Consider the following 57,671-nt stretch of genomic DNA (forward strand, 5'->3'; position numbering starts at 1 on the left):
TCATCAACGACGACGAATGGAACCGCAACACGTTCATCCCGACCGTCGGCAAGCGCGGCGCAGCGATTATCGAAGCGCGCGGCCTGTCGTCGGCGGCGTCGGCGGCTAACGCTGCAATCGACCACGTGCGCGACTGGGTGCTCGGTACGAACGGCAAGTGGGTCACCATGGGTATTCCGTCGGATGGCTCGTATGGCATTCCGGAAGACATCATCTACGGCGTGCCGGTGACGTGCGAGAACGGCGAATACAAGCGCGTCGAGGGTCTGGAAATCGACGCGTTCTCGCGCGAGAAGATGGACGGCACGCTAAACGAGTTGCTGGAAGAGCGCGAAGGCGTTCAACACCTGCTCGACTAAGTGCCTGCGCGAGCAGTCTGGAATGCCCGGAAAAGCGCCGGGCCGGCAGGCAGTTTCTGGCGGCCCGGCGTGAAGCGGTGACGCAACGCACAGCGCCACACCTGCGTCACCGCGAAGCGTTCCAGTAGTCAGTGCAAATGCCGGCGCAACGCAGGTCCAACGGCTCAAACCAGCCTGCTTCGTGCCCGTATTCGCACCTGATCCGAACGCGCTTTGCTCCCCACTTGCTGAATTTCAGCAGACGCAGAGCGCGCCCGAATCAGCTTTCCCCAACGACCATCACGCTCCTGACGCCGAAGATGCGCGCCCTCACACCCGCCGAAGTGCTGTTTGACGGCGAAGCGCCGCCCGCTGTGCTGCCTGCCTGCGATCACTACGCGGGCAGCGAAAAGCTGATGCTCAAATCGCTTGCGTTGCAGCAGCAGTTGGGACCGGTCTTCGACATTACGCTCGACTGCGAAGACGGCGCCCAGGTGGGCCGCGAAGCCGAACATGCCGAACTGGTGGCGTCGCTGCTCGGCAGCGAGCACGACCGCTTCGGTCGCGTCGGCGTGCGGATTCACGACTTCGATCACGCCCATTGGCGCGACGACGTCCGTCTCATTCTGCGCGCGGCAAAGCGTGCGCCCGCTTACATCACGCTGCCCAAGATCCGTAATGTGCCGGACGCCGCCGAAATGGTCGCGTTCATCGAGGCTACACGGCGGGAACTCGGCATCGCGCAACCGGTGCCGGTGCAATTGCTGGTCGAAACGCACGGTGCGCTCACCCGCGTTTTCGATCTGGCCGCCCTCCCCGGCGTGGAAGCGCTCAGCTTCGGCCTGATGGATTTCGTCTCCGCGCATGACGGCGCGATTCCCGACACCGCGATGCGCTCGCCCGGCCAGTTCGACCACCCGCTCGTGCGTCGCGCGAAGCTGGAGATCTCGGCCGCGTGTCACGCGTACGGCAAGGTGCCGTCGCACAACGTGAGCACGGAAGTGCGCGATATGAGCGTAGTCGCGAACGACGCCGCGCGCGCCCGCAACGAGTTCGGCTACACGCGCATGTGGAGCATCCACCCGTCGCAGATCGAAGCGATCGTCGCTGCCTTTGCCCCGCGCGACGAGGAAATCGCTATTGCCACTGAAATTCTGCTGGCCGCGCAGTCCGCGCATTGGGGTCCTACACGCCATCACGACACACTGCACGATCGCGCCAGCTACCGGTATTACTGGTCGGTGCTGCGTCGCGCGCAGTCCACCGGCCGCGACGTGCCGCAAGACGCGGCGCCGCTTTTCACGAAAGTGGGTACTGACATGCCAGCCGGCTCATGATGCGGAGCGGGAAGCCTGCCCAGCGCTATCTGGATGACGCCAGGCAGGCCGTTGATAGTACGAGCGGCGCCGTGGCCGATCGGCCACGGGATCGCGCAGTGCAACATGTAGCCAGCCTTGAAGACATAGCAGTTCAACCGGAAACAAGCACGCACACAGGAGATTTCGGGAGATGAGCGAGACGACGCAAACCGCAGGCACACAAGGCGGAGACGAACCCAAAGGCGCTTTCAAGCCGAAGAAATCCGTCGCGCTGTCCGGCGTCACGGCGGGCAACACGGCCCTGTGCACGGTCGGCAAGACGGGCAACGACCTGCATTACCGCGGCTACGACATCCTCGACATCGCCGGAAACTGCGAATTCGAGGAGATCGCCTATCTGCTGGTGCACGGCAAGCTGCCCACCCAGGCCGAACTCACCGCGTACAAGATCAAACTGAAGGCGCTGCGCGGCCTGCCCGCGAACGTCAAGGCCGCGCTGGAATGGATCCCGGCCGCCGCCCACCCGATGGACGTGATGCGCACCGGCGTGTCGGCGCTCGGCACCGTGCTGCCGGAGAAGGACGACCACAACCTGCCGGGCGCGCGCGACATCGCCGACAGGCTGATGGCCTCGCTCGGCTCGATGCTGCTCTACTGGTATCACTACTCGCACAACGGCAGGCGCATCGAGGTGGAAACCGACGACGACTCGATCGGCGGCCACTTCCTGCATCTGCTGCACGGCGTGGAGCCGTCGAAGGCGTGGGTCGATGCGATGCACGTGTCGCTGAACCTGTATGCCGAACACGAGTTCAACGCGTCGACCTTCACGGCCCGCGTGATCGCGGGCACGGGCTCGGACATGTACTCGGCCATCACGGGCGCGATCGGCGCGCTGCGCGGCCCGAAGCACGGCGGCGCCAACGAGGTCGCCTTCGAGATCCAGTCGCGTTACCAGAACGCCGACGAAGCCGAAGCGGACATCCGCAGGCGCGTCGAGAACAGGGAAGTGGTGATCGGCTTCGGCCATCCGGTGTACACGATTTCCGACCCGCGCAACAAGCTCATCAAGGAGATCGCGAAGAAGCTGTCGAAAGACGCGGGCGACAACAAGCTGTACAGCATTGCCGAGCGGCTGGAATCGGTGATGTGGGAAGCGAAGAAGATGTTCCCGAACCTGGACTGGTTCAGCGCGGTGTCGTACCACATGATGGGCGTGCCCACGGCGATGTTCACACCGCTCTTCGTGATTGCGCGCACGGCCGGCTGGAGCGCGCACATCATCGAGCAGCGGGTCGACAACAAGATCATCCGCCCGAGTGCGAATTACACCGGGCCTGAGAATTTGAAGTATTTACCGCTAAATAGGAGAAAATAGCGGTCGCTGTGCGCTTTGAAAGCGCGTGCAGTTCAACCCGCGCGGTCGCCAGGACCGGTAGCTCGCGCGTTCAACTGAAATTAGATAGAAAGGTTTTCTCCATGAATAAGCTGATGATCGCCGCCGTGATTGGCGCCCTGTCCACGACGATGCTGTCCGTCGCGACTGACGCCGCCGCGCAACCGGCGACCACCACGAAGCCCGCCGCAAAAACCACGGCGAAGCGTCCGCAGCCCAAACGCCTGATCAAGCGCAAGGTCAACCCCGCCAAGGAAGCGCAGGTCGATCCGGTACCGGAAGGTGCGGAAAAGTGGTCGTGCAACGAAGGCCTGGCTTTCGAATTGAAGGGCGACATGAAGCGTGACCAGATCGTCACGGTTCATTGGGCGAACAAGAACTACAACCTGCCGCGCGAAGCCACCACCACGGGCGCTGACCGCTTCCACGACGCGGCGAGCGGCATGGATCTGGTCGTGATCCCGACCAAGGCCATGTTGTTCTCGGACAAGGACAGCTCGCGTCTGGCCGACGAATGCAAGACGGCGGCCATGGTGCAAGGCGCACCGGCTCCCACGCAGTCGAACGCGATCAACAAGACGAACTGATCAGTCACATCAGGAAGAACCTCGATGTCCGCTCCGATTTCCAACGTACGACCCGACCCGGATGTAGTCCTGGTCGATATCGTCGACTACGTGCTGGGATTTCAGATCGACAGCGCGCTTGCGCTCGAAACCGCGCGCCACTGCCTGATCGATACGCTCGGCTGTGGACTCGAGGCGCTCTCCTACCCGGCGTGCACCAAGCTGATGGGACCGATCGTGCCGGGCACGATCGTCCCCAACGGCGCAAAAGTGCCCGGCACGTCGTTCCAGCTCGACCCGGTACAGGCCGCCTTCAATATCGGCGCCATGATCCGCTGGCTGGACTTCAACGACACCTGGCTCGCGGCGGAGTGGGGTCATCCGTCGGACAACCTCGGCGGCATCCTGGCCACGGCCGACTGGCTGTCGCGCACGGCCATAGCCGGCGGAAAAAAGCCGCTGAACATGAAAGACGTTTTGATCGCAATGGTCAAGGCGCACGAAATTCAAGGCTGTATCGCGCTGGAAAACTCGTTCAACAAGGTCGGGCTCGACCATGTGCTGCTGGTGAAGGTCGCGTCCACCGCGGTGGTCGGCCAACTGATCGGCCTCACGCGCGACGAGTTGATCAACGCGGTATCGCTCGCCTTCGTCGACGGGCATGCGCTGCGCACGTACCGGCATGCGCCGAACACCGGCTCGCGCAAATCGTGGGCCGCTGGCGACGCGACCTCGCGCGCCGTCCGCCTTGCGCTGATCGCGAGAACGGGCGAGATGGGCTATCCATCGGTGCTCACCGCGAAGACGTGGGGCTTCTACGACGTGTTGTTCAAGGGCAACGCATTCCGGTTTCAGCGTCCATACGGCTCGTATGTGATGGAAAACGTGCTCTTCAAGATTTCTTTTCCGGCAGAATTCCACGCGCAGACGGCGGTGGAAGCGGCCATGAAGCTGCACGCGCAACTCGCTGCCGAAGGCAGGCGCGTCGAAGACATCAGCCGCCTCGTCATTCGCACGCATGAAGCCGCGATCCGCATCATCGACAAAAAGGGGCCGCTGAACAACCCGGCCGACCGCGATCATTGCATCCAGTACATGATCGCGGTGCCGCTGATCCACGGCCGGCTGACCGCGGCGGACTATGAAGATTCGGTCGCGCAGGACGCGCGCATCGACATACTGCGCAGCAAGATGGAATGCGTCGAGGACGCGCAGTTCACGCAGGATTATCACGATCCGGAGAAGCGTTCGATCGCCAATGCATTGACGATCGAATTCAACGACGGGTCGAAGTTCGACGAAGTCGTTGTCGAATACCCGATCGGGCATAAGCGTCGCCGCGAAGAAGGCATTCCGCTGCTGGTCGAGAAGTTCAGGACCAACCTCGCGCGCCGCTTTCCGGTCAGGCAACAACTGGCGATTCTCGACGTGTCGCTCGACCAGGCAAGGCTCGAAGCCATGCCGGTCAATGAGTACGTCGATTTGTACGTCATCTAGTCAAGTACTGTAGTTCCGCGATCAAACCAAGGAAAACACCATGGCCCACAACCTCCACAAAACGCTCAAGGAATTCGACAGCGGTTCCGGCAAAGGCAAGTTCTACTCCCTGCCGCAACTCGGCAAGGCGCTGAACCTCAAGATCGACCGTCTGCCGGTTTCGATCCGTATCGTGCTGGAATCGGTGCTGCGTAATTACGACGGCAAGAAGATCGCCGAAGAACACATCGAACAACTGGCGAACTGGAAGCCGAGCGCCGCGCGCGTCGACGAAATCCCGTTCGTGGTGTCGCGCGTCGTGCTGCAGGACTTCACCGGCGTGCCGCTGCTCGCCGACATCGCGGCAATGCGTGGCGTCGCAAAGCACATGGGCAAGGATCCGAAGTCGATCGAGCCGCTGGTCCCGGTCGATCTGGTCGTCGATCACTCGGTGCAGATCGATCACTTCCGCGAAAAGAACGCGCTCGACCTGAACATGAAGCTGGAATTCCAGCGCAACAACGAGCGCTACCAGTTCATGAAGTGGGGCATGCAGGCATTCGACACGTTCAAGGTCGTGCCCCCGGGCGTCGGTATCGTTCACCAGGTGAATCTGGAATACCTTGCACGCGGCGTGCACAAGAAGGCCGAAGGCGCGGACACGGTGTACTACCCGGATTCGCTGGTCGGCACGGATAGCCACACCACGATGATCAACGGCATCGGCGTGGTGGGTTGGGGCGTGGGCGGTATCGAGGCAGAAGCCGGCATGCTTGGCCAGCCGGTGTACTTCCTGACGCCGGACGTGGTCGGCGTGAACCTGAAGGGCAAACTGCGTGAAGGCGTGACGGCTACCGACCTGGTGCTGACCATCACGGAACTGCTGCGTAAGGAAAAGGTGGTCGGCAAGTTCGTCGAGTTCTTCGGCGAAGGCACGCGCTCGCTGTCGCTGCCGGACCGCGCGACGATCGGCAATATGGCGCCGGAATACGGCGCCACCATGGGCTTTTTCCCGGTCGACGAAAAAACCATCGACTACTTCAAGGGCACGGGCCGCACGGACGCTGAAATTTCCGCGTTCGAGAACTACTTCAAGGCCCAGAACCTGTTCGGCATTCCGAACGAAGGCGACATCGACTACACGAAGGTCGTCACGCTCGATCTCGGCACGGTGGCACCGTCGCTGGCTGGCCCGAAGCGTCCGCAAGACCGCATCGAAATCGGCCATGTGAAGTCGACCTTCAGCGATCTGTTTTCGAAGCCGGTTGCGGAAAACGGCTTCGCCAAGAAGTCGGAAGACCTCGACGCGCAGTACACCACGAGCAACGGCGTCGACGTGAAGAACGGCGACGTGCTGATCGCCGCCATCACGTCGTGCACCAACACGTCGAACCCGAGCGTGCTGCTGGCCGCCGGCCTGCTGGCAAAGAAGGCGGTGGAAGCCGGCCTGACGGTCGCGCCGCACATCAAGACGTCGCTCGCACCGGGATCGCGTATCGTCACCGAGTACCTGACGAAGACCGACCTGCTGAAGTACCTGGACAAGCTGGGCTTCACGCTGGCCGCTTACGGCTGCACGACCTGTATCGGCAACGCGGGCGACCTGACGCCGGAACTGAACGAAGCGATCACGAAGAACGACATCGTCGCGGCCGCCGTGCTGTCAGGCAACCGTAACTTCGAAGCGCGTATTCACCCGAACATCCGCGCGAACTTCCTGGCTTCGCCGCCGCTGGTCGTGGCTTACGCGATCGCCGGCAACATCACGCGCGACCTGATGACCGAACCGGTCGGCAAGGGCAAGGGCGGCAAGGACATCTACCTCGGCGACATCTGGCCGACCAGCGAAGAAGTCAACGCGCTGCTCAAGTTCGCGCTGGACGCCGACGCGTTCCGCAAGAACTACTCGTCGCTGACCAAGAAGGGCGACCTGTGGAGCAAGATCGAAGGCGAAGAAGGTCAGGTGTACGACTGGCCGAAGTCGACCTATATCGCCGAGCCGCCGTTCTTCGGCAAGGACTTCTCGATGACGCCGGCAGACAGCATCGCCGCCGTGAAGGACGCACGGGCACTGGGCATTTTCGGTGACTCGGTCACGACCGACCACATCAGCCCGGCTGGCTCGATCAAGGAAGATTCGCCGGCTGGCAAGTGGCTGAAGGAAAACGGCGTGCAGAAGGCCGACTTCAACAGCTACGGCTCGCGCCGCGGCAACCACGACGTGATGATGCGCGGCACGTTCGCAAACGTCCGGATCAAGAACCTGATGATTCCGGCCAAGGCTGACGGCTCGCGCGTGGAAGGCGGCCTGACGATTCACCAGCCGAGCGGCGAACAGCTGTCGATCTATGACGCAGCGATGAAGTACATCGACGCCGGCACGCCGACCATCGTGTTCGCGGGCGAAGAGTACGGCACGGGCTCGTCGCGTGACTGGGCGGCCAAGGGTACGCAACTGCTGGGCGTGAAGGCGGTGGTCGCACGCAGCTTCGAGCGGATTCACCGTTCGAACCTCGTCGGCATGGGCGTTCTGCCGCTGCAATTCAAGGGCTCGGACAGCGTGCAATCGCTCGGCATTACCGGCGAAGAAACGTATGACATCGAAGGCCTCGGCGCGGACTTCAAGCCGCAACAGGAAGTCACGCTGGTGATTCGCGGCAAGGACGGCGACGAGAAGCGCGTGCCGGTGCTGCTGCGTATCGATACGCCGATTGAAGTCGACTACTACAAGCACGGCGGGATTCTGCCGTTCGTGCTGCGTTCGCTGCTGGCTGCTTGAGTGTGCGGGTGACCGCTTAAGCAGGCGGTCACGCGAACGGCCTTGGCTGGTTTGCAGGGGCTGCGTCCTGTGGAGGGCGCAGCCGACTTTGAAAGCCCGACCTTGGTCGGGCTTTTTTTTCGGGTTTTTGCGGTTGGAGTTCGGCGCTGGCGGTAGCGGCTGAATGAAGCCTTTCAAGTGCCGCAGCGATCAATCGGGTGCGGACTGGAATGCTTTTGGATTGTCGGTGATCCGACGCTGCGTCATGTGGCCATTCCAGTCGGATTCGGCCGGCACGTGGATGCGTGCGCGAGTGGACATGCGTGGGCTGCGTTGCCGCGCCGCCCAGGCGGATAACGCCATTTGCGCAACGCTGTCCGCCTTCGACGACGGGCGTGCCGTCGTCTGCAGCGTGGTCGATGGGTCGGCCGGCGGGAAACGTTCGAAGAGGCCGCTCAGTGTCGGGGCGGCTGGCGGGAGGTTAGCCGAACGTGCGTTGTGGGTTACTTGCCCAGCGACGGTGATCCTGCGCTTTGCCTTTGCGGTGTGGCGCGGCATGGCCGCGCTCGCGGACGCCTTTGCCAATTTCTGCGACTGGGGGATCTGCTGAACCAGCGGTTCCAGCGTGGTTGGCAGTGGTGTCTGTGGGATCGTTGATGCTGCCGGCGAGAGGCTCTGCGGACCCCTTCGCCGTGCGCTTTGTCGTGCGCGTTCTGGCGCCTCTAGTGGTGCCTTCAGTGCTGTGTCAATTCGCGGCGATGCAGCTTCAACCTGATCGCGTGCGTGGACGCCAGCCGGAACAGCCTTGGTCGGCGACGCTAACGACGACGACGCAACGATTGCGGGACGACCGCCGTCATGCGCCGAGCAGGTGGCCAACAACCACGCAAGCGCGATGCTGCAGGCGACGAAAATCGTCACGCCGAGCACATGGTCAGAACGTGACGACTGATGGCGCGCCCGGGCCGGCTCGAGATACCGCCTGACCTCCGCAAGGTGCGACGCAAAGCGCTCGGAAACATCTGGCGGCGACGGCAGCTTGTAGAGAAACACGAACTTTGGCGGCGGTGGCGGCGTCAACGGATTCTTGCGCTGCACGGCATTCCGGACAGCCTGCTGCGCGGCATTCAACGGCGCAGCGTGCGGATCAGGCCGAACCGCTTGCGTATGTCGACGACGCGCACCGAAAGGCGGTGGCAAACCGTTGAGCGGCCATAGGGTTGGAAGCGCAAGAGGGCCCTGTATCAAGGCAAGCGGTCGATTCATTTTCACTGACTCCGATGGGGCAGCGCCGCCGTGTCGAGTTGCGCGATCAGGGCTCGGGCGCGTGTTGTCAGGGCGTCGATGGAGTTCGTGCCCATTCTTCGCGGCGACGTGCTGGCGCGTTGGAACGCTCCCATCAGGTCTTGTGCGCCAACCAGGCCTACTGCTCCGCTTAGTCTGTGGCACACCCGGCTTAGATCGGCCGCATCGCTTGCACGGCGCAGCTCGTGCAGACGACCTAGATCGTCGTTCATTTCACGACGCCAACTGGCCAGGAACAATGGAAGATCGATCCCTTCTTCCGAAAGCGCGTTGAGATAACGCGGCTCGAAGGGTTCGAATGATGCGCTTCGGCCGTCGTGCGCGGCTTGCGCGACATTCATCGGAAAGTGGGATGCGGACACTGGCGCCAACTCGGTGGCCTGCAACTCGGGCGTCGTCCAGGTGTCGACGGTGAACGGCGCACTGAATACCGCGCGCAACGGTGTACCGGCGGTGCTTGCAACGATAAGTTCGCCCTGCATGCGGCGTGCAAGCAGATGGCATAACCGCACAATGGAGTCCGGCTCGCCGGCCGCCGAAACGGAAAGGCGCGCAGGCGTGATGCCAGGCGATCTTTGGCCGGATTCCTTCACGACGAACGAGATGCGCTGCGACGCGGGATTCAATGACTCCGCTGCGACCAGCAGCGTGATTTCGTCCTGAGTCGCGGATCGAATGGCCTTGCTGAGAAGGAAAAAGAGCATCTGGCCGAGCCACACATGGTCCGCCAGAATCGTGTTAGCGAGCTTCTGATCCATGCTCACGCTGACGCGCACTGCGTGTTGCGCGGCCGACGGCCCCAGCAACGCGATCACGGCATTGCTGAGCTCGCCCACATTTGTCGCGGTTTCATCGAGGACAATCGTTCTTGCTTCGATTGGCGAGTCGTCTAGCAGATCGTGCAACACCTGATCCAGTATGCGCACCGCGGATCGGATCGTGCTATTGGGGCGTGACTGCGCGCTAACCGAGAGCTTCGCAGTCGCCCTTTCCGATGACTCCACCAGTTCCGCCACTGCCGAAAACGGCGCGACCAGACAGGCTTGGAACAAGCTGAACAAGCGCGCCCGTTCGCGCTCGGCTAGCGCCTTACCTTGGTCGGTCGCAGCGGCGCGGGTCGAGAAATCGACGGTGTCGGCGGCTCTCTCGCCAAGCATGTCCGGCTGGTGCGCCCGCGTCCACAATGTGCCGATGCGTTCGAGCGCGCGGCGAAGGACGACGGGCATCGACCTGCTTCGGATAGTGCCCCATAGATGCCGTGCGAATATTGATCTATTCATTATTGCCGGGATTAATCGATCAACCTATGTATCGATGCGAATTCCATAATGGCTGGCAGCGACGATAATCCAAGTTTTTCCTGAATTCGCATTTTGTACGTACTGATGGTTTTGTCACTCAGACACAGCCTGCTTGCAATATCCCGATTGCTTATCCCTTGCGCCATGAATTGCAATATTTCGACCTCACGAGCGGATAACGCACTCATGCTGCTTTCGGTTTCAGACAGCATCGATTCTGCCGGAAAACAGTCATAGCCAAATAAAACTGTCTTTAATGCTGTAATCAGCTCGCTGATTTCCCGACCTTTGCCGACATAGCCATTGGCCCCCGCGTTTCGCGCAAAGGTCGCCATGACGTGCTCCGGCTTGGCCGAAAGAACGAGAATGTAGGTCTGAACATTTTCCGCCCGGATACGACGGATCATGGACATGCCGTCCAGACGCGGCAAGTCAAGATCAAGGAGCACCAGATCGGGTTTGCGATTCAAGACCATCTGCAACCCATCCTCGCCGTCGCCGCACTCGCCGACTAACTCCAGCTCGGGATCAGCGCGAAGAACATTGGCAATGGTTCGGCGGACGATTGGATGGTCATCAATCAGTACGATTTTCTTCATTTGCAGCTCAATTATTTTGATATTAATCGATGGGCGCAAAAGGCCGAACCGCGTGCGCAATGGAAATTCGGCAAAATATTAACAAAAGCAACTAAAAATTTCTTCGGTTTAGTTCTGCGATAACTCACCAACGGAGGCGGGATTTTACATACGATGCGGGAAGAATTTTCCTAAACAGCGGATCGCGATTTATGTTGATATCAAAAAAAAATATGTATTTGAAAAAAGAAAGCGCGAAGAATGATCGCGCTTTCTTTGCCTTGCTGCGAGCCTTGACGCCCGCGCAGCCGGGTAGAACGGCCGAAAACGAAGTCTCAGCCGCTGCACTTGTATGTTTTATTTATGGCTGATCTTTCAATCCGGATTGCGTCGGCGTCACCCTGGCGTGCGACGGACTCATCGTTTGCGCATTACCCCGCGTAAAGTCCATTTCGACGCGACGATTCGGTGCGAGACATTCGATCAAGGCCTGTCGATCGTGATCGTGACACTGGACCACCGGATTATCTTTGCCGTGTCCGTGCGCGGAAATTGGCACCGTCACGCCGCCGTTCTGCAGATAGCGTTTGACGGTCTCCGCACGCTTTGCAGACAGCTGAAGGTTGTAGCTGTCGCTACCGAGGCGGTCCGTGAAACCGTCGATGCTGATCGCGGTGACATCACCCGCTTGCTTGAGATCGCGAATCAGTTGATCGAGCTTGGCCTTGCCGGACGGAAGCATGCCCGCGAGATCGCCTCGGTCGAACTTGAAGCTCGCGTCGGCCTGCAGCGTGATCTTCTGCGGGACCGGCGACGCGACTCGCGCGACGGCCGGCGGCGGGGTGCATGCCTCAAGTGCCGCGCCAAGAGCAGGCAAGCCTTTTTCGACGCCATTCACGAGACGCTGACTTTCATCGAAGTCACGCGTCCATGCCTCGTGACCCGCGTGAATCATCTCCACCTCGGAGCAGGCGGCGAGGCGTTGTGCTTCCTGACATTGCGGGAACTGCGGAGCGACCTTCGCCGCCAGAATCTGTTTCCAGAGGTCCGGCCGGATCACCGAAGCAGTCCGCAAGTCCGGATTGTCGGCGGAGAGCCCCTGGCCTGTCTCCAGCGCCGTGGTCAGGCGGTTGGCTTCGACAAGCGCTTCTTCGATAAAGCCCCAGCCGTCATGGCTCGAACGTTCGTCGCGGGCTGCATTCAGCCAGCACTGCGCCTTATCGCCGAAATAGTTATTTTTGCGATCGCCGAGCGCATCAAGCCGACCCTGCAGCGCACTCAGCGTTTTGCCGTTTTTCATACCGCTATAGGTGCCGATCCACTGTTGTGTGACCGCACCTGCAGGATGGTCCTGCGTGGCGCTAAAGCCGGTCTGCAAAACCGTGGGATCCTGGATTTGCAACCGGTCGCGTGTCGCGGATGACGAGCATCCCGCGACCATCGCAGTAAGCGCGATGGCAATTAACGAATACTTCATGTCTGTTTCTCATGGAAAGAGGGTCGCACGGAAGTTTCCCGTGCGACCCAGACAGCTAACGTCCCTAACTTCTAATCATTGCCTTGCGGCAGTCGATTAATCACCGAGGACGATGCCGATGCCAGCGCGAACGATGGTGCTATTGCCGCCCGAGGTAGATACGCCGAGGTTGTAGTTGATCGTGCCTTTGTCGTTCCAGCGGGACACGCCCAGACCGACAGCCTGATAGCCACGATAGTTGGCAACGCCCGCATTCAGCGTGGTACGGCCCGGCAGATAAGGCGTCACGATGTTCAGTGCCGATGCCGATGCAATACCCTTGGCTGCCGACTTGTCCACGTTGTTGATCGAGTTGCTCATGTTGCCCATGGCACTGTTCAACTGGTTCAGGTTGACCGCGTCGGTGCCCTGCGTACCCGCTGCGACGTTGGTGATCTGACGCTCTGCGCCGGCGGAACCCACCGACACCGAGTTGTCGCGATCGGTCGTCGAGTTCGCACCCAGTGCAACCGCGTTGGCATTCGGAGCCGTAGCACCTGCGCCCATCGCGACCGAGTTGTCGCCCGCCGTCACCGTGTTCTTGCCGATTGCAATCGATGTGCTGCCGGTTGCTGCTGCACCGTTACCGATGGCGATCGAGTCTGAACCGGTAGCGGCTGCAGCCGTACCACCCGAAGCCGGCGTGTTGATGTTGACGTAGGTCGTGTCACCCGCACCGCCGTTCGCGATGTCGTTCACCTGGCTTTGCAGGCTCGAGAACTGCGAGTAGTTCACGGCGTCCGTTGCGCTCGAACCAGCCGCAACGTTCGTCAGTACCACTGGCGTCGTGGAACCGGCGCCACCGAGCGTCACCTTCGACTTCGTCGAGTCGTCGTAAGCCACGCCATTGGCAGTACCGCCGCCGCCGCCCCCGTTCTGGGCAACATACGACTCCATCTGGCCGAAGTTGACAGCGTCCGTAGCATCCGTGCCGGCCGCCACGTTCTTCAACTGAACCGGCGTGCTCGAACCCAAGCCGCCAAACGTCACGGTGCCCTTGCTCAAATCGTCGTAGGCGACAAAGCTGTTCGTCACCACACCGCCGCTGTCGACGTTTGCGCCCATTGCCTCCAATTGCGACAGATTGACCGCATCCGTTGCATGCGTGCCGTTCGCCACGTTGATGATCTGGCGTTCCGCACCGGCCGCGCCCACCGACACCGCGTTTGCACGGTCAGCCACCGAGTTCGAACCCAAGGCCACCGAGTTCGCTGCCGATGCATTCGCTGCACCGCCCATCGCCACCGAATCCGCACCCATTGCCGACGAATCGGCCAGCGACGAATTCGCGTGGAAATACTTGATGCCGCCACCGTCGACGATGTTATTGACCGTGTTGGTCACGTTCGTCATGGTGCCCGCGATGTTCGCCACGTTCGCGTTGGTCTGGTACAGCTGCGAGCCGTTCACTGCATCGAGGCTTGCCGCCGTCAGCGCGCCAGCCTTCACGTTCGTGATCGTCGTGCCGTTAGCGCCCTTGAGCGTGATCGCGCCTTTGGTCGTGTCGTCGTACGCAACGAAGCTGTTCGTCACCACGCCGTTGCTGTCGATCGTGCCGCCCATGGCCTGCAACTGCGCCACGTTGACCGCGTCCGAGCTTGCGACACCGTTCGCCACGTTCGACAGCGCGACCGCCGAGCCGCCCTTGTTCAGCGTCAGCGAAGTGTGCGCAGAACCGTCATAGACGACCGCGTCGGGCGCACCACCGCTGGAAACAGATTGGATCGCCGCATTCAACTGCGCCACATTCACAGCGTCGGTGTCTTGAGAACCTTGGGCAACATTGGTGATCTGCATCAACCTCGACGCGCTGCCCACCGAGACCGTGTTAGCACGGTCGGCGATTGCGCCGTAGCCGATCGCCACAGCGTTCGCCACGCTTGCCGTCGCATTTCCCCCGATTGCCATGGAGTTTGCAGCGCCCACTGACACGAACGCATTGCTGCCCATCGCTACCGAACTGTCCCCGTTGCTGATCGCGTCTGAACCGAATGCCAGCGAGTTCGCTGCTTGCGCGGCGGCCAGGTAGCCGATTGCAACCGAATTCACGGCGAGGTTATTTGTCGATGCGCTGTTGCCGATGACCGTCGCATTGGTCGCAATCGACACAGCGCCCGATCCAACTACCGTCGACCCGGCAAAGAACGCACCTGAGCGGGCGCCAAAGACGACCGAGTCTGCGCCCTGCACGCTCGACCCCGGACCAATGGCCATGTTATTCAGCGCGTCGTCACTGGACGTTGCAGCAAGTCCCGGCGTGAGATTCGAGCTCACCGCCGTCACCGAGGCGATGGGCGTCGCGCCCAGCAGGGATGCGCTTACCGGCGCCGCCCCCAGGAGCCCGGCCTTGACGCCGCTCGTCTGCGACGTGATCTGCTGCGTCAATGATGTCTGCAGCGCGTCCAACTGGCCAAGCGTAACGGCGTCAGTCGACGAAATGCCGTTCGCGACGTTCGTGATGCGGCGCTCCGCACCCGTGTCACCCACGGACACGGTGTTCGCCGCGGATACACGAGAATTTGCTCCCAGTGCCACCGAGTCTGCGAACATGGACCGCGCGCCTGCGCCGAGAGCCAACGAATTCTCGCCGCTTGCGAACGATCCGCCGCCAATGGCGACTGCCTCGCTGCCCGTGGCGACTGCTGCGCTCGACTGGGACACCACCTTGATGTACTTGGTGGTATCGGCGATGTTGTTATTGATCGACGAAACTTCGCCGTCGAGCCCCGAAAGCGCCGAACCGACGTCAGCGTAGGTTCCGACGCTCAGTTCATAACTCGGTGCGCTCAGCGACCCGTTCACGTTCACGGCGGAACCGCCACCGAGCGCATTCGCCACGCTGGCTGCCGTGCGGTAAAGCTGCGCTCCATTTATTGCGTCGGCGCTGGTGCTGGAAACCGCACCCGCCGCCAGACCGGAGATCTTCGTCGAACCGCTCGCGCCCTTGAGCGTGATGGTGTTCTTCGTCGTGTCGTCGTATGCAACGAACGCGTTCGTCACCACGCCGCTGGTGTTGATGTTCGCGCCCATCGCCGTCAGCTGCGACAGGTTGATTGCGTCCGTGCCGTTCGTGCCGTTTGCAACGTTGATGATCTGGCGTTCCGCCCCAACCGCGCCCACCGACACCGCGTTCACACGGTTCGCCACCGAGTTCGAACCCAGCGCCACCGAGTTGTTGGCCGATGCGCTGGCCGCGCCGCCAATTGCCACCGAGTCCGTGCCGGTTGCCGACGAGTCGGCCAGCGTCGAATTCGTGTGGAAATACTTGATGCCGCCGCCGTCGACGATGTTGTTGACCGTGTTGGTCACGTTCGTCACCGTGCCTGCGACATTCGCGACGTTCGCGTTCGTCTGGTACAGCTGGCTACCGTTCACAGCGTCAAGGCTCGTGGCCGAAAGCGCACCTGCCGTCAGGCCCGTGATCTTCGTCGAACCGCTTGCGCCTCTGAGCGTGATCGAGTTCTTCGTCGTGTCGTCGTACGCAACGAATGCGTTCGTCACCACGCCGCTGCTGTTGATCGTGCCGCCCATTGCCTGCAACTGCGCAACGTTCACAGCGTCCGAACCCGACACGCCGTTCGCCACGTTCGTGATCGTCACGGCCTTCGTTGCACCCGAACCGCCCAGCGTCACCTTGCCTTTGGTCGTGTCGTCGTATGCAACGAACGCGTTCGTCACCACGCCGCTGCTGTTGATGTTCGCGCCCATCGCCGTCAGCTGCGACAGGTTGATTGCGTCCGTGCCGTTCGTGCCGTTCGCGACGTTGATGATCTGGCGTTCCGCGCCTGCCGCGCCCACCGACACCGCGTTCACACGGTTCGCCACCGAGTTCGAACCCAGCGCCACCGAGTTGTTGGCCGATGCGCTGGCCGCGCCGCCAATTGCCACCGAGTCCGTGCCGGTTGCCGACGAGTCGGCCAGCGTCGAATTCGTGTGGAAATACTTGATGCCGCCGCCGTCGACGATGTTGTTGACCGTGTTGGTCACGTTCGTCACCGTGCCTGCGACATTCGCGACGTTCGCGTTCGTCTGGTACAGCTGGCTGCCGTTCACGGCGTCAAGGCTCGTGGCCGAGAGCGTACCTGCCGTCAGGCCCGTGATCTTCGTCGAACCGCTTGCGCCTCTGAGCGTGATCGAGTTCTTCGTCGTGTCGTCGTACGCAACGAATGCGTTCGTCACCACGCCGCTGCTGTTGATCGTGCCGCCCATTGCCTGCAACTGCGCAACGTTCACAGCGTCCGAACCCGACACACCGTTCGCTACGTTCGTGATCGTCACGGCCTTCGTTGCACCCGAACCGCCCAGCGTCACCTTGCCTTTGGTCGTGTCGTCGTAAGCAACGAAGCTGTTCGTCACCACGCCGCTGCTGTTGACGTTCGCGCCCATCGCCGTCAGCTGCGACAGGTTGATTGCGTCTGTACCGTTCGTGCCGTTCGCGACGTTGATGATCTGGCGTTCCGCGCCTGCCGTACCCACCGACACCGCGTTCGCACGGTTCGCCACCGAGTTCGAACCGAGCGCCACCGAGTTCACCGCCGATGCGGTTGCCGCGCCACCAATCGCCACCGAGTCCGTGCCGGTTGCCGACGAGTCGGCCAGCGTCGAATTCGTGTGAAAATACTTGATGCCGCCACCGTTGACGATGTTATTGACCGTGTTGGTCACGTTCGTCACATTGCCCGCAATGTTCGCGACATTGCCAGCAACGTTCGCCACATCTTCGTTGGTCTGGTACAGCTGCGAACCATTTACGGCGTCGAGGCTTGCCGTGGTGAGCGCGCCAGCCTTCACGTTCGTGATCGTCGTGCCGCCCGTACCCTTCAGCGTGATCGCGCCTTTGGTCGTGTCGTCGTATGCAACGAAGCTGTTCGTCACCACGCCGCTGCTGTTGATCGTGCCACCCATTGCCTGCAACTGCGCAACGTTCACAGCGTCCGAACCCGACACACCGTTCGCCACGTTCGACAGCGCGACCGGCGCGGATGCACCCACCCCACCGAGCGTGACCTTGTTGCGCGCGGAGGAGTCATATTGCACTGCGCTAGCCGTACTGCTGGTTGCCGCAGCGGTAATGGCTGACGTCACGTCGTTGTATGTCGTACCGCCAATCGTGATGGACGGCTTCTTGATCGATCCATCCGAGTTGACCCCGGCGCCGCCGCCAATCAGGCTTGCAACACCCGCCAACTGCGTCACGTTGACAGCGTCCGTGGCTTGCGTACCGGCTGCGACGAACGTCACCTGACGCTGCGCCGAGCTGCTACCCACCGAGACGGAGTTCGCGCGGTCGGTTGTCGAATTGGCGCCCAGCGCCATGGAGTTGGCCTGGTTTGCAACCGAGTTTGCACCGAGGGCCATCGAGTTCGACGCTGCGTTCGTCACCATTGCGTTCGCACCGATGGCGACCGAATTCGTGGCGTTCGTCACCGCCAACGAGCCCAGCGACAACGCGTTCACGCCCTGCGCTGCCGAGTTATACCCGATCGCGACGGCATTGTTTGCGAAACTGTTGGTGCTCGCGCCCGCGCCGATCACCGTCGTATCCAGAGCAAGAGCGGCCGCAGACGAACCAACGGCAGTCGAACCGGCCAAAGCGGTGCCGGAACCCGCACCGACTGCTAGCGAGCGATCGCCGAGCGCCATAGCCGTCGGGCCGATTGCCATGGCATCGAGCCCACTGTCCGTGCTCGTCGTCGTGCCTTGCGTCACGTTCGAGCTGACGGCAATGTAGGAGGTGACCGGCGCTGCGCCCAGCAGCGTAGCACCCACCGGCGCCGAACTCTTCAGCACCGCCTTCGTGCCGCTCGATTGCGACTGCATTTCCTGCGTCAACGAACTTTGCAAGGCATTCAACTGAGCAACCGTGACTGCATCCGTTGTTGCCGTGCCGTTCGCGACGTTCGTGATACGCCGTTCGGCACCCGTGTCACCCACGGACACGGTGTTCGCTGCGGACACACGGGAGTTCGCGCCCAGTGCCACCGAGTCGGCGAACATGGCGCGCGAGCCCGCACCGACCGCCACGGCGTTCGAGCCGCTTGAATACGAGCTTCCGCCGATTGCAACCGATCCGTCGCCCGTTGCAATTGCCGACGAGGACGTGGACACGATCCTGACGTACTTCGACGTGTTGGAGAGGCTATTGTCAACGCTGGTGATGGCGGAATCCAGCCCACTGAGCGCCGAGCCTACGTCGTTGTATGTATTGCCCTGCACCGCGTACGTGGGTTTGGTCACCGCACCGCTCGGGTCCACGCTGGAACCGCCGCCCAGTGCGTTCGCCACGCTGCTTGCGGTATTGAACAGTTGCGAACCGTTGATTGCGTCTTTGCTGTCAGACGTAACCTGCCCTGCGGCCACGTTGGTCAAGCCAACCGGCGCCGAGGCGGATACGCCACCCAGCGTGAGCTGGTCATGAGCAGGCGTGTCGTAAACGACAGCGTCTGGCGAACCGCCACCGCCGCCCGATGCATTGGCGATGGCCGCGTTCATCTGGCCGAGGTTGACCGCGTCGGTAGCGGACACACCGGCTGCGACGTTCGACAGCGTCACCGCTTTCGATGCGCCGACGCCGCCAAAAGTCACCTTGCCTTTGGTCGTGTCGTCGTACGCGACGAAGCTGTTCGTCACCACGCCGCTGGTGACATTGGCGCCCATTGCCTGCAGTTGCTGCAGATTGACTGCGTCGGTGCCGTTCGTAGCATTTGCCACGTTGATGATCTGCCGCTCCGCACCGACAGCGCCCACCGACACGGCATTGTCGCGGTCGGCCAGCGAGTTCGAACCTAACGCGACCGAATTCTGCCCGTTGGCAATCGCCGCGCCGCCAATAGCGACTGAGTCCGCACCAACTGCCGACGAATCGGCCAGCGTCGAATTCGTGTGGAAATACTTGACGCCGCGATCGTACAGATTCACGACAATGTCACCGACGTTGTTCGCGAGCGTCTGCAAGTTCTGGTTCGTCGTGTACAGCTGACCGCCGTTCACAGCGTCAGTGCTGGCCGCCGACGAGATGTCGCCAGCGGCAACATTCGTCAGCCGCACCGCTTTCGGGCTATTGACGCCACCGAGCGTCACCTCGTCGCGCGCGGACGAGTCGTACGTGACGACCAGCGGGTTCCCGGCAATGCCGTTGTTGACGATGTTGTTCACCACATTCGTCACGTTGGAAACGTCGCCGGAAAGATTGGCGACGTTGTTCACGACGTTCGTGACGTTCTGGTTCGTCTGAAACAGCTGCGAGCCATTGACTGCGTCGGTGCTATAGGCAGACGAGATGTCGCCCGCCGTCAGATTCGTGATCTTCGTTCCTTTCGTACCCTTGAGCGTAATCAGGGTGGACGCGGAACTGTCGTAAGTCACGGCGTTGGCGACGACGCTGCCGCTGCCGCCACCGCTGACGCTTGCGATGGCTGCGTTGAGCTGATCCACGTTCACCGCGTCTGTGCCTGCGGCGCCTGCGGTCACATTGGTGATCTGCCGGGTGTACTGCGAAGTACCGTCGGCCGACAGGTAGCCCACCGACACGGAATCAGGACGAGCCGCAACCGAGCCGCTGCCCAGCGCGACCGAATTGGACGCGAGCGCGGCAGAATTGGCGCCGTATGCACTCGAATTGCTGCCCGTGGCAATCGCGTAAGGACCGGACGCGACCGAGCTTGCACCCTTGGCGAGCGCGCTGCTTGCCGGCTCGCTGGAAGGAGAGTTCGCCTGGAAATAACGCGAGTACTGGTACAACTGCGCGCCGTTGACCGCGTCGGCGCTCGTTGACGAAATCGTTCCCGGCGCAACGTCGATGATCTTGTTGCCGGTCATGTCGACCGTGCCGATCATCTTGATACCCGTGTCGCCGACGATTTCAAGGTGACCGTCGTCATAGCCCGTGACGCGTGCGGTGATGCCACCATCGTTGTAACCCCACGCGCCGTTGTCGGCCGCAGCGTTATTCAGCGAAAACGACATGCCGGCAGAACCGCTCGTGCCGTTGCAACTCATGATGCCCACGGCGCTCGACAGCGGCCCCCAGGAAGAACCCACACCGCCTACGCCGCCGGGGCACAGCTCCAGCCCACCGTTGCCGGGGCTGGTCTGGGCAGCCGCCATGCCAGGCATCATCGCCGCGCCGATTGCCATGGCAATCGGCATGAACATGGCCTTCAACGGAGTTGACGGACGAGAATCCACGCTCGTCACGATAGCGCCAGACGAGGCGACGGTACCCGTGCCACTGCGTGCCTTGGCGGTTTCCGGAGCAGCCACCCACGTTCCAGACGCATCGTTCCAGATGCTGATGTACGACTTATTCATAATTTCCCTAAATAGAGGGCAACGCCCGCTTGCAAATCGGTTCTCTAACCGCGAATACATTTGCAAAAAAGCCGGACTGACATCCCGAATTGGAGTACGGCTTTTTATGCTTCAGATAATGTAGTTGGAGGACCTATCCTCTAAGAATCAGGAAACAGGAAGTTCAAACGAGAAATTTCCGAATAAAGGGTAGATAAATCGCAAGCCTTCTCAAAATTGCCATTACCTCGTGGTGCGCGAGGGAGGCGAAACGAATCAATACCAATCCGTCAAGCCCCTGATGCGACTGCCTTTCGACGTTTGACATTCCTCATTTCATTTCGATAATCTTTAACGTTCTGATAGAAGTGAGGAATTGCATCACCCACACTTGAGAAAATTCGCAAGTTTGCGATTCGCGTCGATTCGTACAATCCGCCGCGACACAATCGAATCTGCGTTTTGGCATAGAGTTTTTACTTTTTAATCAGATAAGGACGCGCCGACCTGTGTCTTAACACTCTTTTTCCGATCGCATTTATTAATAAAGAAATCATGAAAATCTCAGAAATTCGCCGCAAGAATAAGCAACTCGGCCAAGGCATGACGGAATACATCATCATCGTCGCGCTCATCGCCGTGTCGGCTATTGGCGTGTACTCACTCTTCGGCCAAACGCTGCGCAACCAGACCTCCGGCCTCGCTATCGAAATGTCCGGCCAGAACGCGCAGAGCAACATTTCGACGGCGCAGACCAATGCGAATACCGCGACCAGCAACGCCAACCACACGAAGAACATGGGTACGTATAACGACAGCAACAATACGGGTAACTAACCTTTCCGGATCAGCGGTATCCATCATGAAACGCTCTGCCCGCACGGGCAGGGCCAGGGTTGCCAGCGCTAGCGGGCAGGCGCTGGTCCCTGCACTGATTTTCCTTCTGGTCGGCTGCATAGGTCTGTACGTGGCGTTCAGCTCGTTCCAAATGACAAGCGCCAAAATCAAACTGCAAAACACGGCGGATGCCGCCGCTTATAGCGCCGCCGTGCTGCAGGCGCGCGACTACAACTTCTCTGCTTATACGAACCGGGCGATGATTGCCAATCAGGTCACCGCCGCGCAAGTGGTTGCGCTCAAATCATGGATCGACGAACTCGGTGAGACCTACACGCCCTCCGACCTCGACAAAACGATCGCAGGGCTTGCAGACCATCCCGCCGAATGGAGCACGCCGAAGCAGCTTGGCGATAGCGACATCGCGCCGCTGCGCGCAACGTTGGACGCGTTGCTGCCCACGGTGGCGCGCAATATAGGTTCACTCAATCGCGCGCTAAGCGTCGCGCAAGCCACCTACCACGCTGCGACCGTGAACTCGGTCCCAGACACAGCGGATGCAATCGCGCAACTGAATCAGCCCGACACGCACGTCACCAGCGGATATTTCACCAGCGCGCGCAATGCCGCGCAGCTTGCCGCATGGACCTCCTATACGGCTACCATCACGCCCGCAGGGAAGCTCGGCTCAGACGAATTCGCCGACGTCGCAACCGACCCGGCCACGCTCGACGGTTTCGTCAAGAACCGCGACTCCAGTCGCAGTGTCGCGCCTGACTTCCAGCAGTTGAACGATACCGCCGCAAGCGTATGCGGAACCACGGCCAGCTCGTTCACCGTGCGAGTCACGCACGACGGAGGCACTCAGCTCAGAAGCGACAAGAGCGCCTGGCAATCTATCGATGCAAGCACTGCTGCGCTCGTCGTAAGCTGTTTCGGCGCATTTGGCGCCGTGGCCGGCTCCGGCGGCAGTGCGAATGGAAACATCACCAGCTTCATGACGCATCCGCCGTTCGTCGCGTGGCAGGACTGGCAGGGTTATGGCGGCTACTTCAATTTCGGCTATGAAGGCAGTGCCTCACCCGGCTATCAGGTACCGGAGGCCATGGCGCAGCAGTTTTCGCAGGGGCCCGGCCCTTCGCTCGATCCCGCGAACGGCGGTCTGCTCCCATATCAGGAGCTCAGCGGCCTGGCACTTGCCAGCGAGGCGCCTCGCATCACGATCGAGGTCACGCGCAACACCAACACACTCGTGAAGACGATCGGCCTGCAAGGCAGCGGCCGTCTCGCCGTGGTCGACAACGCCGCCGCCGGCGCCATGCGGGCGCTCTCCAGTGCCAACGCCTATTTCGTACGCCCGGATGAAACCGCTTCCGGCGCCTCGATCATGGGCCGTCTTCTGAATGCCGACGAATGGGCGCGCGCAGATCATGCCACCGAATACCCAAGCCTCTTTAGCCCCTATTGGCAAGCGCGGCTCGCGCCGGTCAGCCAGGAGGAACGCGCCGCCGCGCAGGCGAGCCAGATGTCCGAAGCACCGCAGGCCCAAAAGCAATGAAGCAAAACCCACTGAGAAGCACCGCGCAATCCGGTCAGGCAATGGTCGAGTTTCTCGTCTCCATGACCATGGTGATGAGCGTGTTGTTGCTCGCCATCGTCATGCTCGCAAAGTTCAACGACATGCGTAACCGGACGCTGATGGGCTCGCGCTATCTGGCGTGGGAACGCACGGTGTGGTCAGACGGCGATACCGCCAAAAATCTCGCCAGCGATCCAGCCACCCCGGAAGGATGGTCGAGCACATACGGTACCTCCGCGTTGACCGTTGCCAAGAGGGATGCCGAACTCAAAGGCGAAATCATGCAGCGCCTGCTGGCGGCCAACAATTCGGCCATTTCGAGCGCGGACCGCTTGCAGAACAAACTGGCTGCATTGCAGCCGGTCATGTGGCACGACTATGGCGGCAATCCGCTGCTGACCTCGTCATCCGATGTTGCGGTCAGCACCGCCTTGACTGCCGATCCTGCAAGCAGTCAGAGCAGCATCGCCCTGTCCCAATGGTCCGTACCCACCGCGACCGGAGGGCAATATGCGGCGCGTCTGAGCCTGCCGTCGAGCACGCTTCGGTCGGGCACGCTCAGCTTGACGGTCGGCGCAACGAGCGACGTGCTTGAACGGCTCTGGCCAAAAGACGGAAAGCTGCCCGCATTCGCCGGCCTGACATTTTCAGACACCAACACCCTGTTGACCAACACCTGGGTTCCAGATGGCTCGGCGAGCAACAAGGCGTTGTTCAGCGAAGCGGTGCCGGCGGCCCATGTTGCTCTGGTGCCCACTAGCGAATATCAGGGTTTGAAAAAGTACGCGCCCGAGATTTCGACGCTCGAATTCGGCCGTGTTCAGCAAGATGTCGTGCCCGCGACCCGGTTGAATCAATGAAATTGCTGGTCGCTCGACTTTCTCGCGGCGCCTGCCTGGTCGGCGCGCTGCTCGCCGGCGGCAACGCTTTGGCGTCCAACGCATGCAACAAGATACCGGTGCAGCCGCGAAGCACTCAATCCATTGGGCGCGACATGATCGTGAACGGCGTGCCCACGTCTCTGGTCGGCATGGACTTCGCCGGCACGCTTGAGGAGGTATCGAACGCGTTTCGCGATTTCTGGGTGCGGGAAGACGTCCCTGCAAAGGGCCGTTCTACGTCCTCAGGCTGGCTGCTCAGCGCGTTGGACGACCACTGTCTGTACGTGCTCGCCCTTGCGCCTCAAGTCACCGGCGATCACGCACGCGGACTGATGAGCGTGATCCGGCTAGGCGGCGACGAACCGGATCACACGATTCCGGATGCGGTCATTCCGCTTCCCGAAGACAGCCGGGTTGTCTCGGACGTCGAGAGCCGTGATCCGGACAAAGCCGGTCGTACGTGGATTCTCGATATGTCCGGCGAAGCGCAATGGAACGCGCAGCGCTACCGCAACAGTCTTGCCGCGCAAGGCTGGATCAGTGTGGGCCAACAGCCCGACGTTCAGTCGGCACGAAATCACGCAACCCATGCAACAGCTTTCGCCATGCAACGCGGTAGAGACAGCGTGGATGCGAGCTTCTCGGATAGCGCAGGAAGAACGAGCGCTGTCATCAATGCAATCAGAACTCATTGAGAGATCAAACGTGAAAAACCTTTTGTCCCGCGGAAGAACTTCGTGCGGCCGGCGCCTCTCCACGACAAGACAGCGTGGCCAGGCGTACGTGGAATACCTCGTGGTGACCTCGGCAATTGTCGGCGCACTGCTCGTGATTTCGAACGATATCGTAATCGACGGACAGCCTGTCTCGCCGCTCGCCGCACTCGTTACAAACTTCAAGTCTCTGTTCAGCGCCTACAGCTTCACCCTTTCGCTTCCCTGACCGTGTCAGGTCACTTTGTCATGTTCAAGAAAATAAAACTCCGCTCACTGCTCGCGAATTCATGGGTGCTGCTTTTCCTCGCTGTGCTGGTTGCAGGTGGCCTTACGTTTCTGCTCTACAAATATCTGAACGACCGAGAGACAAAGCTCAAGGCCGACATGAACACGAATCATATTCGCGGCGGCGTGGTGGTTGTCGTGCCGCAGCAGGACGCTCCCGCCGGCATGCCGCTGTCGAGCGACAACTTCGTGGGACGCGAGATTGAAGGCAATCTGGTGTACGACGATACGATCCGCGCGGACAATTTCGAGCAATACCGTAACTCACATCTGGTGAAAGCGGTACGGCACGGACTACCGCTGCGCGCGGGCGACATCGACGCGTTGCACGCCCGCGACTTTTCGGACGTCCTGAAACCCGGAACTCGCGCAGTGACAGTCGAGATCGACACGGTCAATTCCACGGCCCTGATGCTGCGCCCCGGCAATCACGTGGATCTGTACTGGATCGGCAAGGTCTTTCACCTCGATCACAGCAGCGACGATAAAAAAATCGCACAACGCATGTTGTCGAACGTGCTCGTGCTTGCGACCGGTCAGGACACGCGCCCGCGCGACGCCGGCGAGGCAGCGCAATACGATCAGGCGAATGCCAACAGCAGCGCGATGAGCCGGCAGCAGGGCGACGGATACACCACGGTAACGCTCGAAGTCCCCGTGGACGACGTGCCGCGCGTTGCGCTCGCACAAAAGGTCGGCGGCTTGCGCCTGATTCTGCGCAACTCGGACGACAAGACCGCGGACGGTCCCGCGTTGGTTCAGGAAAGCGATGTATTCATCGATCCCACTCGCGGGCGGCCAGGCGGGAGTACGGCTGCGGCGCCCCCGTCCGTCGAAATCATCAGCGGCGGCAGCATGAACACCAGCAGCGTGCTGATTACCCAAGGCCAATCGACCACGCCCGTCCAGGAGCCGCGATCAACTCCCGCCGCGACCGCGGCGATACCCGGTTCCGCATCGCCGCAGCATCAGCCGAGTCTCTATGAACAGGCGAACGCGATTGCGCAACAACTGCAAAAAGCCACTGCGCCCGGCGCATCGAAGCAGAACTAAAGTACCGAGTACCGATTTCCATGAAAGTCAAACATAACGCGGCGCCTCTGCGCCGCCGGGTCCTGCCGTCTGTTCTCGTTGCCATGCTGTTGTGCGAGGCGGCGCCAGCCGTGGTGGCTCAATCCAGCTACTCCGCAACCCAGGATAGTCCTGCCGCCGGCACGCGAGTGCTCGACATGTTCCGTGGCGAAGTACGGATCCTCCATATTCCGGGAACGATCAAACGCATCGCCATTGGTGACGGCAAGCTGATTACCGCCAACGTGGTCGACGGCAGCCTGGTACTGCTTGGCGAGAAGGACGGCATCACGTCGCTCGTCGTGTGGAACCAGAAGGGCATCGCGCTGCAAACTACCGTCCGTATAGCGAAAGCGGAAGTCAGCGCGTCGGTGGGACAGTTGCGCGCGGTGCTCAAGCCCGTGTCGGGACTGCACATCGATGCAATCGGCTCGAATATCGTGCTTTCCGGCGTGATCCATCGCGACATGGCGAATATCGTGAAGGCCGCGACGCACGACATGACGAACGTCGTCGACACCACCACGGTCGACGAAGGCGACGCGCTGCGCAAAACCGTGCACTTCAAGGTACAGATCATGGAAGTGACGCGCAACGGCCAGCGCAATCTCGGCATTGCGTGGGACAGCGCATTCAAAGGGCCGCAGATCGGCGGGGCGGCGACCGTTGCAACCGGCGCGGCCAAGGCCGCCGTCGCGGGAACGAGTTATTTCCTCGCGGGCATTGCCTCGAACATCACGTCGCAAATCAACTTTGCCGTGGAAAACGGCGACGCGTACGTGCTTGCGGCCCCGGAGCTGAACACGAAGAGCGGCGGAACGGCGAGTTTCCTCGCGGGCGGCCAGGTGCCGATTCCGCAGTCAGGCGCGCTCGGCACGACAAGCGTCGAGTACAAGGACTACGGTATCAAGCTGAGCATCATTCCGGTGGTGGACGCGAACAACATTATCTCGGCGCATCTCACTACGGAAATCAGTCAGATCGACCCATCCGTGACGTATGCCGGCATGCCGGGTTTTCTGACTCGCAACACGAGTTCGGACATCTCAATGCGAGCGGGCGAAACGCTGGCTATTTCCGGACTGATCAGTGCGGACGCGACGAATGATTCCAACGGCATGCCATTCCTCAGCCAGGTGCCGATCATCGGACAGCTGTTCCGCTCCGACGCGTTCCGGTCCAAGAAAAGCGATCTCGTGATCTTCGTGACTCCGGTGATCTCAGACCCGGATCTGGCGCCGAACACGAACCTGCTCACGCGTGCCGACAGAATCGACGAAAGCTTCCGCAAGGAGTACGGCAATCCGAATCCACTCATCGCCGACAAAGACAAGGCGAATCACACGACTGCGCCGCGTCAACCGATCGGGCCCACGCCTGCGTTGATTCCCACTCCGATCCGCAGCACGTTGCAGCAGGCAGCGCCAGCTGAACCGCGGGCGCAACCGTCGTCCGTCGATGCCGCTGGGCCGCTGCCGCCACCCCGTCCTTACACAGGCGTGCCGCCAGTGGGCGTCGCCGAGGCGCTTCGCGCGCTGAGCAGCGAGCAGCAGCCGCAAGCCACCCGGCCGCCCGTTTCGACGCAACCCGCGTCGAATGGAAAAACATCGGCGCAACAGGTCGGCGTGCTCGGCACGTCGGCGGAGTAAGTGCACAACGCGGATACCACCATGCTCAATCTTCAGGTACACACGCGCAATGCGCCGGTTCGGCTGCTTCAGCTCGATCAGGGTTGCACGATCGGCAAGGACGCGAGCTGTGACGTGATCGTCAAGGGTTTGCTCATCGGCAAACTGCAAGCGCGGATAGTAAGAGAACACAACGCTTATTACATCGAGGACCAGGGCGGCATTGCGGCAACGCTGGTCAACGGTTCGCCGATCACGCGCTACGGTCCGCTCACCGAAGCGGATCAGATAGAAATCGGCGTCACGACCATCAGGATCGCCCGCGACGCCTCTGTGTCGCGGTCTGTGTCACCGACCCATCACGGCGCGCAGAGCGCGCAGCATGCGGCTCACGCGCCGGTTGCAACGCTGCCAGTCGATCACCCTGTTGCGTCGACGATGGGCGGGACCACCCAGCCAGCGGCACAACATCACGCGCGTGAGCAACAGGAGCCTTTTTTTGCGGCAGCGGCTCCCGCTTCGTTCACGGCGTCGCCGCAGTCGGAGCGATCTTATTTTCCGCCGACAACATCGCTCCCCGCTCTCAACGCTTTGCACACGCTCCCACAGCATGAAGGCGCGGCCGCGACCAATCATGCTGTCACGCCGGGGCTTGAGCCGTTACTGCCCAGGCCAATCGCGTCAACGAAAAAGAGCGCGGCAACGCAACTGCCGGTTGCGCCCATCAACAGTCCGCACGGCATCGAACTGCGCAAGCAGGCGCATATGAAGGTGATCGCGGCGCTCGACCTCCGGCGTCTGAACGTAGCGCGCATGGAAGAGGACGAACTGCGCAAAACCGTAAGCGCCGCCCTCGACGATATCCTGAATCACGACACCAGTTTTCGCACCGCCGATATCCCGCTCGACGCTCTGAAGAAAAGCGTCTTCGACGAAATTATCGGCCTCGGACCACTCGAGGAATTGCTGGCCGATCCGACGGTGTCGGAAATCATGGTGAATTGCCACAACGAAATTTTCATCGAGCAATATGGCCAACTGACCCGCTCGCCGGTGATCTTCACCGACGACCGCGCGGTACTCGGCGCGATCGAACGAATCGTTGCACCCATTGGCCGCCGCATCGACGAAAGCTCGCCGATGGTCGACGCCCGGCTCTCCGACGGGTCGCGCGTGAACGCCGTGATTCCGCCGCTCGCATTGAAGGGGCCGAGCATGACGATCCGCAAATTTTCCAGGCAGAAACTGGGCGGCGAAGATCTGGTTCGCTTCGGTTCCCTGTCGGAGGACATGCTCGAATTCCTGCACACCGCGGTCAGGGAAGGCGCCAACATCATCATCTCCGGCGGCACGGGCTCGGGCAAGACGACGCTGCTGAACGTGCTGTCCAACTACATTCCTGACGACGAACGCATCGTCACGGTGGAGGATGCAGCGGAGTTGCAGCTGTCCCAGCCCAATCTCGTCTGCCTCGAAGCGCGCCCCGCGAACATGGAAGGCAAAGGCGCGGTGCCCATTCGCGACCTCGTGAAGAACTGCCTGCGGATGCGGCCGGACCGCATCGTGATCGGCGAGTGTCGCGGCGGCGAGGCGCTAGACATGCTACAGGCGATGAACACAGGCCACGACGGCTCGCTCACCACCGCGCACGCCAACACCCCGCGTGACTGCATCGCGCGACTCGAAGTGATGACGCTGATGGCGGGTCTCGATCTGCCCGTGCAGGCCATTCGTGAGCAGATCAGTTCGGCGGTGGACATCATCGTGCAGCAGTCGCGTTTTTCCTGCGGGTCACGCCGCGTGACGCACGTGACCGAAGTGAGCGGCATGGAATCCGGCGTCATTACCTTGCAGGACGTGTTCGTCTTCAAGGAGGAAGGTTTCGGCGACGACGGCAAGATTCAGGGCAAGTTCGTGTCCACGGCGTATATACCCGACTTCTACCAGGAATTGATTCGCCGGCGCATTCCGGTGAACACGGGCATTTTCACGCGCGTCGAATGAGAGTCTGGACATGAGTCTTCCCATTATTCTCGGCCTGGCTTTCTTCGGCAGCCTGCTGGTGATCTTCCTCGTGTCGCGCATGGGCACCGCCACGATCAGCAAAAGTTCACGTCAGATGGCGGGCGAAATCGAGTCTTCGCTTGCCGACGCGTTCGTATTCGTCAACCGGCAGAAGGCCGCTGCGTGGAGCATGGCGGGCATGATCGGATTGCCGGTCATCGTGTTTCTCGTCAGCCGCAGCTTTCTGGTTGCGCTCGCGTCGATACCGCTTGCCATGATGCTGCCGAAGCAATACATCAAGCGCATGCAAAAAAAGCGTATCGATACGCTGGAAAAGCAGTTGCCCGATGCGCTGCTCATGATGTCCGGCGCGCTGCGTGCCGGCGCAAGCTTTCCCTCTTCACTCGAAGCGGTGATTTACGAAATGGCACCTCCTATTTCGCAGGAATTCGACTTGCTGATGCGCGAAATCCGGCTCGGCATCGACATGGATGTTGCGATGCGCAATCTGGAGAGGCGTGTTCCGATTCCCGACTTTCTGATGATGACGGCGGCCGTCACGATCGCACGTGAAGTGGGCGGCAATCTGGCCGAAGCGCTCGAGTCGGTCGCCCGCACGTTGCGTGAAAAGCTGCAGATGGAAGGCAAGATCAAGGCGCTCACGTCGCAGGGCCGCATGCAGGGGATCGTGATGACCTGCCTGCCGCTCTTTCTGATGCTCGTTCTGCGCTTCATGGAACCCAAAGCAATGGCGCCGCTATTCGACGAACCGGTCGGCTGGGCCACATTGAGCGTGATCGCCGTGATGGAGTTTCTCGGCTACGTGTCGATCACCCGCATCACCAATATCGATGTCTGACCTATGCTGCTCATCATTGCGCTCGTCATGAGTCTCGGGCTGATTGCGTTCATCGCAATCGGCTACAAGTCGATCAACGGTCTGGCTGGCGCCGTCCCGCCGGAAGATCGCACGTTCCTCGATCCGCTGCCGAAGTCGCTGCGCCCGCTATGGCCGCTCGTGAATTTCGTGGTTCACCACTTCGGCGACAGATTCAGCCCAAAGCTCGTCGACAAGACCGACCTGCAATTGCGGCTTACGTCGCTTACGTTCCTGATGAATGCGCGCCAGTTCATCGCGCTGTCGATCATCGGCGCGGTCGGCATGGCGCTCGTCGTGTTGCTGCTGATGCTCGCGCTCGGCATGTTCTCGATGCTCGCGCTCATTCTCGCGGCCGCGCTCGGTTATTTCTATCCGCGCATCTGGACGCGTGACGTGCGCCGCCGCCGCGTCGCCCAGATTCTCAGGCATCTGCCGATCTATCTCGACTTTCTCACGCTCGCCGTCGAGGCAGGTCTGAACATCAATGGCGCGATTCAGAAGGCGGTCGAGAAGGGCCCGGAAGGCCCGTTGCGTCGAGAACTCGAACACGTTTTGCGCGACCTCAAGTCGGGACTGAACCGGATGGAATCGCTGCGCCGCCTCGACGACCGTCTGCGCATCAAGGAAATGACGAACCTCGTGAGCACCATCGTGCAGGCGGAACGCATGGGCTCGGGGCTTGCCAAGTCGCTGCGCTTCCAGTCCGAGCAACGCCGCTCCGAACGTTTCCAGCGCGCGGAAAAGCAGGCGATGGAAGCGCCGGTGAAGCTCGTCTTCCCGTTGTTGATCTTCATTTTTCCAGTGACGTTTATCGTGCTTGGATTTCCGATCGTGATGAAATTCGTGCAGGAGGGCTTGCTGTGAAAGTCGCGCGACTTTATGCCGAAGGCCGCGATACGACTGTTCAGGTGTCGGTCACGCAGACCGCTGGAGAACGCATGCGCGGCTTGCTCGGCCGGGACGATCTTGCATCCGGCGAGGCATTGCTGCTGACACGCTGTGGCTCGGTACACACGTTCGGCATGCGCTTTTCAATAGACGTGGTGTTTCTCGACCGCCGCCAGCAAATCGTCGCGATCCATTATGCGGTGCCAAAGCACCGTATCGTGTTCAGCCTTCGCGCGACCGAAACGCTTGAAATGCCTGCTTATTCCGCGCGAACCCATGGGCTCGCTGTCGGCGACCAGCTCGTATTCGAGGTCTTGTCATGAGAGGTTCGTGTTCCAAGCCGCAACGGGTTCGGTGGGCCAGGCCGCGTATAGCGCGCGGCGCGCGCCGGTTCCGGCAGTTGGGGCAGTCGATGACCGAATTCCTCATCGTCGCGCCCGCGCTGCTGTTCGTCTGCTTTGGCACGTTGCAGTTCGTGCTGCTGTATCAGGCGAAATCCACGCTAGACGTCGCGGTACTTGAAGCCGCGCGCGAAGGCGCGGTCAATAACGGTTCGATGCAAGCGATGCGCGCCGGCCTTGCACGAGGGCTTGCTCCAATTTACGCTCGCCACGCGGATGCGGCCGGGGTCGCCGCGGCACTTGCCAGCGCACAGACCGCGGCCACCCAGTTCAGCATCATTACCGTGCTCAACCCGACGCCGGCTGCGATCCAGGATTACGCGCGGCCTCGTTACTATCCCGATCAAGCTGCAACGTTCACGGAGATTCCCAATGACTCGCTGATGTATCGGGATTCTTCGGTGCCGCCTGGCGCAACGTCGGGCATGAATATTCAGGATGCCAATCTTTTGAAAATTCACGTGCACTACTGTTACGACATGTATGTGCCGCTGGTCAACAAGGTGATCTACTACGCAACCAATGTGATCGGCACCATCGGGGCTATGGGCATTTTGACACGCGAACCCGCCAGTTCGACTGCTAATCCGGACCCCTATGGAAATCCGCTGAACGGCGATGCTCTCTGCAAAATCAAGCTCAAGGACGGTATTGCAACGGGCCGCTGGCCCATTTCGCTCGACGCCGAGGCCATTGTCCGTATGCAGTCACCGCTGCGGGCCTCGGCGCTGAATGACTCACCGAATCCGACGGGCGATTGATGTCGGCTCGCCAAAGTGCAGCGCGAGTCGTTCCGGACGCCGTTTTGTCTCGGCGTCACCGGGAGGGGCGCGATCCTGAACGGCGCGACGTGTCGCTTCGTTCGTGGCTGATCTGTGGTGCTGCGGCGCTTGCTCACATTCCGCACGACGCATACGCCGCAGACGCTCGGGTGGCACGATTACATCACGCGTCCGGCGTCGTCATGATCGTAGGCGGCATGGGCGGCGGCGAACTGGGCGCCGTGGCCCCGTCCATGCGCTCCACCGCTGCTTACGCTCGCGCGCACACGCGTTCAGTCATGGTGACGACGGCGACTCCGGCAACGGCTAGCCCGGCGGCTGAGCCGTCGGCGTCTGTGGCATCGCGCGTGATGGCATTCGCACCGCTGATCGAAAAGGCCGCGCGCGCTACGCAACTCGACGCCGCATTATTGATGGCTGTGATCGACGTCGAATCCGGCGGCAATCCACAAGCTGTGTCGCCGAAAGGCGCGTCGGGTCTCATGCAATTGATGCCCGCGACGGGAATGCGACATGGCGCATTTGATCTGTTCGATCCGCAGCAGAACATCGGCGCGGGTGCGCGCTATCTGCAAGCGCTCCTCCAGCAGTTCGGCGACCTCGCACTCGCGCTTGCCGCCTATAACGCCGGCGAAGGCGCTGTGCAGAAATCGAACGGCCAAATACCACCCTACGCTGAGACGCTGAGTTACGTGCCGAAAGTGATCGCGCGTTACGGATGGTATCGGGACGCTATGCTGGGCACGACCAGCGCATTCATCCAGGAGGTGCGGACGGTGGGGGCGATTCGGCCGATGCATAGGAGCGCGGATGCGCGCGTCCTGTCAGGTGGAGATGGAGAAGGCGATTAAGCGGTCGTGCGGCGGCTTAAAGCAAGCATGCCAACAGTTTCGTCGACGCATGCACGTCAAAGCGCACATAGACTGAGCGCGGCCTCGATCGACGTGTTCAGCGCGTCGATCGAGTGACTGACAAGCGGAAAAATGCCCGCGATGCGGCCGCGCTCCCGCGCCCGCGCCGCAGCTTCCAGCCGCGTCAGCAGAACGAGCAGACCCGTACACCCGAGCACACGCGCGGAACCGGCAATACGATGCGCCGCGCTGGCAACCTGCTCCCACTCGCACTTGTCGATACTCTCGCGCAGCGAGACGAGCCCGGCGCGATTGGTATTGGCGACCAGTTCGAGCACGCGCGATGCAGCAGCTCGATCTCCGCCCACCAGATCGAGCGCCGTGGCATAAAGCGAACGATACTCGGCGGCATGAGCGCGTTGATGCTGGTTTGGCATGGATTGCCTACTGCGCCAGTGCAATCCGGCAGCGTCGCGCCAGATCAATGAGTTCGACGAGCGACTTCACGCCAAGCTTGTGCATGATGCGCGTCTTGTGACTGCTCACGGTTTTGTTGCTGATAAAAAGCGCCTCGCCAATTGCCTTATTCGACATACCCTTAGAGAGCATTTGCAGGATCACCAGTTCCTTATCGGACAGCATCATGACGCGCTCCTCTTCCTTCACCGTTCGCCCGGCCAGCGCAATCCCCGAGCCGCTCGACGTGACCGGGAAGACGGTGTAGCCCGCAAGCACGGCCTCCACGCCCCGCATGATTTCTTTCATTTCCTGCGACTTGGCAACGAAACCATGCACGCCTGAGCGCATCGCACGCGGCGCGAACGTCGCGGGGTCGTGGCCGGACAGCACCATCACGCGGATCGCTGGATGTGCCAGCTTGAGTCGCGGAATGACATCGAGTCCACTGATACGCGGAATGTCCAGGTCGAGTATGGCGAGCACCGGCGCATGCTGTCGGGCCATCTCAACGGCGGATTGACCGTTATCGGCTTCGATCACGTCCTCGACGCCCAGAAGTTGCATGAGTTGCATTTTGATGATCATCCGGAACGCAGGGTGATCGTCGATAATCAGAATGGTGGACATCGTTCAAATCCTTTAAAGCATCTTTGCCGCGTCAGGCGCCCACGGCGGCTCAAGTCTGCCGGTCAATCAATCCGCACCACGTCACTTCAATTTCGCGCCGCGAGATCTCGGCGAGCCGAAAAGACTGGCTATGAAGCGGGCGCTGCTGCCTGCCTCGAAAAAGAAACGCGAGCGCTGGCGGCCTGCTCGCAGTGCAGCGCCGTTTCCGCCGACGCGCGCAAACTGTCCTTTATATGCGGCAAACGTGATTCAGAGGCGGAGAAATTGCGGCGCCAGGCGTCGTGCCCGGCGTGCATCAGTTCGACTTCGGCGCAGGCAAGCGGCGCTTGCGCATGCGGACACCGTGCGACAGCAGGATCAGCCTTGATGGCGTTGACGATGTCCCACAGGTCAGGGCGTACGGTGGACACCGTGCGCAGCGCCGGATTGGCAGCGGATAGCGACGCGCTGTTCTGCAGCCCTATCGTAATGACGGCGGCCTGGCCGAGCGCTTCTTCGACGAAGCCCCACAGGTCACGGTCCGCCCGCGCCTGTTGCGCGGCATTCAGCCAGCATTGCGCCTTCGCGTGGAAATATTCGCGCCTGTCGCGAGGCAACTGGTCGAGCCGTTGCTGCAACGACGCGAGCGCACCCAGACTGCGGCGGATGGACGCATAGGCGCTGACCCATTGCGGGCTCGGAGCACCGGCGGCTTCGTCTTGTGAAGCACCCATGCCTGACTTCAATACCGTGGAATCGACGATGCCGAGTCGCTCGCGTGCGGCGTGGTCTGCACACCCCGTGAAGGCCAGCACGCACACGAGCGTCGTTAGCTGGAATTTCATTCATTCTCTGCGTCGAGCGCAACATTTTTCGAAGGCTCAGAGTATGCAGAGACGCAGAGAAGCGTGGAATGGGACCAGTCTTAGAAAGGCGCGAGATGAGGTTCGATTCCTCGGCTCGACAGCACAAGGATGCAAAACATTTTCAGCATTATGTGATTCGCCACTCGTTTCCACCCGTGACGACGCACGCCCCGCGTTTACTTGAGGCCGAAATCGACGCGCGTCGCCGCACCTTTGTCCTTGATGCCATCCGCGTTCAGTTTCGGTGCGACGATGAACACGCGGCTGCTGTCGATCTTGCCATCGAGATACTGCTGCACGCTCTGCGCGCGCCGTTGCGCGAGTTCGCGCAGGCTGCCTTCGTCGATGGGCGCGTTGGCGGCGAGAGCGTTCTTCATGTCGTCGTCGGGTACGCTTTTGGTCAGGCCGACGATATTGCGCGGCTTCTTGAAATCCGCCGACTTGTAAGCCTGCGTCAGATACTTGTCGTATTCCTTCGGATCGACACTCACGGTCGACAGGTCCACGCTTGCGCCATTTCCCACCACGTCCTTGATCTTCTGCTGCTTGACGAGGCGCTCCACGTAGGCGGTGCGCAACGCGGGCTCGTCCACGGCGGGATCGACGCGGCCTGTCAGGTCCATACGGACCGACTTCTTGTCAGCGAGGGCCTTGACGATCGTGTCGAGCTTTTTCGTGTCGGCGTCGGTGAGGGTCGCCGAGCCCGGTTCGAACTCGACGTAGCCCAATTCCTCCGCATTGCCGCCAAAAGCGTTGGCGATCAGCGAGAACGGCGCAGTGACGGCCTTTTCCAGCAGGTTGAGCACGGCATGCCAGATCAAACCGCCAATGCTGAATTCGGGATTCGACAGCGAACCCGACACCGGCAGATTCACGTCGATTTCTCCACGCGAGTTCTTCAGCAGCGAAATGGCGAGACGCACCGGCAGTTTCGTCGCCGTCGTGTTGTCGACGTGATCGCCGAACGTAAGCTGGTCGATGAAAAGATGATTGTTCGCATTGAGCTGATCGTTAGCGAGCTGGTAATGCAGATCGACGTTCAGCTTGCCCTTCGTGATCGGATAGCCCGCGTATTTCGCGGAATATGGCGTGAGATTGGTCAGTTCGATATCGTGCGCGCTCGCGGTCAGGTCGAGCGCGGGTTTCGCAATCAGCGGATTCACGGTGCCGCGGATCGACAACGGACCATTCGCGGCCAGCTTCGCGGCAATGTCCACCGGCGCCGATGTAGTGGACTGCGTACCGAACGCACCGACGGTCCCCTGAATATTGACGAGGTTCGCCGTGAAGTTCGGCTTGATGAAGTTATCCGTGTACGTTACGCGGCCCTGTTGCAGCACGAGCTGGCCGAAGTGCAGCTTCACGGGACTTTGCGGCGGCGTAGCGGCCGTGACCGTTGCCGGCGCGGAGGCCGCGGAGGCAGGGGCAGGAGCCGCAGGCACAGCCGCCGTCGACGCCGGCTGCGGCGTCAACGGCACGGGGTCGCCGCCGCTCTTGTCGCGCGTGAGCGACTTCGACGCTCCGCTTTCGTGCGCCACGACATCGTTCAGGTTGAGCTTGCCCTGCGCGTCGAGCAAGACGCGCCCATAGAATTTCGTAAACGTGACGCGCGCTGCGTCGACAACGGCGCCATGCTCGTCGTAATCCGCTTTCAGATTGGACAGCGCGAGCGAGCCCCACCCTGCAAACGGATCGGAAGTTGCCTTGTCGAGCATCCGAACATCGACGAGCGCAAGGTCGCCTTGATAATTCGCTTTGAGCGCTTTGGCTTGCGTCAGCGACAGATCGCCGCTCGCGTTGAGCAGTGCGCTCGCAATCTGCGCATTGAGCTTGTTGCCAAAATACGGCTCGAATGCCGCCGCGTCGAGCCGGTTCGCGTTCACCTTGACCGCCACCTTGAGCGGCGTGGCGGTGACGTCGCCGTTGATGCCGAGCGTGCCTTTACCGTTCAACGTTGCCTGCAGATCGACGGGCAGCGGTCGGCTCAGATCGTCGCTGATCTGCTGCACCTTCAGTTGCAGCGGCGTGATGCTCAGCTTGACCGACTGCGGCGTCGTGTTGTCGATGAAATTCGCCGTCGCGTCTTTCAGCGTCAGCTCGCCGATCCTGTAGTGCCATGCCGGCCCTTCCACCTGCGCTTTCTTCACCGCGTGAACCGCCGTGCGTTGCTGCGCGACTTCATGGGGACCGGCGAGCGACGCCAGATTGATGCTGCCGTCTTTCAGCCGCGCGACATCGAGCGCAAGACCGGTTGTGTCGACGCTCGTCACCTCGGCTACGCGCGCGGCCACGTCCACGTGCCTGACCACGACACGCCCTTGTGCGAGCGAGACCAGCGGAATGCTGTTGCCCCGCGCCGCCAGCTTGAGCGATTGCAGGTCGAGTTGCGTGTCGTCGACCATCACGGCCACCGGCGACTTCGACCAGTTCGCGCCGACATTCGTCGTGGCCGACAACGCGCCGTCCGTGACTTGCGCTGCGGTTGCGGTGTCGATATACGGCTGGATCAGCGGCAACTTCAACGACTTCAGATCGAGCTTTGCGTTTGCGGTTTTCGCGGCGAGTCCGAACGCGCCCGCTGCGCCGAGCGAGCCCCCACCGTCCTTGAACTCGGTGCTGAGCGTGTAATGCGCGGGGGCCGGGGCGAGCGTCGAAAAGTCGGTGAGCGTGACGGCGAGCTTTTGCAGACCGACGTCCACGGGACGCGATGCAGCGTCGTCATGAATATTCACCGTGCCGTCGTTCAGCGCGAAATGTTTGATCGACAGATCGAGCGGCGGCGCCGCGTTTTGCGTAGCGCTCGCGCCCGACGCTTCAGCGGGCGCACTGGCTGCGTTGGCCTGCGTCTGCGTTGGCGTTGACGCGGAGGCAGGCGCGGCTGCAAGCGCGGCTGCAAGCGCGGTTTCAGACGCGGCTACAGACGCTTTAGCTGCGGCAGACGTCCTTGCAGGCGCCGGCGCGAACATGCGCTCGACGCTCAACACGCCGTCCCGGTCACGCGAGAGCGCGGCAGTCGGCGCGTCGATGCGGATGTCGTCGAAGTGATACAGGCTCTTCAGCGGATCGAGCGTTGCGGCGGCCACGTGCACTGCGTGCGCCGCGAAGAACGGCGCCTTGGCCTGATCGCGCACGTCCACGTCGTTCATATCGACGGTGCCGGTCACGCGCAGCGAAGGCGCGTCGTTCGACATCACGAAGTTGAGCTTCAGATCGGTGGAGAGCTTGCCGGACTGCACGAGGACCGGCAGCTTGGTCGGCACGTAGGACACGAGACGCGGCACGTCGAGCCCGTCGAAACGCAGCGATATCTCCGACTCCCGCGACGCCGCGAAAGGCTTGGTCTTGCCGTCGATCGCAAGCGGACTGCCGTCGATGCGCGCGCGCAGCAGCGGCTCCACGAAGATGTCGGTTTTCGACGGCAGCGTGGCGATAAACGGAATGCCCAGCTTCCATTGATCGATCACGTGCGTGGCGCCGAGCAGCTTGTCGTCGAACGTGATCTTGCCGTTTTCGAGGCGTATGTTCGACACGGAAAACAGTGTGGGTTTGTTATCGGTTTTCGCCGAGGGCTTCGAGAACTTCTCGATCAGATCCGTGAAATTGAAGCGCCCCGCGTCGTCACGGACAAGATGAAAACGCGGTGAATCGAGCTGCACTTCATCGACGATCGGCGCGGCGCGAAACAATGAACTCCACGAAGGCTGCACGATGATCCGCGAAATATCCACGAAATCGCCCGCGCCGCCGCGCTCGCCGATATGCACACGGTCGGCTTCCAGTCTGAGCGTATAAGGATTGAGCGCAATGCGGCCGATGCTGGCCGGACGATCGAGTTGCCTGCTGAGTTGCTGTTCCGCGATGTGGCGGATCAGCGGCGGCGCCGCGAAAAATCCCAGCAGCCCGAACAAAACGATGAAGATCAGCAGACCAATGATGACGCGCCGGGTATGGCGTGACTGCGCAACGTCGCGCACGGTCTGCATGGAAGATGCGAATGTTGCTTTGTTGAGGCTTGCCATGCTCGGTTGTGGATAGTGCGGCGGCAAGCCCGCCGCGAAAACGAAAATCCCGCAACTGGCAGTATAAGTGGTGAATCTCGGGTAGTTGGAAAATGTAAGCCGTGCTTTACATTTTCGACCGCACACAAGGCTGCGCGTCCGGGCGTTGAGGGCGGCGGACGCGTGTTGGGCAGACCATCGGACCGACAGGGTCTGTCACGTCATTGACGCACGACTGCGGGCGGCTGCCAGGTGCCGTCGGTTGCCTGAGGTTTCGGCGCGTACAAACGCAGCACGAGTTGCAGATCGGCGCGCGGCGCCGGCAACCAGTTGCCGCCTCTGCCGCGCGTGGATGAAACCGTCACGTCGAGCGAACCATCGCGATTGCGGCGCGCGCCATTGCGGTCGCCCACCGCGAGACGCGCAGGCGCGCTGTCGCCGAGCGCGCCGTCTTTCGTGTATGCGGTGATCGACCAGAAACCGCGCACCGGCGGCAGTTCGTTCGGCGCGAAGTGAATGACGTAGCGATTGGCGCCATTGAGCGGATGACCGTCGCTATCCTGCGTGACGATTGCGCGCACTTCGTCGTCCTTCGTGCCGATGCCCGGCTGGGTAAATGCCGCATAAGCACGCATCGCGTAATCGGGACCGTAATTGCCGACGCCTTCGCCAAACCAGCTCCACCCATTCGCGCTCAACAGATTCGGCGGTGGCGTGGCGACGCGCTCATGGCCGTCGGCCAGACCGGCGGCGATCGCCTCGGGAGCGTTCGGCAGCTTCACGGGCTCGCCGGGCGTGACGCCCAGATCGGCTAAAAACTTCAATGCGTGCGGATCGGCCGGTGTCGGCGGATTGTCGGGCAGCGCCTGCGCGAGCCGCGTGAAAAACGCATTGGCGTCGAGCGCGGCCACCTGTGCGGCCGGCGTGGCCGAAGCGGATGAATTGACATCGGCGCCGCCGCGCGGCAGTGCGGCCAGTGCATTGCGCGTGCCGCCGACATAGACACTCAACGGCGCAACGCGAATGCCCCGTTGCAATCTGCGGACTGCCGCGAGGTCACGTCCGCGATTCGACTGGATGCGAACGCTCACCCACGCGTCGTGCGTCGGCACGTCGACGCGTGTCACGCCACTGGGAAGATCGCCCTGCCAGCCGGGTCCGACGAACGCGATGTTTTGCGCCTTGATGCCTGCCGCATGCGCGCCGAATTGCGAACTGGTCGACCAGACCACGTTCGTCCACATGTCGAGCACGCGGGCGTCGACATAACGGCCATGCGAATCGGGCAGCGAGAGGACTACCGGCTCGCTTCCGACATCCAGCCAGCCGGTCGAATCCAGCGTGTCGAGACTGGGACGCTGCGGGTAGGCCGCGCCAATTGGCGGCAACGCTTGCGCGTGACGCAGCGTGTTGACGGGCGCCTGCCCCGGATCGCTGCCGACGGCCGCATCGCGCGCGACACCCATCAGCACGAGCGGATAGCCGAACACGTAAGAATCGGCGACTTCGTCCTTGATCCAGCCGGTGGTTTTCTGCGTCGCGGACGGCGACGACGCGCAACCGGCCAGAAAGGCGAGGCCCGCGAACGATGCGCAGGTCCAGTGAAGCGAGAACAGTACTCGGCGATTTTTTATCATTCGTTCAGGTGGCGGAACGTGTGGTCCTGGGGATGTGCCGGCGCGTGGCGAAACCTGCCTGCATGGTTTGCCTGAACCACGCGCAGCCAGTCCAGGGCTCGCGTTGCCGGCAACACCGCGTTGTATCGTATCCTTGCTAACCAGGCAAGCGCAAACGCAGGAATCACGCCTGTAAAGGTGGAGAGGCGCACACTTGTGCGACGGCCGGGGATTTTTGACGAAGCACGAACCCTCGGCATGTGCCTGCCCGGCTGCCGACGAACTTGTCATTCAGACGGTTCTTGACCTTCCCATTATGGGAAGGTCAATACTGGCTCGATACTGCGGCTCGATGCCGCCCGGAGCTCTGCCCACCATGACTGAACTCGCAAACCCGCGGCGTCCCGCCGACACCGCCCATCCAGCCGACCGCATCACCAGCCTCGACATTGGCGGCATGACATGCGCGTCATGCGCGATGCGGGTCGAAAAGGCGCTCGCCAGGGTGCCGGGCGTCGCCCGCGCGTCCGTCAACCTGGCGACCGAACAGGCGCAGGTGGACAGCGACGCCAGTGTCGGCGCGGACGCGCTCGTCGATGCCGTGCGCCGAGCCGGCTATGAAGCGACGCCCGTCGCGCCCGTCGCGCCCACTGCTCAAGACCAGCGCGTCCCGGCGAATGCGGCTTCGCAGGTCGCCGAGCTGGCGATTGGCGGGATGACGTGCGCGTCGTGCGCAATGCGCGTCGAAAAGGCGCTCGCCAAAGTGCCGGGCGTGCAGAGTGCGTCCGTGAATCTGGCGACCGAAACCGCGACCGTCGATCTGAGCGATACGTCGTCGGATGTCAACACGCTGATTGCCGCCGTCAAAAAAGCGGGCTACGAAGCGACGCTGATTGCGCCGCCCGACGACACACCATCCGAACACGAGACGGCCGGCGTCCACGTCAGCGCCGCCGCCATCACTCCAGCTGAGCGCAAGCGCATCGAAGCGCGTCGCGAACTCGCTGCCGTGCTCGCATCCGCTGCGCTGACGTTGCCGCTCGTCGTGCCGATGGTCGGCGAATGGTTCGGCATTCACGCGATGCTGCCGCCGTGGTTGCATTTCGGCCTTGCGTCCATCGTGCAGTTCGTGTTCGGCGCGCGCTTCTATCGCGCGGCGTGGCGCGCCGTGCGCGCCGGCGCGGGCAACATGGATCTGCTGGTCGCGCTCGGCACATCGGCGGCCTATGGCGTCAGTGTCTACGAGCTGGCGGCTCACCCCGGCGACACGATGCACCTGTACTTCGAGGCATCGGCGGTCGTCATCACGCTGGTGCGTTTCGGCAAGTGGCTCGAAGCGCGCGCGAAGCGCCAGACGACCGACGCGATCCGCGCACTCAATGCGCTGCGGCCCGAACGCGCCCGCATCCGCGCGGGCACCGCGGAACGCGATGTGCCGCTCGCGCAAGTGCGTGTCGGCACTGTCGTGATCGTGCGCCCAGGCGAACGCGTGCCCATCGATGGCACGGTGCTCGAAGGCAACACGCATATCGACGAATCGCTGATTACCGGCGAAAGCCTGCCGGTGCCGAAGCAGCCGGCCGATCCCGTCACCGCCGGTTCGATCAACGGCGAAGGCGCGATCGCGGTGACGACCACCGCCGTCGGCGCCGAGACGACGCTCGCTCGCATCATCCGTCTCGTGGAAAGCGCGCAGGCCGGGAAAGCGCCGATCCAGCGCCTCGTCGATCGCGTCAGCGAGATTTTCGTGCCGGCGATACTGGCTATCGGAGCGCTCACGCTGGCCGGCTGGCTGATCGCGGGCGCGGGCGGCGAAACGGCGATCCTGAATGCGGTCGCGGTGCTCGTCATCGCATGCCCGTGCGCGCTCGGCCTCGCGACACCGGCCGCCATCATGGCCGGCACTGGCGTGGCCGCGCGGCAAGGCGTGCTGATCAAGGACGCCGAGGCGCTGGAAACCGCGCATCGGGTGAATGTCGTCGCGTTCGACAAGACCGGCACTTTGACGCTCGGCCAGCCGTCGGTCACGGCGTTCGAGCCGCTTGACGGCATGGACCGCGCCGAGGCGCTCGCGCTTGCCGCCGCCGTGCAACGGCAGAGCGATCACCCGCTGGCCCGCGCAGTGGTGAACGCGTACGAAGCCTCGGCGGACGCTGAGCGCATTGCATCCGGAGCGGACGCGGCAGCGACGGGAACGACGCCGTCTGCGGGATCCGCAGCGAGCGTGGCGATCGCCACAAGCGCGGAGGCGACCGTGGCGGAACCCGCGGCAACGCCCGCAACATCCATCGCGACGCCCCCCGTTGCGACGGGCGGCGCGAAAGCCACCGCCACCGCCACCGGCGCGCGCGCAGTCGCTGGACGCGGCGTGGAAGCCGACGTCGGCGGCCGTTCGCTGGCGCTTGGCAGCACGCGCTGGCTGGACGAACTCGGCATCGAACTGCCGCCGCAAGCGCGCGCTCGCGCCGAGGCACTTGAAGCGTCGGGCAATACCGTGTCGTGGCTGATGGAACGCGCTTCACAGACGCCTCGCGCGCTCGCGCTGATTGCCTTCGGCGACACGCTCAAACCGACCGCACGCGCCGCGATCCAGCGGCTCAAAGACATGGGCATCCGCAGCGTGCTAGTCACCGGTGACAACGAGGGCAGCGCGGCCAGCGTCGCAAAGGCACTCGGCATCGACGAATACCACGCGGGCGTCTTGCCCGACGGCAAAGCGCGCGTGATTCACGACCTGAAGATTTGCAGTGCGGGCATCGTTGCAATGGCGGGCGACGGCATCAACGACGCGCCCGCACTCGCCGCCGCCGACATCGGCATAGCCATGGCCACGGGCACCGACGTCGCGATGCACGCCGCCGGCATCACGTTGATGCGCGGCGATCCCGCACTGGTCGCCGACGCGATCGATATTTCGCGCAAAACGTGGCGCAAAATCCGGCAAAATCTGTTCTGGGCATTCATCTACAACCTGATTGGGGTGCCGCTCGCCGCGTTTGGCCTGCTCAATCCAATGCTCGCCGGCGCGGCAATGGCGTTCTCGAGCGTGAGCGTCGTGACCAATGCGCTGCTGCTCCGCACGTGGCGCGCAGCGGCGGATCAGGCGGCCAGTCAGCCAGCACGTCCGGCAGCACATCACCCAACGCAGCCGCCGGCGCAGAAGCCGGCGCGGCGTTAGCCCGAGCAAAGCGCCGGCACGTCACCTTACAACACGCTTTCCAAAACCCTAAAGAATTCGCCTGACGCTGCCGTAAACATGCAATCAAGGCTGACCATGCCTGCATGGCCGGCGCACCGCTCGACTCCTCTTCATTGCATTTGCCCATGGAATTCCCTTCTCTGCGCCGCGCCAGCGTAGGCGCACGGCTTGCCGTGCTGTCCTGCGTGCTGGTCGCGCTGATTTTCTCCGCTTTCGCCTGGGCGCTCGCGCGCACTGCCGGCGGGCAGGTCAGCGAACAGGTCCTCGACCGTATCGCCGATCGCGACCGCTCCATCTCCGCCATGATCACGCTGTTCGACAAGGCACTTTCGGCCGAAGTGGACCGTTCCATGTCGCTCTTCGCGAGTTTCCTGCCCGACGGCTACAGCCTCGACGACACGCAGACAATCGACATCAGCGGCTCCGCGACGCCCGCCATCAAAGCCGGCGACAAAGTGCTGAACATGGACTTCACGATTCCCGATCAATTTCTCGAACGCAGCGGCGCGGTCGCCACCGTGTTCGCACGCACCGGCGACGATTTCGTCCGCGTGACGACGTCGCTGAAAAAGCAGGACGGCTCACGCGCTATCGGCACGCTGCTCGACCGCCATGCGCCGGCTTACGCGTCGATCATCGCGAACCGCTCTTACACCGGGCTTGCCACGCTATTCGGCAAGCGGTTGATCACGCAATACCGTCCGATGACCGACGCAAGCGGCCGCGTGATCGGCGCGCTGTTCGTCGGCGTGAACGTGGACAAGGAAATCCAGTCGGTGGAGGACGGGATTCGCAGTCTGAAGATCGGCGATAGCGGTTACTACTTCGTGCTCGACGCGTCGAACGGCGCGGACCGCGGCAAGCTGATCGTGCATCCAGCGGCAGCCGGCCAGAGCGCCGACGATGCGAACGCACCCTATCGGCATATGCTCGACATGAAAGAGGGTCAACTCGAATTCAGGTCGGCCGACGCGACGCTGGGCGAGCATCAGGCACGCGATAAGTTCGTCTCCTTCGTGACCGTCCCGGAGTGGCACTGGCTCGTGGGCGGCGTCGCGCCGCGCGACGAAGTGATGGCCGACATCATTTCCACGCGCAACTGGTTCCTCGCGCTCGGCTTCGTGCTGGTCGGCGTATTCGCCGTGGTCTTCCTGATCGCGGTGCGGCGTCTCGTGAGTCGTCCGCTCGACGAAGCCGCCAGGGCGTCGGAACGCTTTGCATCGGGTGATCTGAGTGTGCGCGTCGCGCAGCAAGCAGCCGGTTCGAGCGGACGCCACGCACGCGCCGATGAAATTGGCCGCCTGATGCAGTCGATCGACGGCATCGGCGAAGGTCTCGCGCGCATCGTTTCTCAGGTGCGCAACGCGTCGGCGGATATGTCGCACGGCACCGAGCAAATCGCCGCGGGCAGCGGCAACATTGCCGCGCGCATCGTGACGCAGGCGAGCAGTCTCGAAGAAACCGCGGCGAGCATGGAACAGATCACCTCGACCGTGCAGCAGAATGCCGACCACGCGGCGCAAGCCAACACGCTCGTCACGACCGCTGCGGACGCCGCGCTAGAAGGAGGACGGGCGGTGGAGCGCGTCGTGTCGACCATGGGCGAGATCAGCCGCTCGTCGCAAAAGATCGCTGAAATTACGAGCGTCATCGAAGGCATCGCGTTTCAGACGAACATCCTCGCGCTGAACGCGGCTGTCGAAGCGGCCCGCGCGGGCGAACACGGCAAGGGATTCGCGGTGGTGGCGTCGGAAGTGCGCGCACTGGCGCAGCGCAGCGCGGCGTCGGTCAAGGAGATCGAGGCGCTGATCGCGGAGTCTTCAGCGACGGTGCAAAGCGGGCTGCACATCGCCGAAGAAGCGAGTTCGACGATGCAAGGCATCGTCCAGCAGGTCGGCCAGGTGCGCGCGATCATGGGCGAAATCAGTGTGGCGTCGCGCGAGCAGTCGGGCGGCATCGAGCAGGTGAATATCGCGGTTTCGCAAATCGGCGAGGCAACCCAGCAGAATGCGACGATCGTCGGCGAAGCGGAACTCGCGGCAGCCGGGTTGCGCGATCAGGCTGCGCGGCTTGCGCAACTGGTCAGTGTGTTCAAACTCGAACCCGAGCACGGCTGATCGGTCGGCAAGCGCGCGGCTTCGACGAAAATGCGGCGGCTGTTTTGTGGCGTTCGGTTGGTGGCGTCCGCTTGGTGGCGTCTGTTTCGCAACGTTCGTTTTCGCCGCGCCGCTCCTCGTCAACGGGAACGCGTGTCGCGCGTGTCAGAATTCTGCGTCGAGTTCGTCGATCTCTTCCACTTCCTGTTGCGCGCCCGCAATCCACTCCTGCATTTCCGGCAAGCCCATGATCTGCTGGCCGTAATCGACGATCTCCGGATCGAGCTTCACGTCGTACGTCACGAAGCGGGTCACCACCGGCGCATACATGGCGTCCGCCGCGGTGCGCTCGCCGAACAGAAACGGTCCTCCATACTGTTTCAGGCATTCGCCCCAGATCGTGACGATCCGCTCAATATCGGACTGCGCGCGCGCCCACACCTTGAAGCCCGGGAAATGCGCCTTCAGATTCATTGGCAGCGCCGAGCGTAACGAACCGAAGCCCGAGTGCATCTCGCCGCAGATCGAACGGCAATGCGCGCGTGCGCGAACGTCGTTGGGCAACAACGCCGCTTCCGGTCGGAGTTCGTTCAGATATTCGGCGATGGCGAGCGTGTCCCAGACCTTGATGCCGTCGTGAACGAGGCAGGGCACCAGAATCGATGGCGACAGCAACAGCAGTTCGGCACGGGCCGCAGGGTCGTCGATCGACACCACGATCTCTTCGAAAGGCAGTCCGCTGAACCGGGCAAGCAGCCAGCCGCGCAGCGACCAGGACGAATAATTCTTGCTGCTGATAGTGAGCGTGGTATTCGCCATATGAATCATCTCCCGAGGTGGCGTTCGGCTGGCGGCCGATGACTGCATGCACGATGCCGTGCGCCGGCGCACCAAAGCACGGCATTTCCCGCCTGCCTCAATGGGATGCGCAAATGCTATGCCAATGCGCGGCCGGCACCCTGCGGTCCACGTGCCCGATTGGCACATGACTTGCCTTAATCTGTGCTTCCCCCTTTGGCATTCGTGCAAGGGTTATGAACCTGTTCGCATATCCTACCTACGAGGCTTTCGCTGCTGCGATGCTGCCGATGCGGCACAGCGCGGCACTGATGACCCATGCGCTCGACGCGTGGCCAGCGTTCGGCGAATCTGCGCAAGGGCGCTCGCTTCGCGCTGGTTGCGAACTCCTGACACTCGCCGGGCTGACTTCCGTGCGGCCGCCGTTTGACATCGACCGTGTGACGGCGGAAGGCCGGCAGGTTCGCATCGTCGAGGAAATCGCCGCGCACACCCCATTCTGTTCGCTGGTCCATTTCCGTAAGGACACCCATCTTTCGCATACGCAGCCACGCGTTCTGGTGATTGCGCCCATGTCCGGGCACTTTGCCACGCTGTTGCGCGGCACGGTGCGCACGATGCTCGCCGACCACGACGTCTACATCACCGACTGGCACAACCCGCGCGACGTGCCGTTAAGCCACGGCCGCTTTGGCTTCACCGAATTCGTGCAGCACGTGATCCAGTTCACGGAGACGATCGGACCCGCCACCCATCTGGTGGCGGTATGTCAGCCGACCGTCGCGGCGCTGGCCGCGGTCGCCACGATGGCCGCCGACGACCACCCCGCGCAACCCGCGAGCATGACTTTGATGGCGGGCCCGATCGATACGCGGATCAATCCGACACGCGTGAACGCGCTCGCGAAGGGCAAGCCGCTGGAATGGTTCGAACGCAATCTGATCAGCGCCGTGCCGTTCGGCTTTGCGGGCGCGCAGCGGCGCGTGTATCCCGGCTTCGTGCAATTGACCGCTTTCATGGCGATGAATCTGAACCGTCACCTCGATTCGTTCGAGACCATGTACTACGAGCGCGCCAAGGGCGATCCGGCCAAAGCTGACACGATTCACCGGTTTTACGAAGAATATTTCGCGACGATGGATCTTACGGCCGATTTCTATCTGGAAACCGTGGACACGGTTTTTCAGCGGCATGCGCTGCCGCTGCATGAACTCGAGGTGGAGGGGCGTCTCGTCGAGCCCTCGAAAATTCGCCGCACCGCCCTGCTTACCGTAGAAGGCGAAAAGGACGATATCTGCGCCGTCGGTCAGACGCTCGCCGCACAGGATCTGTGCGACAAACTTCGGCCCTATCTGAAGACGCATCATGTGCAGACCGGCGTGGGGCACTACGGCGTTTTCAACGGGCACCGCTGGGAGCGGCATATCTACCCGCGCGTGCGCGCTGTGATTTACGACAATGAACCGCGCGCGGTGCTGCTCAGTTCAAGCGCGCGGACCATTCAACCCGTACCGGCTGCAAAGGCGGCTGAAGTGAGTGCGGCTGCGCCGGTGGCGGCAGCCGTGGTGGATATGGAAGTCAGCGCTGACGGTGCAGCCAATACCAATGCAGCGGAAGACGGACGGGAGATTGAGCCTTAACCTAGGCCGCAACGCTCTTCCAGGGCGTGACACTGGGCACGTCGCACGGCCCTTCCACCTCTATCGATTTAAAATCCGCCGGGGACACTATTTCGATGTACTCCATATCTTCCGAGTAGTCGAACAGATAATGAACGATGCCCGGTGCCTGGTGAACGCAATCCCCGGCCGCGACCAGCGTTTCCTTGTCGCCGTACATGAAGCGCGCCCAGCCCTTCAACATGATCACAATATGAAAGTCGGCCTCATGACGGTGCCATCCGGTGCCTTGCTCTGGTGCGTGATTCGCCTTCACGAGTTGCGCGAGCACCTTGCCGCCGGTCGCCTGCGCAATGCCCAGATCGCGGTAGAGAAAAAAGTCGCGTAACCCCTGATCCACGTAGGACGTGTCTTGCGGGCGGACGTGGCTGAATTGCGTGGCGAATTCGGTGGACATGATCGCGCTCCTCGTGATGAGCCGGCAGTTGAAAACGACGCGTGCTAGCGTCGGTTGCAAGCATCAAGCGGGCCAATCGTTCAGCGCGAAGCAGCCGGCATCAGGATGTCGGCCGGAACATCTGGAACATGTCGCCGATCTGCGCGTAGTCGGCCCGATAGCCCGCGCGCATGACTGGCTGCGCGGCGTGCGTGTCGAACAGACCGTCCTTTAAATACGCCTCGTTGATATGCACGCCCACCACCTGGCCGAGCGACAGGTAATTGTCCATTGGCTTGCCGTCCAGCGAATGAAGGCGTATGACCTGCAGCAGCTTGCATTCGAGCGCGGCCGGCGATTCCGCTACATGCGGCACGGCTACGTTGCGGCCTGGCGCAGGGGTCAATCCGGCAAGTTCGAATTCGTCGACGTGCGGCCCGACTGGCGCCGACGAGCGGTTCATCTGTTCCGCGAGCGGCTTGCTGGAGAGATTCCACACGAATTCGCCGGTGGCTTCGATGTTCGAGATGCTGTCTTTGCGGCCCTCGCTGCTAAAGCCGATGATTGCCGGAAAGGTGGCGAACGCGCCGAAAAAACTGTAGGGCGCCAGGTTCAGCGTGCCGTCGGCGGCGCGCGAAGAAATCCAGCCGATCAGCCGTGGCGCGACGATCGCCTTGAACGGATCGTGCGGGAGGCCGTGGCCAATGGCGGGATCGTAGAAGTAGTGGGACATGATGGGTTTGCTCGGGAATGAATTTAAGGCGGAGTTGAATCCGGGAGCTGCACCTGGAGAAAGATCACCCGCGGCTGATCACGCGCTTGCGGCCTTCCTTGACGCGCGCCAGGTGCGCGTCGTCCCAATCGTAAAATCCTGCGCCGCTTCGCACGCCGACCCGGCCGGCTTGCACCTGCTCACGCAGCAATTGCAGCACGTCTTCGTCTTTTGCCAGTTCGGGCATCAGGTGCGAGGCGATGTCGAGAAACGTATCGAGCCCGCCCATGTCCGCGCCTTCGAACGGGCCAACGATGCCCCACCGGCGTCCGAGCGACGCTTTCATCACCCGATCGACCTCGTCAGGCGTCGCAGCTTTCGAACGCACGATGTTGAGCGCCTCGCGCAGCACCGCGAATTGCAGCCGATTGCCGATGAAGCCCGGAATCGCTTTTTCCAGCACCACCGGCTCCATGCCGATCGCGCTCATCAGCGCGGCGGTTTGCTGGGTCACTTGCGGCGCGGTGGCGGTGCCCGGCACGACTTCGACAAGCGGAATCATGTGCGGCGGATTCCAGAAATGCGCGATGAGAAAGCGCTCCCTGGCACGCAACGGCACGGCCAGTTGGTCAGGCGGAAAGCCGCTGGTGTTGCTCGCGAGAATGGCGTCATCGGCCAGCAACCCGGTCAGCGAAGCGTACAGGCGGTGCTTCAGGTCGAGCACTTCGGGAATTGCCTCGATGACGAGTTGCGCGGACGCCATCACGTCGAGCTGCGCGTGCGTTTCGATGCACGCGAGCGCTGCCTGTTTCGCGGCCGCGTCGATGCGACCGGCGTCGATCAATTCATCGAGCACCGCTTCGGCTTTCGGCGCGACGCTTGCGAGCCGCGCGGGATCGACGTCGTGAACGATCGTCCTGTGCCCATGCAACGCGCTTTGCGTTGCAATGCCCACGCCCATCAGCCCGGTTCCTACTACGCCAATCACTGCCTTGTCCACGCCGCTCTCCGCTACCGTCGATGAAAGTTTTCTAGCATAGCGCAGCGCGCCCGAACGCAAGGCCAAACGAAGCAAAGCCGGCCTTCCTTACGGAAGAGCCGGCTTGGCGGGCACTGCAACGGTCACGGCGCGCCGCATGATTGCGGCGCTCAGGCGTGACTGGATCAATAGTGCTGCGGACGAGGGTCGTCGTGATGGTGCGGATCGTAGTCGTGCGGATGATGACGCATCCAGTCGTCATGAGCCCAGTAGCGATGTCCGTCGTAGTAACGATCGCCGTGCCACCCGATGTTGATCGACACACCGACCGGCGTCATGTGCGGCTGGCCGTAGACTGCCGGGCCGGGGCCATTTTGGACCACCACCCGCTCCTGAGCAAAAGCACTGCCGGCTGCAAGCAGCGCACCACCTGCCACCAGAGTTGCAAGAAGCGTACGCGACGTCTTGTTAAAGGTTTTCATTGTGAACCTCCCATCAAAGTTGATATCGAGCCAGCGTCCGTGTTCGGTATCTGCCAAGCCCTTTAATGGACTCGAACCGGACGCCGTTCGCTTGAGAAAAACTTTAACGTCGCAAACTGCGCGAAGACGTGAGCACTTGTAAGCTCGTATTTCAGAGATAGGGTCTGATGAGAGAGGCCGCGTGTGCGGTTGAGCGCCCTCTGCCGAAGCGCCCGGCGTAGGCGACGCGTCCGCCAGCCTGACGGATTGTCAGGCTCCGTTACATTCATTTCGGGGAAGAAATATTGGAACGCGTGGCGGGCGGTGGGCGCACATCAAGATGCACTGCAGATGCATTGCCCCTTCACGAGCAGTTGTGTCCGCACCCGCGTGATGACGCATACGTCTTCGTAGCGGCTGCCGACATCCCAATCACGGGAGTCGATCGGAAAAACAAAAGCCACCGGTCGCGTTTTCGCGAACAGTGGCTCGAGTGAAGCGATGCGCACCCAAAGTGCGCGCCCGTGCGCGGTGTCGGCGCTCAGGGCAATACGACTCCTGGTCTTAGTCGCTCAGCTTGACGCCGAACAACGTGCCTTGCGAGCGGCGGATACGTTCCGCTTCGCGACTACGCGCTGCGTACGAGTAATCCGAATCCAGCGGCAGATGGGGCGACGCAAAGAGGTCGCTGACCTTTTGAAACAGTGCAAAAATGAAGCTCATGGCGACTCCCGGTTGTGACTACGTTAGCTAGGGTTTTCCCTTAAGAAAGATTATAGGGTTTTCCCTAGCCAAAATCTAGTGCAATGCAGCAATTTCTGAGGTGTGGCCTGTCGCCGCAGGTCTTTTCTACATGGTGCGTCGCGTCATGACAACGACCCTAAAATCGCGAGGTTGGATCTTGGACGGCGCAGCATCGGCAACGCAGCGTCGGGCGCAGATGAACGCGTTCGTTAAGCGCGAACAGGCGATCAGCAAAACTGCGGGCGCGGTTGGAAAGAGGTCACGTCTGGGCAAGCCAGATTGCGACAATGGCCGGTCGTGTCTTTGATTAGCGGATGAGTGCTCGACGTGCATGCTCGCCGTCGGCGTGAAGCGTAGCGTAGGGTCGGCAAATCGCGGCAATGTCCCTGAGGCCGCCCCATGGCATCACTCCCTGCAAGTGCGCGGCTCGCCCGTCCGCGCCGCCCTGCTTTTCATATTGCTCGCAACGCTAGCGTCCGCGGCGCTTTCCGGACGTGACACGCCGAAGCCATGGACACCGCTTTCGCGCACTCAGCTCGTCGCATCGTCGTCGCGAAACTCCTTTACGCCAGGCAGTTGGCGCAGACGCGAGCAGATCGCCGCGTATTCAGGCGTCGATACGCGGTGCAGCGTGATCAGCACCTCGTCGCACTCGGGCGCGTCGTCACTTTGCTGCATCACGAACTGTTTGACGCGTGGGCTCGCGGCGCCGAGTTCTTCGTGCAGCGAATGAAATGTCAGCGTGCCGCGCTCGACGATCATCGTCATCTGACGCCGCTGTTTGACCTTGATGAAGCGTCGCTCGAGCGGCTTGATGCCGGCGAGGATGACCAGAATGATGAGGGTCGCCGCGATCGACGCCGTGTACAGTCCTCCGCCAACCGCCAGCCCGATCGCGGCGACCGACCACAAGCTCGCCGCCGTGGTCAATCCGCGCACGATCTCGCCGCGCAGCAGAATGGAGCCCGCACCAAGGAACCCGATGCCCGACACGACCTGGGCGGCCATCCGCGACGGATCGAGCACGACGTGGTCGGTGGTCAGCACTTCGGCGAAGCCATAGGCCGAGACGATCATGATGAGCGCCGAGCCCACGCAGACGAGCATGTGCGTGCGCAAGCCCGCGGCCCATGAAAGCCGTTCGCGCTCGAAGCCAATCACGCTGCCCAGCGCCGCTGCAATGAACAGGCGGGAAACGAGTTCCAGATTTCCCAACATTATTTTTCCTCCTGGTCTGAAATATTTTGAAGTGCTCCTCGCCGCGACGCGCAGTGTCAGCGGCACCCGTTTGCTTTATCCTAGGCCGCACGCCGCGAGCCCGGGGGCGCTACGTCACGAGGACACGGTTAATGCGCAGGAGGTCGTCAGACGTGCGGCCCGCGTATCCAACGGCCGGCTCATCCTCTTTTATCGGAATAGCGGAACGGCAAAACAGCGCAAACTCGCGTGCGCTTGGACTGACCGAATCACATCGATTGACTATGCAGAGCACGAAACCTTCCGCCACTTCCACGATCGCGCTTGCCGACGCACTGCGAGAACAATTTGCGGGCGTCGTGTTGCCTATGTGGCGCGGAGCAGGTTTCAACACCTCGCTGAACCTGCCGTACGAAGCGGTCAGCGCTGACGCTCACCGCCCGCTGCCTGCGGTGCGCTATCGGGCGATGGCCTGCGCACGTCAGTTATTCGTGTTCTCGCAGGCGGGCGAAGCCGCTCACGCACAAACGCTATTCGACTCGCTGGTGCATACCTTTCATGACACGCGTCATGGAGGATGGTTCTACAGCGTGGATGCGCAAGGCGCGCCCCTCGACACGACGAAAGATCTCTACACCCATGCGTTCGTGGTCTTCGCGTGCGCGGAATTCGGCCGACGCTCGGGCAATCGTCACGCGCTCGAAACCGTGCATCGCACTTCTGCGTTGATCGAGTCTAAGTTCGCGGCAGACGGCGACCTGTTCAACGCCGCGCTGAGCGCGGACTTCGCCAGTGTTACCGGCACGCCGATCCAGAATCCGCTGATGCATCTCACCGAAGCCTGGCTGGCCGCGCGCGCCGCCACGCGTGACAACGCGTTCGACGCCGCATTGCGCCGCCTCGCGGGCGCAATCGCAGCGCATTTCGTGCATGTGCCGACGGGTTGCGTTGCCGAATTGCCGGTTGGCGCGCGCGACAACCTCCTCGAACCTGGACATCAGTTCGAGTGGTACTGGCTGGTGAAGCAGGCGCCCGAACTGTTCGAGGCCTACGGTCTCAACGACGCGCTGGAGCGCGCGTTCAGCTTCGCGCAGCGCCACGGCGTGGACGCAGAAACGGGCGGCGTGTGCGCATCGCTCGATGAAAACGGCGCGATCAGAGACGCCACCCAGCGCATCTGGGCGCAGACGGAGTATTTGCGGGCATTGGCCAGCCACGGCGACGCCGCCTCGCGCGATGCCTTGCCGCGACAGATTGCGCTTTTCCGGCAACGTTTTTTGCGTCCCGAGGGCTGGTTCGAATGCAAGACACCGGCAGGTGAAGTGGCTCGCGCCGATATGCCCTCCACTACGCCGTACCACCTCGCCACCGCCTACGACGCGCTGCCGCGCTGACCATGCGGTCAGACTCGGTTGCGTGCCGGCTTTTTACCCGTTAATGCGTTATGGCTAAAAAGATCGTAGAGCCCTGGTATCGTCCGCCGCCCGCCGACGAAATCTGCCCACTGTGTGGGCGGCCAATCCCTCCGAGCCAGCGCGATCTGCACCATTGGATACCCAGGACGAAAGGCGGCAAAGAGGTCGCGCCCCTGCACCGGATCTGCCATCGGCAGATTCATGCGCTGTTTTCAGAGGCGGAACTGGCGCAGCGCTTTTCGACAGTCGAGGCGCTGCTTACCGACGAGGCCGTGCGAACGTTCGTTCGCTGGGTTCGTACCAAGCCAGCCGATTTCTACGAACGCACGCGCCGCAGCGCCAGAAAAGGGTGAAGCGTCGATGCCCCGCGCATCACCCAACCGGGCGTTGGCTCGGGCGGTGGGTCAGAATTCTTCGCGCTGCCACGGTCCCCAGTCGGAGTCGGCCGATCTGGATCGCATAAATGTTGCACTATGGCCGGTGGGGGTGTCCGATGCGTCGCCGGGCGGCTTCTGATCGGTAATGTGAAGGGCGAAAGCCTGGTGATTTTCGGTGTCCACGGTGATGCGGCCGACCGGGTCCAGGACGTTTTCCTGAGGAGATTTAGACTCCAATATCGCGAGATAGGGGGTCAAACGACTCCAGAACGACGAAAGTTCTTCCTGCAAATAATGTGTCAATGTTTTTCCTGGAAGCGTAATGCAGGCAGTTTACCCTATCGGTGGGAAAGCCTTTCAAACGCCTCCGCGAGACCGAAAAATGGCCGGACGGGGGAATACCCGAATACTGGTTGATTGGCGTCCATCATAAAGACGTGATACAACTCTCACTTCGCGCCCGATCTCGTGTTGAGAAAGCGGTCGCGAATGCAACACACAACATTTACTGGATCAAAAATGGCAACAGGTACTGTGAAGTGGTTTAACGATGCAAAGGGCTTTGGCTTCATCACGCCGGACGACGGCGGCGAAGACCTGTTCGCGCACTTTTCTGAAGTTCAAGGCAGCGGCTTCAAGTCCCTGCAGGAAAACCAGAAAGTGTCGTTCGAAGTGAAGCAGGGCCCCAAGGGCAAGCAAGCTGCGAACATCACGCCGGCTTAAGTACCAACAGGTACTTTGAAGCGCACTTAGGCGTTCGCGTCTGAATGCAAAATGGCCCGCTCACGCGGGCCATTTTATTTGGCGATGCCTTATTTCCAGGCAACGTCGCGGCTTAAACGGCGCGCATTTCCGCCAGCGCGAAATCCGGGTGGTGCGCCGGCATTTCGTCAAAATGTTGCGCGCGCAACACAGATTCCGAAATTTCGAACACAGAAACTGCCTGCTTCAATTGCTGCGTCTGCTGATGCAGCGAAGAAGCCGCTGCGGCAGCTTCCTCGACGAGTGCAGCGTTCTGTTGCGTCATCTCGTCCATCTGAACGACTGCCTGATTGACCTGCTCGATGCCCGTGCTCTGCTCCAGCGACGACGCACTGATCTCGGCCATCATCTGCGTCACGCGTGAGATGGAAGCGGACACGTTGCTCATCGCTTCGCCTGCATGCTCGACGAGCGTCGAGCCGCCCTGAATCTCGGCGACCGATTCGCTGATCAGCGTCTTGATCTCCTTCGCCGACTGCGCGCTGCGTTGCGCGAGGCCGCGCACTTCGCCTGCCACCACGGCGAAGCCGCGGCCCTGCTCGCCCGCCCGAGCCGCTTCCACTGCCGCGTTCAGCGCGAGAATATTGGTCTGGAATGCAATGCCGTCGATGACCGAAATGATTTCGGCGATCTTGTCCGAGCTTTGCGCAATGCCACGCATCTTCTCCACCACCTCGTTGACCACTTCGCTGCCGCGCGACGTTGCGTTGAGCGCAGTCTCGGCAAGTGCGTTGGCCTCGCGCGCATGCTCGGCGTTCTGCCGCACGGTCGCGGTCAGTTCTTCCATGCTCGACGCGGTTTCTTCGAGCGACGCCGCCTGATTCTCCGTACGCGCCGACAGATCGGCGTTGCCGGTCGCAATCTCGTTCGCGCCGAGGTGAATCGAGTCGGCGGATTCGCGCACGGTTTTCACGGTGCGCGCGACGCTCGCCTGCATTTTCGCGAGTCCTGAGAACAGGCGGCCAATTTCGTTCGTGCCACGATCGGTGATCGGCTGGTCGAGGCGGCCCTGAGCGATGCGGTCGAAATGACGTCCGACCTCCTCCAGCGGCGCCACGACGCCACGGCGAAGCGCAGCGTACACGCCGACCGTGCCCGCAATCAGCACCACCAGAATAGCGACGCTGACCGCGCGGAATGCGCTCATGCGGGCGTCGATCGAATCGAGCGACGCGCGGCTTGCGGCGTCGCCAAATTGCACGAAGTTGCGCGACTCGCCGAGGTAAGCGTCCTGCAACGATTGGGTCGGCTGATCGAGGAACGCCTGAATGTTGTTCGCGTCGAGGTACTGCGCGAGTTCGGCGAGCGCGTCGTGCAGCTTCTTGTAACGCTCGGCCAATGCATTGGCGCGGGCGTTGTTTTCGTCGCTGGTCTTCTGCGCATTCATGAACGCAGCGAACGATTGATCGGCCGCCGTGATCTGTTCACGCGCATGCTGAACGATGTCCGCTGGCTCCGCGCCGCCGCGCACCATGCGCGTACCGGCGCGCGAGAGGTTGATGCGTGCATCCATCAGATGCTGGGTCGTTTCGTTGACCGCGTCCACCTGCTTCAACGCAATATTCGACAGATCGCCGACGTCGTCATGTGTACGCGTGAGCGACCAGAACCCCAAGCCCACCGTGACGACCTGAAAAACGCAAAACGCGACCAGAACACACAACAGGCCAGATGCGACCTTGATCT

At 61.9% G+C, this 57,671-nt stretch carries 44 protein-coding genes (2 of these 44 only partly in view); 25 read left to right on the forward strand and 19 right to left on the reverse strand.

Annotated elements, in window-relative coordinates; translation table 11 throughout:
• The 6 genes from AAGS40_RS24175 to acnA all read left to right on the forward strand — a co-directional run.
• Nucleotides 1-359, forward strand: partial view of a malate dehydrogenase gene (locus tag AAGS40_RS24175; RefSeq protein ID WP_345815538.1) — the final stretch only. Its footprint begins 625 nt before the window's first position; the window shows 359 of its 984 coding nt (coding positions 626-984); its start codon lies beyond the left edge, outside the window; the stop codon is at nucleotides 357-359.
• Nucleotides 360-658: 299 nt separating this feature from the next.
• Nucleotides 659-1,675 carry an aldolase/citrate lyase family protein gene (locus AAGS40_RS24180; RefSeq protein ID WP_345815539.1) on the forward strand — a complete coding sequence of 339 codons (1,017 nt, stop codon included), beginning with the start codon at nucleotides 659-661 and terminating at the stop codon, nucleotides 1,673-1,675.
• A 172-nt stretch (nucleotides 1,676-1,847) separates the two neighbouring features.
• Nucleotides 1,848-3,035 (forward strand): 2-methylcitrate synthase, encoded by a 1,188-nt coding sequence (gene prpC / locus AAGS40_RS24185; protein ID WP_345815540.1) that lies wholly within the window; start codon nucleotides 1,848-1,850, stop codon nucleotides 3,033-3,035.
• Between the two features lie 101 nt (nucleotides 3,036-3,136).
• Nucleotides 3,137-3,640 (forward strand): hypothetical protein, encoded by a 504-nt coding sequence (locus AAGS40_RS24190; protein ID WP_345815541.1) that lies wholly within the window; start codon nucleotides 3,137-3,139, stop codon nucleotides 3,638-3,640.
• Between the two features lie 24 nt (nucleotides 3,641-3,664).
• Nucleotides 3,665-5,116 carry a bifunctional 2-methylcitrate dehydratase/aconitate hydratase gene (locus AAGS40_RS24195; RefSeq protein WP_345815542.1) on the forward strand — a complete coding sequence of 484 codons (1,452 nt, stop codon included), beginning with the start codon at nucleotides 3,665-3,667 and terminating at the stop codon, nucleotides 5,114-5,116.
• 40 nt (nucleotides 5,117-5,156) lie between these two features.
• Complete coding sequence (gene acnA, locus AAGS40_RS24200; protein WP_345815543.1) at nucleotides 5,157-7,874, forward strand: aconitate hydratase AcnA; 2,718 nt, start codon at nucleotides 5,157-5,159, stop codon at nucleotides 7,872-7,874.
• A 189-nt stretch (nucleotides 7,875-8,063) separates the two neighbouring features.
• Here acnA and AAGS40_RS24205 read toward each other — a convergent pair whose 3' ends face one another.
• The 5 genes from AAGS40_RS24205 to AAGS40_RS24225 form a co-directional block, all read right to left on the reverse strand.
• Nucleotides 8,064-8,984, reverse strand: coding sequence for a hypothetical protein (locus AAGS40_RS24205; protein ID WP_345815544.1), 921 nt, complete (start codon nucleotides 8,982-8,984; stop codon nucleotides 8,064-8,066).
• A 137-nt stretch (nucleotides 8,985-9,121) separates the two neighbouring features.
• The gene (locus tag AAGS40_RS24210; RefSeq protein WP_345815545.1) at nucleotides 9,122-10,384 is read right to left on the reverse strand and encodes a sensor histidine kinase; all 1,263 of its coding nucleotides are present in this window, start codon (nucleotides 10,382-10,384) and stop codon (nucleotides 9,122-9,124) included.
• Between the two features lie 65 nt (nucleotides 10,385-10,449).
• Nucleotides 10,450-11,058 (reverse strand): response regulator transcription factor, encoded by a 609-nt coding sequence (locus AAGS40_RS24215; protein ID WP_345815546.1) that lies wholly within the window; start codon nucleotides 11,056-11,058, stop codon nucleotides 10,450-10,452.
• Nucleotides 11,059-11,398: 340 nt separating this feature from the next.
• Complete coding sequence (locus tag AAGS40_RS24220) at nucleotides 11,399-12,514, reverse strand: OmpA family protein (RefSeq protein WP_345815547.1); 1,116 nt, start codon at nucleotides 12,512-12,514, stop codon at nucleotides 11,399-11,401.
• Nucleotides 12,515-12,610: 96 nt separating this feature from the next.
• Entirely contained in the window at nucleotides 12,611-20,863 is an 8,253-nt protein-coding gene (locus AAGS40_RS24225; protein WP_345815548.1) for a YadA-like family protein, read from the reverse strand.
• Between the two features lie 534 nt (nucleotides 20,864-21,397).
• Between AAGS40_RS24225 and AAGS40_RS24230 the strand changes: the two genes are divergently transcribed.
• The 13 genes from AAGS40_RS24230 to AAGS40_RS24290 all read left to right on the forward strand — a co-directional run bounded on the left by AAGS40_RS24230 (nucleotide 21,398) and on the right by AAGS40_RS24290 (nucleotide 33,645).
• Nucleotides 21,398-21,679, forward strand: a complete 282-nt coding sequence (locus tag AAGS40_RS24230; protein WP_345815549.1) for a pilus assembly protein — start codon at nucleotides 21,398-21,400, stop codon at nucleotides 21,677-21,679.
• 25 nt (nucleotides 21,680-21,704) lie between these two features.
• Nucleotides 21,705-23,237, forward strand: coding sequence for a pilus assembly protein TadG-related protein (locus tag AAGS40_RS24235; protein WP_345815550.1), 1,533 nt, complete (start codon nucleotides 21,705-21,707; stop codon nucleotides 23,235-23,237).
• A 41-nt stretch (nucleotides 23,238-23,278) separates the two neighbouring features.
• Complete coding sequence (locus AAGS40_RS24240; protein WP_345815551.1) at nucleotides 23,279-24,118, forward strand: hypothetical protein; 840 nt, start codon at nucleotides 23,279-23,281, stop codon at nucleotides 24,116-24,118.
• A complete protein-coding gene (locus AAGS40_RS24245) occupies nucleotides 24,115-24,834 on the forward strand; it encodes a hypothetical protein (RefSeq protein WP_345815552.1) in 720 nt (239 codons plus the stop codon). The genes AAGS40_RS24240 and AAGS40_RS24245 overlap by 4 nt, the downstream gene beginning before the upstream one ends.
• A gap of 88 nt (nucleotides 24,835-24,922) precedes the next feature.
• Nucleotides 24,923-25,081 carry a hypothetical protein gene (locus AAGS40_RS24250; RefSeq protein WP_345815553.1) on the forward strand — a complete coding sequence of 53 codons (159 nt, stop codon included), beginning with the start codon at nucleotides 24,923-24,925 and terminating at the stop codon, nucleotides 25,079-25,081.
• A gap of 20 nt (nucleotides 25,082-25,101) precedes the next feature.
• Nucleotides 25,102-26,193 (forward strand): Flp pilus assembly protein CpaB, encoded by a 1,092-nt coding sequence (cpaB, locus tag AAGS40_RS24255; protein WP_345815554.1) that lies wholly within the window; start codon nucleotides 25,102-25,104, stop codon nucleotides 26,191-26,193.
• Between the two features lie 20 nt (nucleotides 26,194-26,213).
• On the forward strand, nucleotides 26,214-27,860 hold the full coding sequence (locus tag AAGS40_RS24260) for a pilus assembly protein N-terminal domain-containing protein (protein WP_345815555.1): 1,647 nt from the start codon (nucleotides 26,214-26,216) through the stop codon (nucleotides 27,858-27,860).
• Between the two features lie 21 nt (nucleotides 27,861-27,881).
• A complete protein-coding gene (locus AAGS40_RS24265; protein ID WP_345815556.1) occupies nucleotides 27,882-29,843 on the forward strand; it encodes an ATPase, T2SS/T4P/T4SS family in 1,962 nt (653 codons plus the stop codon).
• Nucleotides 29,844-29,853: 10 nt separating this feature from the next.
• The gene (locus AAGS40_RS24270; protein WP_345815557.1) at nucleotides 29,854-30,702 is read left to right on the forward strand and encodes a type II secretion system F family protein; all 849 of its coding nucleotides are present in this window, start codon (nucleotides 29,854-29,856) and stop codon (nucleotides 30,700-30,702) included.
• 3 nt (nucleotides 30,703-30,705) lie between these two features.
• Nucleotides 30,706-31,587 (forward strand): type II secretion system F family protein, encoded by an 882-nt coding sequence (locus AAGS40_RS24275; RefSeq protein ID WP_345815558.1) that lies wholly within the window; start codon nucleotides 30,706-30,708, stop codon nucleotides 31,585-31,587.
• Nucleotides 31,584-31,934, forward strand: coding sequence for a DUF192 domain-containing protein (locus AAGS40_RS24280; protein WP_345815559.1), 351 nt, complete (start codon nucleotides 31,584-31,586; stop codon nucleotides 31,932-31,934). Before AAGS40_RS24275 ends, AAGS40_RS24280 begins: the two co-directional genes overlap by 4 nt.
• Before the next feature lie 89 nt (nucleotides 31,935-32,023).
• Nucleotides 32,024-32,773, forward strand: a complete 750-nt coding sequence (locus tag AAGS40_RS24285) for a TadE family protein (RefSeq protein WP_345815560.1) — start codon at nucleotides 32,024-32,026, stop codon at nucleotides 32,771-32,773.
• A 170-nt stretch (nucleotides 32,774-32,943) separates the two neighbouring features.
• Nucleotides 32,944-33,645 carry a lytic transglycosylase domain-containing protein gene (locus tag AAGS40_RS24290; protein ID WP_345815561.1) on the forward strand — a complete coding sequence of 234 codons (702 nt, stop codon included), beginning with the start codon at nucleotides 32,944-32,946 and terminating at the stop codon, nucleotides 33,643-33,645.
• A gap of 56 nt (nucleotides 33,646-33,701) precedes the next feature.
• Here AAGS40_RS24290 and AAGS40_RS24295 read toward each other — a convergent pair whose 3' ends face one another.
• The 5 genes from AAGS40_RS24295 to AAGS40_RS24315 form a co-directional block, all read right to left on the reverse strand.
• The gene (locus AAGS40_RS24295; RefSeq protein ID WP_345815562.1) at nucleotides 33,702-34,082 is read right to left on the reverse strand and encodes an Hpt domain-containing protein; all 381 of its coding nucleotides are present in this window, start codon (nucleotides 34,080-34,082) and stop codon (nucleotides 33,702-33,704) included.
• 7 nt (nucleotides 34,083-34,089) lie between these two features.
• Entirely contained in the window at nucleotides 34,090-34,731 is a 642-nt protein-coding gene (locus tag AAGS40_RS24300; RefSeq protein WP_345815563.1) for a response regulator transcription factor, read from the reverse strand.
• 128 nt (nucleotides 34,732-34,859) lie between these two features.
• A complete protein-coding gene (locus AAGS40_RS24305) occupies nucleotides 34,860-35,555 on the reverse strand; it encodes a hypothetical protein (RefSeq protein ID WP_345815564.1) in 696 nt (231 codons plus the stop codon).
• Between the two features lie 197 nt (nucleotides 35,556-35,752).
• Nucleotides 35,753-39,595: a DUF748 domain-containing protein gene (locus AAGS40_RS24310; protein WP_345815565.1), complete on the reverse strand. Its 3,843-nt coding sequence runs from the start codon at nucleotides 39,593-39,595 to the stop codon at nucleotides 35,753-35,755.
• A gap of 200 nt (nucleotides 39,596-39,795) precedes the next feature.
• Nucleotides 39,796-41,211 (reverse strand): DUF1254 domain-containing protein, encoded by a 1,416-nt coding sequence (locus AAGS40_RS24315; protein WP_345815566.1) that lies wholly within the window; start codon nucleotides 41,209-41,211, stop codon nucleotides 39,796-39,798.
• A 355-nt stretch (nucleotides 41,212-41,566) separates the two neighbouring features.
• On the opposite strand from AAGS40_RS24315, the gene AAGS40_RS24320 reads away from it, so the two are divergent.
• A complete protein-coding gene (locus AAGS40_RS24320) occupies nucleotides 41,567-44,368 on the forward strand; it encodes a heavy metal translocating P-type ATPase (RefSeq protein WP_345815567.1) in 2,802 nt (933 codons plus the stop codon).
• A gap of 146 nt (nucleotides 44,369-44,514) precedes the next feature.
• Entirely contained in the window at nucleotides 44,515-46,506 is a 1,992-nt protein-coding gene (locus AAGS40_RS24325) for a Cache 3/Cache 2 fusion domain-containing protein (RefSeq protein WP_345815568.1), read from the forward strand.
• 144 nt (nucleotides 46,507-46,650) lie between these two features.
• Here the strand turns inward: AAGS40_RS24325 and AAGS40_RS24330 are convergent, their stop codons facing one another.
• Nucleotides 46,651-47,304, reverse strand: coding sequence for a glutathione S-transferase family protein (locus tag AAGS40_RS24330; protein ID WP_345815569.1), 654 nt, complete (start codon nucleotides 47,302-47,304; stop codon nucleotides 46,651-46,653).
• A gap of 215 nt (nucleotides 47,305-47,519) precedes the next feature.
• Between AAGS40_RS24330 and phaZ the strand changes: the two genes are divergently transcribed.
• Entirely contained in the window at nucleotides 47,520-48,923 is a 1,404-nt protein-coding gene (phaZ, locus tag AAGS40_RS24335; RefSeq protein ID WP_345815570.1) for a polyhydroxyalkanoate depolymerase, read from the forward strand.
• A 1-nt stretch (nucleotide 48,924) separates the two neighbouring features.
• Here phaZ and AAGS40_RS24340 read toward each other — a convergent pair whose 3' ends face one another.
• The 6 genes from AAGS40_RS24340 to AAGS40_RS24365 form a co-directional block, all read right to left on the reverse strand.
• Entirely contained in the window at nucleotides 48,925-49,359 is a 435-nt protein-coding gene (locus AAGS40_RS24340) for a cupin domain-containing protein (RefSeq protein ID WP_345815571.1), read from the reverse strand.
• Nucleotides 49,360-49,459: 100 nt separating this feature from the next.
• Nucleotides 49,460-50,071 carry a flavin reductase family protein gene (locus AAGS40_RS24345; protein ID WP_345815572.1) on the reverse strand — a complete coding sequence of 204 codons (612 nt, stop codon included), beginning with the start codon at nucleotides 50,069-50,071 and terminating at the stop codon, nucleotides 49,460-49,462.
• A 64-nt stretch (nucleotides 50,072-50,135) separates the two neighbouring features.
• On the reverse strand, nucleotides 50,136-51,011 hold the full coding sequence (locus AAGS40_RS24350; protein ID WP_345816559.1) for a 3-hydroxyacyl-CoA dehydrogenase family protein: 876 nt from the start codon (nucleotides 51,009-51,011) through the stop codon (nucleotides 50,136-50,138).
• 203 nt (nucleotides 51,012-51,214) lie between these two features.
• The gene (locus tag AAGS40_RS24355; protein ID WP_345815573.1) at nucleotides 51,215-51,511 is read right to left on the reverse strand and encodes a hypothetical protein; all 297 of its coding nucleotides are present in this window, start codon (nucleotides 51,509-51,511) and stop codon (nucleotides 51,215-51,217) included.
• 543 nt (nucleotides 51,512-52,054) lie between these two features.
• Nucleotides 52,055-52,213 (reverse strand): hypothetical protein, encoded by a 159-nt coding sequence (locus tag AAGS40_RS24360; RefSeq protein ID WP_345815574.1) that lies wholly within the window; start codon nucleotides 52,211-52,213, stop codon nucleotides 52,055-52,057.
• Nucleotides 52,214-52,765: 552 nt separating this feature from the next.
• Nucleotides 52,766-53,452: an MgtC/SapB family protein gene (locus AAGS40_RS24365; RefSeq protein WP_345815575.1), complete on the reverse strand. Its 687-nt coding sequence runs from the start codon at nucleotides 53,450-53,452 to the stop codon at nucleotides 52,766-52,768.
• A 263-nt stretch (nucleotides 53,453-53,715) separates the two neighbouring features.
• Between AAGS40_RS24365 and AAGS40_RS24370 the strand changes: the two genes are divergently transcribed.
• Both AAGS40_RS24370 and AAGS40_RS24375 read left to right on the forward strand, forming a co-directional pair.
• Nucleotides 53,716-54,825, forward strand: coding sequence for an AGE family epimerase/isomerase (locus AAGS40_RS24370; protein WP_345815576.1), 1,110 nt, complete (start codon nucleotides 53,716-53,718; stop codon nucleotides 54,823-54,825).
• Nucleotides 54,826-54,875: 50 nt separating this feature from the next.
• On the forward strand, nucleotides 54,876-55,199 hold the full coding sequence (locus AAGS40_RS24375; RefSeq protein WP_345815577.1) for an HNH endonuclease signature motif containing protein: 324 nt from the start codon (nucleotides 54,876-54,878) through the stop codon (nucleotides 55,197-55,199).
• Nucleotides 55,200-55,250: 51 nt separating this feature from the next.
• Here AAGS40_RS24375 and AAGS40_RS24380 read toward each other — a convergent pair whose 3' ends face one another.
• Entirely contained in the window at nucleotides 55,251-55,481 is a 231-nt protein-coding gene (locus tag AAGS40_RS24380; RefSeq protein ID WP_345815578.1) for a hypothetical protein, read from the reverse strand.
• 261 nt (nucleotides 55,482-55,742) lie between these two features.
• On the opposite strand from AAGS40_RS24380, the gene AAGS40_RS24385 reads away from it, so the two are divergent.
• The gene (locus tag AAGS40_RS24385) at nucleotides 55,743-55,946 is read left to right on the forward strand and encodes a cold-shock protein (RefSeq protein ID WP_006047528.1); all 204 of its coding nucleotides are present in this window, start codon (nucleotides 55,743-55,745) and stop codon (nucleotides 55,944-55,946) included.
• A 112-nt stretch (nucleotides 55,947-56,058) separates the two neighbouring features.
• On the opposite strand, the gene AAGS40_RS24390 is transcribed toward AAGS40_RS24385, so the two are convergent.
• Nucleotides 56,059-57,671 carry the 3' portion of a methyl-accepting chemotaxis protein gene (locus AAGS40_RS24390; RefSeq protein WP_345815580.1) on the reverse strand. Its footprint extends 10 nt past the window's final position, so 1,613 of the gene's 1,623 nt are visible here — the last part of the coding sequence; the start codon falls outside the window, past its right edge; the stop codon is at nucleotides 56,059-56,061.

Origin of the sequence: Paraburkholderia sp. PREW-6R, assembly GCF_039621805.1 — a bacterium.
Lineage (GTDB): Bacteria > Pseudomonadota > Gammaproteobacteria > Burkholderiales > Burkholderiaceae > Paraburkholderia.

What these genes read in the sequence shown, in the direction of transcription:
- AAGS40_RS24285 (WP_345815560.1), top strand. Translation starts at nt 32,024, where the DNA reads ATGACCGAATTCCTCATCGTCGCGCCCGCGCTGCTGTTCGTCTGCTTT.
- AAGS40_RS24360 (WP_345815574.1), bottom strand. Translation starts at nt 52,213, where the DNA reads ATGAGCTTCATTTTTGCACTGTTTCAAAAGGTCAGCGACCTCTTTGCG.
- AAGS40_RS24330 (WP_345815569.1), bottom strand. Translation starts at nt 47,304, where the DNA reads ATGGCGAATACCACGCTCACTATCAGCAGCAAGAATTATTCGTCCTGG.
- AAGS40_RS24370 (WP_345815576.1), top strand. Translation starts at nt 53,716, where the DNA reads ATGCAGAGCACGAAACCTTCCGCCACTTCCACGATCGCGCTTGCCGAC.
- AAGS40_RS24270 (WP_345815557.1), top strand. Translation starts at nt 29,854, where the DNA reads ATGAGTCTTCCCATTATTCTCGGCCTGGCTTTCTTCGGCAGCCTGCTG.
- AAGS40_RS24215 (WP_345815546.1), bottom strand. Translation starts at nt 11,058, where the DNA reads ATGAAGAAAATCGTACTGATTGATGACCATCCAATCGTCCGCCGAACC.
- AAGS40_RS24345 (WP_345815572.1), bottom strand. Translation starts at nt 50,071, where the DNA reads ATGTCCCACTACTTCTACGATCCCGCCATTGGCCACGGCCTCCCGCAC.
- AAGS40_RS24305 (WP_345815564.1), bottom strand. Translation starts at nt 35,555, where the DNA reads ATGAAATTCCAGCTAACGACGCTCGTGTGCGTGCTGGCCTTCACGGGG.
- cpaB (WP_345815554.1), top strand. Translation starts at nt 25,102, where the DNA reads ATGTTCAAGAAAATAAAACTCCGCTCACTGCTCGCGAATTCATGGGTG.
- AAGS40_RS24240 (WP_345815551.1), top strand. Translation starts at nt 23,279, where the DNA reads ATGGTCGAGTTTCTCGTCTCCATGACCATGGTGATGAGCGTGTTGTTG.
- AAGS40_RS24260 (WP_345815555.1), top strand. Translation starts at nt 26,214, where the DNA reads ATGAAAGTCAAACATAACGCGGCGCCTCTGCGCCGCCGGGTCCTGCCG.
- AAGS40_RS24385 (WP_006047528.1), top strand. Translation starts at nt 55,743, where the DNA reads ATGGCAACAGGTACTGTGAAGTGGTTTAACGATGCAAAGGGCTTTGGC.
- AAGS40_RS24350 (WP_345816559.1), bottom strand. Translation starts at nt 51,011, where the DNA reads ATGGGCGTGGGCATTGCAACGCAAAGCGCGTTGCATGGGCACAGGACG.
- AAGS40_RS24195 (WP_345815542.1), top strand. Translation starts at nt 3,665, where the DNA reads ATGTCCGCTCCGATTTCCAACGTACGACCCGACCCGGATGTAGTCCTG.
- AAGS40_RS24340 (WP_345815571.1), bottom strand. Translation starts at nt 49,359, where the DNA reads ATGTCCACCGAATTCGCCACGCAATTCAGCCACGTCCGCCCGCAAGAC.
- AAGS40_RS24295 (WP_345815562.1), bottom strand. Translation starts at nt 34,082, where the DNA reads ATGCCAAACCAGCATCAACGCGCTCATGCCGCCGAGTATCGTTCGCTT.
- AAGS40_RS24375 (WP_345815577.1), top strand. Translation starts at nt 54,876, where the DNA reads ATGGCTAAAAAGATCGTAGAGCCCTGGTATCGTCCGCCGCCCGCCGAC.
- AAGS40_RS24275 (WP_345815558.1), top strand. Translation starts at nt 30,706, where the DNA reads ATGCTGCTCATCATTGCGCTCGTCATGAGTCTCGGGCTGATTGCGTTC.
- AAGS40_RS24230 (WP_345815549.1), top strand. Translation starts at nt 21,398, where the DNA reads ATGAAAATCTCAGAAATTCGCCGCAAGAATAAGCAACTCGGCCAAGGC.
- AAGS40_RS24265 (WP_345815556.1), top strand. Translation starts at nt 27,882, where the DNA reads ATGCTCAATCTTCAGGTACACACGCGCAATGCGCCGGTTCGGCTGCTT.
- acnA (WP_345815543.1), top strand. Translation starts at nt 5,157, where the DNA reads ATGGCCCACAACCTCCACAAAACGCTCAAGGAATTCGACAGCGGTTCC.
- prpC (WP_345815540.1), top strand. Translation starts at nt 1,848, where the DNA reads ATGAGCGAGACGACGCAAACCGCAGGCACACAAGGCGGAGACGAACCC.
- AAGS40_RS24220 (WP_345815547.1), bottom strand. Translation starts at nt 12,514, where the DNA reads ATGAAGTATTCGTTAATTGCCATCGCGCTTACTGCGATGGTCGCGGGA.
- AAGS40_RS24310 (WP_345815565.1), bottom strand. Translation starts at nt 39,595, where the DNA reads ATGGCAAGCCTCAACAAAGCAACATTCGCATCTTCCATGCAGACCGTG.
- phaZ (WP_345815570.1), top strand. Translation starts at nt 47,520, where the DNA reads ATGAACCTGTTCGCATATCCTACCTACGAGGCTTTCGCTGCTGCGATG.
- AAGS40_RS24355 (WP_345815573.1), bottom strand. Translation starts at nt 51,511, where the DNA reads ATGAAAACCTTTAACAAGACGTCGCGTACGCTTCTTGCAACTCTGGTG.
- AAGS40_RS24300 (WP_345815563.1), bottom strand. Translation starts at nt 34,731, where the DNA reads ATGTCCACCATTCTGATTATCGACGATCACCCTGCGTTCCGGATGATC.
- AAGS40_RS24225 (WP_345815548.1), bottom strand. Translation starts at nt 20,863, where the DNA reads ATGAATAAGTCGTACATCAGCATCTGGAACGATGCGTCTGGAACGTGG.
- AAGS40_RS24210 (WP_345815545.1), bottom strand. Translation starts at nt 10,384, where the DNA reads ATGCCCGTCGTCCTTCGCCGCGCGCTCGAACGCATCGGCACATTGTGG.
- AAGS40_RS24180 (WP_345815539.1), top strand. Translation starts at nt 659, where the DNA reads ATGCGCGCCCTCACACCCGCCGAAGTGCTGTTTGACGGCGAAGCGCCG.
- AAGS40_RS24245 (WP_345815552.1), top strand. Translation starts at nt 24,115, where the DNA reads ATGAAATTGCTGGTCGCTCGACTTTCTCGCGGCGCCTGCCTGGTCGGC.
- AAGS40_RS24365 (WP_345815575.1), bottom strand. Translation starts at nt 53,452, where the DNA reads ATGTTGGGAAATCTGGAACTCGTTTCCCGCCTGTTCATTGCAGCGGCG.
- AAGS40_RS24325 (WP_345815568.1), top strand. Translation starts at nt 44,515, where the DNA reads ATGGAATTCCCTTCTCTGCGCCGCGCCAGCGTAGGCGCACGGCTTGCC.
- AAGS40_RS24235 (WP_345815550.1), top strand. Translation starts at nt 21,705, where the DNA reads ATGAAACGCTCTGCCCGCACGGGCAGGGCCAGGGTTGCCAGCGCTAGC.
- AAGS40_RS24315 (WP_345815566.1), bottom strand. Translation starts at nt 41,211, where the DNA reads ATGATAAAAAATCGCCGAGTACTGTTCTCGCTTCACTGGACCTGCGCA.
- AAGS40_RS24190 (WP_345815541.1), top strand. Translation starts at nt 3,137, where the DNA reads ATGAATAAGCTGATGATCGCCGCCGTGATTGGCGCCCTGTCCACGACG.
- AAGS40_RS24320 (WP_345815567.1), top strand. Translation starts at nt 41,567, where the DNA reads ATGACTGAACTCGCAAACCCGCGGCGTCCCGCCGACACCGCCCATCCA.